A 54809-nucleotide genomic window follows, 5' to 3' on the forward strand; every position below is an offset into this window, starting at 1 on the left:
CCATGCCAGCGCGTCACTGCAAAAAATCCCTGCCGACGCTTTGGTTGATGACCGACGAGCGGATTGGCACTGACGCCCTGATGAAAGCGCTGCACCATCTGCCGCGCGGTGCGGGCGTCGTGTTTCGCCACTACGGGCTGAAACGCAAATCCCGGCGCAGGCTGTTCGACAATGTACGCGCAGTTACGCGCAGGCGTCGGCTTTTATTGCTCCTGGCCGACGACGCCCGGACCGCGCGCGCATGGAAGGCTGACGGATGGCATGGGCGGTCGCAAGGCCCGGACACTCTGATCCATAGCGCCCCTGCCCATAATGTACCGGAAATGCGAAGCGCTGAGCAGTCCGGCGCGGACATCCTGTTTGTCTCGCCCGTCTTTCCAACACGCTCGCATCCCGGATCCCGCACACTGGGTCGTGTGCGTTTTGCCATGTTGGCGCGACAGGCCAATCGACCCGTCATCGCCTTGGGCGGTATGACGGCAAGTCGCTGGCGCGGATTGCACCCATCCTGCGCTAAAGGATGGGCAGCAATTGATGGGTGGCTAGAGCGCGCCGGTTAAAACGCTGCATAGTCCTCATTACCCACGAAACCCATGTGCGTGACACCAGCGCGGCGAATATCGGCCAGCACTTCGTCAACTGTGACATAGCGTGTCCGAGCATCGGGCTGGAATTGCAGTTCAGGCTCCACCGGAAGCATCATCGTCCGATTGAGATAGCGCCGCAACGTCAGCCGGTCGATCGCCGCGCCGTTCCAGCGGATCGTGTCGGTTGCATCGATAGTCAGTCGGTTCTTCAGCGTGTTGACGGGATCAAGCACCGACTCTGTAGGTTTTTGCGGTAGGTCCACGCGGATGCCATGAGTCTGCATCGGAATGGTGATGATGAACATGATCAGCAAAACCAGCATCACATCGATGAGCGGCGTAGTGTTCATGTCACTGACCGGCTCTTCGCCATGTCCAACCGCTTTTACAAACGCAGTCATCCCACCCTCCCACATAATGTTATACCATAACAATATTCCTTACTTTGGCGGTTGGCAAGTGGATTTTAACCGTCTGCCTCTATTCCGTCCGCATTGCCTCGCGCACCAATGCCTCCGCTTCGACCAGCAAGGCATCCTCCGTCGCGCGACTCCCCACCGCCTCGCGACCCATCAGGATCAGGGTGGGTACGGCAAGCGGACTGACGCGGTCCAGCGTGATATGCAGCATCGTATCGGCCGCCCGGTCGATCAGATCGCCTAGCCGACCCACATCGGTCATGCGCGCGCGGGCATCGGCCCATGCGGCATCCATCAGCATATGGTCGGGCTCATATTTGCGGAGCACATCGTAGATAAGATCGGTCGAAAACGTCACCTGCCGCCCCGTCTTGCGTTTGCCCGGATGCTGCCGCTCGATCAGCCCACTGATGACCGCCACATCGCGGAACGCCCGCTTGAGGAGGCTCGATTGCTCCACCCACTCGACGAACTCGTCCGTCAGGATATCGCGCGTGAACAGGCTGCGTGGGTCTGTGACGGGTTTCAGGCTGTTGATCGCCAGCGCATAGTCGTTCGCCACGAAGCCTACCGGCATCAGTCCCTGCGCCTCCATACGGCGGGTCAGCAGCATCCCCAGCGACTGATGCGCATTCCATCCTTCGAAGCTGTAGCAGATAAGATATTCGCGGCCTTCATGCGGAAAGGTCTCGACAAGCAACTGCCCCGGTCGGGGGAGAGCGGAGCGTATCTGCTGCGTTTCCAACCACTCGTGGACGTCGGGCGGAAAGCGATGCCATTGCTCCGGGGAGGCCAGAAATTCACGAACCCTGTCGGCCAGCCGCGTCGACATCGCCATGCGCGTCCCGCCCCAACTGGGGATGCGCGCCGGGCGACTGGTCGCGCGAACGATAAGATCGGTGGTATCCATCTTCACGACTTCCAGCGCCGTTCCCGAAAAGAAGAAACAGTCGCGCGGTGCCAGTTGTGCGGCAAAGCCTTCCTCGACCGTGCCAAGCTTTCTTCCATTGGCAAAGCGCACGTTGAGCACCGGCTGATCGACGATAATGCCTGCGTTCAGCCGATGCTGCGCGATGAATTGCGGATGGGCCACGCGCCATTGCCCGTCGGGATCCTTCACCAGCCGTTTGAACCGGTCATAGGCTTTCAGCGCATATCCGCCGCCTTCGATGAAGGCGAGGACGCGCGCAAATTCCTCTGCGGTCAACGCACTATAGGGGAGGGCGGACCGTATCTCCTCCAGCATCGCTGCTTCCTGAAACGGTCCGGCACAGGCGACACCCATGATGTGCTGCGCAAGGACATCCAGCGCACCGGGGCGAAAATCGTCGGCATCGCGTTCGCCCGCTTCGACGGCGTCGAGCGCCGCACGCGCTTCGAGATATTCGAATCGATTGCCGGGGATTACGATCGCTTCGCTCGGCGTGTCGAGCCGGTGGTTGGCGCGCCCGATCCTTTGCAGCAATCGTGAGCTGCCTTTGGGGGCGCCCATCTGAATCACGCAGTCCACATCGCCCCAGTCGACACCCAGGTCCAGTGATGCTGTCGCCACAAGCGCGCGAAGTTTACCGGCGGCCATCGCATTTTCCACCTTGCGCCGTGCTTCTCGCGACAAACTGCCGTGGTGGATACCGATGGGAAGATTGTCGTCGTTGGCGGACCACAGTTCCTGAAAGATCAGTTCCGCCAATCCGCGCGTATTGCAGAATACCAGCGTCGTGCGGCGTTTCTTGATTTCCGCCATGACTTGGGTGGCGGCGTACTTCCCCGAATGACCGGACCACGGCACGCGGCCCTCGGGGATCAGTATGTCGATGACGGGGTCGGCACCTTGCTCGCCGATCACCGTTTCGACAGTGTTGATGTCGCCATCGGGTGCAAGCCAGGCGCGGTAAGCGTCGACGTCCGCAACGGTCGCGGACAAGGCGACACGCCGCAAAGCGGGATGGATGGTCTGCAACCGCGCCATACATAATGCCAGCAGGTCGCCCCGCTTCTGCGTGGCGAATGCATGGACCTCATCGACGATGACGGTTTTGAGATTGGCGAATAGCAACGCTGCGTCGGGATAGCTGAACAACAATGAAAGTGATTCCGGCGTCGTCAGCAATATGTGAGGCGGTCGCACCCGCTGGCGTGCCTTCCGGTCGCTGGGGGTGTCGCCCGTTCGTGTCTCGACGCGGATCGGCAAATCCATTTCGTCGATTGGCGTCAGCAGATTCCTCTGGACGTCAACAGCCAGCGCCTTGAGCGGGGATACATACAAGGTGTGCAGCCCGACATGCTGCGTTTCGATAAGATCCGCCAGCACGGGCAGAAACCCGGCAAGCGTCTTGCCAGCGCCGGTGGGTGCGACAAGCAGCGCGTGCTGTCCAGCTTCCGCCGCTGCCAGCATGTCGCGCTGATGGCGTCGAGGAGACCATCCACGTGCAGCGAACCAGTCGTCCAAAGCGGCGGGAAGTGCGGAAGCCATTCACGGATATAGGTATCGATGGGCCGACACCACAACAGTACCATCGCCAAACAAAAAAAGGCCGCCCCGAAGGACGGCCTGAAAGTTTTAGGAGAGGATGCCTGAAAGGCCTGATCGTTGTGCATCGCAGCAAGGGTTGCTGCAAATGCGAAAAACAAAACACTGGTTGCAAAAATTGCAACTCTACAAAGAAGCTAGACTTCCGTAACGGAAGGTCGCGTGCCGTCCTGTTGTTTTTAACAGGCCGATATGGCGTCTCAGGCGAAAATCAGTGTCCTGCTTGCGGGCCGCGTTCCAATCCGGACGCCGCAAGTTGCGAATCGATCTGCGCGAGCAGCTTGTCGAGTCCCGCCTGATCCTTGGCTTCTGCGCGGGCAACCAGCACATCCTGGGTGTTGGATGCACGCAACAACCACCAGCCGTCGGGCGTGTTGACGCGTGCGCCGTCAGTGTCATTCACCGTTGCGCCGGATTCCTTCAGACGTGCGAGCACTTCGTCGATGACAGCAAATTTGCGGCTTTCATCGACCTGGAACCGCATTTCGGGTGTGTTGACCATGGCGGGCATTTCGCTGCGCAATTGGGTGACGCTCTTGCCCAGCGATGTTGCCGCGCGGATCAGACGGACGGCAGCGTATAGCGCATCGTCGAAACCATAATATTCATGTTTGAAAAAGATATGACCGCTCATTTCGCCGGCCAGCGGGCTGCCGGTTTCCTTCATCTTCGACTTGATGAGGCTATGACCCGTCTTCCACATCAAAGGCACGCCGCCCAGTTCCGCCACGCGATCGTACAGTGCCTGACTGGCCTTTACGTCCGCGATGATCGTCGCACCGGGCAGTTCCTTCAACACCGGCTCTGCATAGATCGACAGCAACTGATCGCCCCAGATCACCCGACCTTCGCCATCGATGGCGCCAATACGGTCACCATCGCCATCGAATGCCACGCCGAAGTCGAGCTTCTTGTCGGCAACCAGCGCCTTAAGATCGACGAGGTTCTTTTCCTCGGTCGGGTCGGGGTGATGATTGGGAAAATTGCCGTCAACGTCGGTAAACAGGGTGTAATGCTCACCCGGCAGCAGCTTGATGAGCTTCTCGACGATCGGCCCGGCCACGCCATTCCCGGCGTCCCAGCCAATACGATAGGATGCACCGTTGAAGCCTTCGACCAGTCGCGCGACATACCGGTCCATGATCTCGACGCTTTCCGACCCGGCAGTGCCATCGTCCCAATCGCCGTTTGCCGCCATCGTGCCGAGCTGCTGGATATCGGCGCCAAAGAAAGGACGGTGCTGAAACACCATCTTGAAACCATTGTAATTGGCAGGGTTGTGGCTGCCCGTGATTTCGATTCCGCCATCCACGTCCAGCACGGCTTCGGCGTAATAGAGCATCGGGGTCGGACCTTCGCCGATCCGCACGGCATGGATGCCGCTTTCATTGAGACCTTTGACGAGAGCGGCCTCCAATATCGGCGAGCTGACGCGACCGTCATAACCTACGGCGACTTTCTTGCCGCCTGCACGCCCGATCAGCGTGCCGAAACCGCGACCGATGGCATAGGCATCGGCTTCGCCCAGCGTTTCGCCGATAATGCCACGAATGTCATATTCGCGCAGAGATGTAGGGTGAAAACTGTGCGTCATGCGTCTTCCTGTCTTTCTGAAATTGTTCGTGGCGTTACCGATCGCGGCCCGAATCTTGTTCATTGTGCATGTGCAATATCGCATAATGCTGCAATAGCACATCGCGCGCTTCGTTGATTTTTGCTGCTAGCGCCTGCGTGCCGCCTTTGTCGGGATGGACCGTGGCAATCAAACGACGATGTGCCGCCCGAATGTCTTCAGCATCAGCATTGGCCGACAACCCCAGCAGTTCTCGCGCATCCGCGACACGGCTTTCATCCGGTGCTGCGCGAACGGCTATTGCGGGCTTGCGGATACGCATCGCCGCGTAAATGACAGAGACGATCACCGGCAACACGCCGATGAGCGGCTTGCCTTTGGCCGCCATCACCGCGCCTACGATGGCGATGCCAAGCATCAGGCCGTCCTTGGCAGTTATCCGCTGCAGTCGCCCAGTCCAGATAAGCCATCCGGCCACCCCGATAAGCAGAATGGCCAGCAACCCCATCAGGCAGCGTCCAGCGGCTCTTGGTTGTGGGCATCGGCGGAAGCGGCTTCCTGCTCATGCACCACCGACGGCAAGGCCAGGCCGGCCACCATTTCGCGCAGCTCCTGGCGCGCCGCGATATGGCTGACGCCCAGTTCGCCCAGATGCCCTTTGTCCAGCAAGGTCAGGCCTGACGGAAACAGCTCACGATAGATCACACGCTCGGACAGGCCGGGAATAACACGGAAGCCGACACGTCGCGATAATTCGGTGAGCGCATCGCCCACCCGCTTCTTGTTGCGAGCGTCGTGATGCTGGACGCGGTTGCGCAGCACTACCCAGTCGATCGACACCCCGTCGGCTTTCGCACGGCTTTTGCGCGCTTCGAAAATCAGTTCGGAATAAAAGGAAAGGCGCTTGACCTTGAATGTCTCGGCATCGACTTGCCCGATCAGGTCGAAATCGACGAAGCTGTCGTTCATCGGCGTTACCAGCGTATGCGCCTGCGATGCCATGGCACGGGCGAACACATCGTCACGACCGGGTGTGTCGACCATCAGGAAATCCTTGCCCTGCGCTACGGCAGCCACTTCCTCCGCTAGCGCCTCCAGCGTGTCGCCCTTGAAAACGGCGAATTCAGGCGCAGGCAGCACGATGTTGCGCCGCTTCGCCGTTTCGCCCCGGTTTTCCATATAGCGGGTAACGGTTCGTTGCCGGGGATCGAGATCGATCATCCCGACTCGGTGCCCCTGCGTTGCCAGCGCTACGGCGACGTGCACCGCCGTCGTCGATTTGCCCGTGCCGCCTTTTTCATTGGCAAAGACGATGGTGTGCGCCTTGTGGCTGGTCATTGGACCTGCAGTTCCCTGTTCTGATCGTTGGTATTATCGTTTGATTCTTGACCGGCCGGGCATTGACGCCTTAGCGGAAAAGGATCGTTCAGCCCTTATCGGAGCCTCCCGCCACGTGCAAACCCTCCGTGATCTTCCTGCCCTTCGTGGCGCACTTGCAACCCTTCGTGCTGATGGAAAGCCCGTCGCGCTGGTTCCTACTATGGGGGCATTGCATGACGGACATATGGCGTTGGTCGACGAAGCCAAGCGCCAGGCCGCGCATGTCGTCGTGTCGATCTTCGTCAATCCAAAGCAATTTGGCCCTAACGAGGATCTTGCGGCCTATCCGCGCCGCGAAGCGGGCGACAGCAAGATGCTGGCCGATGCAGGCGTGGCGATACTCTGGGCACCATCCGTCGACGTCATGTATCCGTCGGGTTATTCATCGAATGTCTCCGTCTCAGGCGTCAGCGAAGGGCTGGACGGCGCGGCCCGACCGGGCCATTTCGATGGCGTCGCCACCGTGGTCTCAAAACTCTTCAATCAGGTGCGCCCCGATGTCGCTGTGTTCGGCGAGAAGGATTATCAGCAGCTTGCCGTCATCCGCAGGATGGTTCTCGATCTCGATATGGACGTGCAGATCATCGGCATGCCGACGCAACGGGCCGAAGACGGCCTGGCGCTGTCCAGCCGCAATGCTTATCTCACCGAGCAGGAGCGGAGGGACGCGCTCGCCTTGCCTCGCGCTCTTGGTGAAGCCGTCCGACAGATAAAAAAGGGCATGCCCGTCCGGGATGCATTGCATGCAGCGCAGGCATTGTTGCTTGGCCATGGTTTCGGGTCGGTCGATTACGTACAGCTTTGCGATGCCGTGACGCTGGAGCCGATGGAGGTGCTGGATCGTCCCGCCAGATTGCTTGGCGCGGCGCGCATTGGGTCCACCCGACTGATCGACAATATTGCGGTCGATCCGGTCTGAGGCTGATTAACCCTGCCTTGCGATGAAAACGCTACATAATTTCATTTTCGGGCCACCGCATCGTTAACCATTTATTATCACCGACTCGCCAAGTTGCCATTTGCGGAAGTCCATAGTGGGACCGTCCAAGAGGGGTTCGGTGAGATGGGTAACAGTATTTCGAGTGCGCGGTTTCTGATGGAAAGCCGATTGGCCGATGCGGCGCGCGGCAACGGCCATGCGCTGTATGAACTGGGCATAGCGTACAGCAGCGGCAGCGGCGACATCGAAATCGACTATATCGAGGCTCACAAGTGGTTCAATCTTGCCGCGCTGGCGGGTGTCGAAGAAGCGCAGTCGCTCCGTGCCGATGTGGCCGAAGAAATGACGGCGCGCGAAATCGTCGAAGCACAGCGGCAGGCCCGCGCTTGGATCGCTTCCACAACCCGCGCTGCCGCCTGAACCTTACGCCTTTTTGAAAGGCGTACGCTCTTCCAGAAATTCACGGTCAAGCACTACTGCGGCGCGCTCTTGCGTCAGAAACCCGGCGACTGCCCGGCGAAAGCCTGGGTCCGCGATGTAATGGGCCGACCAGGTCGGCTGCGGGGCATAGCCGCGCGCGAGCTTGTGCCCGCCCTGCGCACCGGCCTCCACACGCTTCAGCCTCAGTGCAATGGCAACATCAATCGCCTGATAATAACATAGCTCGAAATGCAGGAAGGGTATATCCTCGATGCATCCCCAATAGCGACCGAACAAAGCGTCGCTCCCGATCAGGTTGAGCGCTCCAGCGATCGGCTTGCCCGCGCGATAGGCCAGGATCAGCAACATCTTGTCGCCCATCCGTTCCCCCAGCATCGAAAACGCAACCCGCGTCAGATACGGCGTGCCCCACTTGCGCGCGCCTGTGTCCTGATAGAAGCGCCAGAATATGTCCCAGTGCTTCTCCGTCAGGTCGCTCCCGGTCAGATGGAATATCTCCAGCCCCTCGACGGCCTTCGCACGCTCCTTGCGAATGTTCTTTCGCTTGCTGCTCGACAATTCCACCAGAAATTCATCGAAGCTTGCATAGCCACGGTTAGTGAAATGGAACTGGCTGTCTTCCCGGATCAGCCAGCCAGCCGCTTCGAACAGTGCAACCTGGCTTTCCTCCACAAAAGTGGCATGCGCCGAGGACAGATCGTTGTTCCCGACCAGCATTTCGATGCCGCCGATCAATGCCGGGGCCATCGTCGGATCGCGCAGCAGCAGGCGGGGGCCGGGGACGGGGGAAAAGGGCGAAGCGATCTGGATCTTGGGATAGTAGCTTCCGCCTGCCCGCTGCCAGGCATCCGCCCATTGATGATCGAACACATATTCGCCCTGGCTATGCGTCTTGCCATAGCATGGTGCGGCTGCTGCCAGCATCCCATTAGGACCGTCGATCAGCATGGGTAGCGATTGCCAGCCCGTTCCAGGGCCAACGCTGCCGGACTCCTCCATGATGCTGAGAAAAGCATGCGAGACAAAGGGGTTGTCGCGGCCGGCGCAAGCGTCCCATTGTTCGGGTATAACCGCGCAAACGCCGCCCGGCTCTACGCGAACGGTCACGGCGTCCTGAGTGGAATCATTCATAACGTGTCGGCTTCCGGTTTCGGAAAACCGTAGTCTTGGTTTGCACCCGTCGGCTTAACCTTGCCGGATGGCGATGATTGCATCGATCTCCACCGCAGCCCCGCGCGGCAGAACAGGAACCCCGACTGCACTACGGGCATGGCGTCCCGCTTCACCGAAGATCGCGACCATCAGGTCCGATGCACCATTGGCGACAGCGGGCTGATCGGTGAAATCGTCCGTGCTGGCGATAAACGCACCCAGCTTCACGACGCGCTCGACGCGGTCCAGCGATCCCAACGCGGCCTTCATCTGCGCAACCAGCATAAGGCCGCACTTCTCGGCGGCTTTCTGCCCGAAGGCGATATCGCGATCATCACCCAGACGTCCCGTCAAGATAACATCGCCATCGAATGGCAACTGGCCGGAGATATGGAGCATGCCATTGACCTCAACGGCTGCGACATAGGATGCGATAGGTGCCGCAGGCTGGGGCAGGACGTGGCCGAGTTCGGCGATATGCGATTCAATGCTCATTGCGCTCTTCTGATCGTGGTGAGGGAAAGGGTCAAGCAGAGAACGGCGGAGCGTGCTCGCCTTGCGCAAAGCGATCCATGATCCATGCTTCGGCGTCCGGCCAATGATCGATACGGGCATGAGCCGCAGGTTCAGATGGCACCTGCCCGGCGATTTCGGGTTCGCCAATCATATGGAGGCGCCATGCCTGCGGTGCATGTTTGGCAACCGATTGATGATGAACGCCCAGATCGTCGATGAATACCGTTACACTTGGCTGTTTGCGCTCGATTATCTTTGCGAGCGGAGCGCCTTTGCCGCCCTGGTTCCAGTGGACACGATGCTCGATCCCTAACATGCGCAGTTGCTCCACACGCCCGGCGTGCGCGCGTTCGCCAATATTCGTCAACACCTCTATGTCGGCAACATCTGACAGCCGGACCAGTGCATCGACGGCACCGGCGATCGGCTGCTGCCGGTGCATTTCGGTATCGAAAAAGGCACTCAGCAATGTCCAGACCAACTCGCGTTCCAGCACATCGCCGCTGTCCTTGTGTCGCAATGCGTCCGTAAACTCCTGGCCTCGCATATCGAAATGCACGCCGTGCGCTTCGTCAAGCCAGTGTCGGAAGGGTACGACCATGTGCAGCAGCACCTCATCGCAGTCGGTAACGATCAAGGGACGGTTCATGCGGTCAGTGCCTTATGCGCGTGGATCAGGGCAGTTGGTTTGCAGTCTATCGCGTCGGCACAGGCGATCAGATCAGGCTCGTAATTCGCCAGATGGTCGAGAACCGCGCTGAGTATCAACGGATCGCCAATCCCCGCACGAAGCGCGTCAGCATCCAGCCCCGTAATTGCCAGCAGCCGATCGGCGCGCCGCGTGTCGGACAGCATCCACACCAGTGCCTGCAAAGCTAGCGTTTGCGGATCGGGCGCGCTGTTCTTGCTTTCCATGTCGCTGGGGGGCATTTAGGTACTGCCTCGTGAGGGGTACGGGATGTCCCGTGGGTCAATGAGTTTCCGGAGCTTCTGTTGGCAAAGCGCGTGCTCGTTGTCGAGGACAACGAACTCAATCTGAAACTTTTCTGCGATCTGCTGCGCGCGCATGGTCATGACGCGCTGGCGGTGCGTGACGGGCGTGACGCGCTTGTACAGGCCCGTGCTTTTTTGCCTGAGCTTGTCATCATGGACATTCACCTGCCCCACATCAGCGGTATCGACATTATTATCGCGCTGAAGGCCGACCCGGCGCTAAGGCATGTGCCAGTAATGGCGGTGACAGCCTATGCGGGGAAGGGCGACGAAGAAAAGATCCGGGCTGCAGGGGCCCAAGCCTATGTCTCAAAGCCCATTTCGGTCATGAAGTTCATGGACGTGGTCAACGGGCTGTTTCAGCCTGCGCCATGAACATTCGCCCAACGACAAAGGCCCGCGCCGAAATCCGGAGCGGGCCTTTGTAGGCAGGCAACGCATTGGATCGGACCGGACGGTCCGATCTCAGCGGCTTACTTGATCTTGGCTTCCTTGAACTCGACATGCTTGCGCACGACGGGATCATATTTGCGGAAGCTGAACTTTTCCGTCTTGGTGCGCGGATTCTTCTTCGTCACGTAGAAGAAGCCGGTGTCAGCCGTGCTGACGAGTCTGATCTTGACGGTGGCTGGCTTCGCCATATCCGTATCCTTGCAAAAAAGACGGAGGATCTACCCCCGCGAATCTGTTGAAAAATAAAGGCGGCATCGCAGCCGCCCGGTTTCAGCGCCGCCCATTGCGGCAGATTCGCCTTCCTGTCAAGCGCCGGGCTGTTTTCTTGCGGCTTCCGCCAGCACTTTACGGGCCATTAACTATCGAGCGCGCATGATCGTGACAGGGACAGGCAAACAGGGAGCCGCACCCATGAAGCATGATGCAATGTCGATGATTCGGACTGACGTAATCAATCGCATCGACGCGATAGCGGCACAACGGGGGCACATCCGCCTCACCAATATGTGCGAGGAAGTCGACCACATCCGGCATGTCGCCCGCAGCTATGGCATGGAACCGCTCGAACGCCTGGCGTCCATGCTCGAATCGGCGCTGGCGCTGGATGGACATGGCCCCATCGTTCTATCCTACCTTGATATGATGCGTGATGCCGCGGCCTGCGAAGAGGTCGGCCCGCACGTCAGCACGGCCTATATGGCGGCGATGTCCCTGCGCATGGGCGCCTGACGTCCAGCGGATATGGATGCATTGCTGTCAGCACTTCTGGCATGCGCGCTATGCGAGATGGGCGGCGGCAACCAGATGTTGTCGCTGGCCCTGGCACAGCGCTTCCAGCGCGATAGCGCGGTCCTTGTCGGCATAGCCGTTGGCGCGATGGCCAATGCCGCACTTTCTGCGGCAGGCGGCTGGCTCATCTCCACTATGATCGCGTCCGATGCGCGGACCTTATTCCTGGCGCTCGCTTTGGTGCTGGGCGGGGTAGGATTGTTCATCGCAGCCAAACACCCCGACACACTCGATAGCTGGCGCACGGGGCCAGCATTGACCGCATTTGCCGGCATCTTCATTCTGGGATTTGGCGACGGCGCACAGTTCATAATTCTCGGTTTGGCAACACGCACAGGCGATCCCGTCATGGCGGCCATTGGCGGAGCGATCGGGATATTCGTCGCCTGCGCTCCGGCGGTGTTCCTGCGCAAACCCATACTCGCGTCTGGTGGACTCCTCTGGATACGCCGCATGGGCGGCAGCATTCTGATGTCGATTGGCGCGGTTATGGCACTGTCCGCTACGTCCCTGCTTTGATCGGCTGGAACGATCACATTAGATGATTCTTTTTCCGAAAGTTTGTTGGTATCCCGTGGCACTAATTCGCTAGTCGATCATTATGTGTCCGTAACCTTTTTTGCTCGATCGGGAGAATATTCATGACAGCAGCCGAACTCAAAACCCCCACGGATCTCAAAAGCAACGCGACGAAGTCCGTAGCCGACGCACTGAATGGTGTGCTCGCCGACAGCTACGCGCTGTATCTGAAGACGAAGAATTTCCACTGGCATGTCTCGGGCCCGCATTTTCGCGATTATCACCTGATGTTCGACGATCAGGCTGCACAGATTTTGGCCACGACCGATGCAATTGCAGAACGTGTTCGCAAGACGGGGAACACCACGCTGCGGTCTATCGGCGACATTTCCCGTCATCAGACGATCAAGGACAATGACGCGACTTTCGTAAGCGCCGAGGACATGCTGGCTGAACTGCGCCAGGACAATCTGGATTTTGTCGAAACGCTGCGCGCTGCCAAGGAAGCGGCAACCGAAGCCAAGGATAATGCAACCGAGGGCATTATCGATGACTGGACCGATCAGGCCGAAGAACGCGCATGGTTCCTTTTCGAAGCCAGCCGCAAGGGCTGATTTCAAATCTATATCGTCGCCCGGTCGTGAAAACCGGGTGGCGGCATATTGATTAGTCTAAAACAAAAGGGCCGATGCACCATCAAGTGCATCGGCCCTTTTGTGTATATTCGTTCCGTTGGGAACGACGATATTTCTATCAGTCGGACTTTGGCTGAAGGTTCACAGCCGCGTACTTGCCGCGACGATCGACTTCCAGTTCGAAATCCAGACGATCGCCTTCATTGAGCGATGCCATGCCAGCACGTTCAACGGCGCTGATATGAACAAACGCATCGGGCTGACCGTCATCGCGCTGAATGAAGCCGAAGCCTTTCATAGCGTTGAAGAACTTGACCGTGCCGCTCGAACGTTCGCCGGTAAGCTGACGCTGAGGTCCGCGATCACCTGCAGGGGCGCCACCGCCGAAACCGCCGGCGCGTGGTTCACGTGCTTCACGCGGCGGGCCGCGATCGGTCACAGGAAGGGGTTCGCCATCGATCTTCAGATCGGTCGCCGAAACCTTGCCGCCGCGATCGACCAGGGTGAAGCCCAAAGGCTGACCTTCGGCCAGACCTGTCAGGCCGGCCTGCTCGACTGCGCTGATGTGAACGAACACATCTTCGCCACCATCGTCACGCACGACAAAGCCGAAGCCCTTTTGTCCATTGAAGAACTTTACAACGCCGGTGCCTTCGCCAACGACTTGGGCAGGCATGCCGCGACCGCCGCCGCCAGCACCCGCGCCACCGCCGCGGAAACCGCCGCCGCCGCCAGCACCGCCGCCGAAGCCGCCGCCACCGCCGAAGCGATCACCGCCGCCGCCGCCGCCACCGCCGAAACGGTCGCCGCCACCAAAGCCGCCGCCGCCACCGCCGAAGCGATCACCGCCGCCGCCAAAACGGCCGCCACCCTGTTCTGCGTATCCGCCGAAATTCTCGTCGCCGAAACCGTCCCGCTTGTCCTTGCCGCGCCCGCGGCGACCTCTATCAAAACTCATGCCCTGTTAGTCACTTTCGCTTCGCCCATCGAACTTCGGATGAACATGCCGGACGAAGGGACATGCAGAATCCGCCGCAAAACCACGGTTTGGAATCAGTATAGACAGATTTTTTAGGTTACGCGAATGATTTTCCTGACGTTCCGTTGTCTTTACGTCTCGAAGCACTCGAAGTGCGCAAGTCGATATTCCGTTTACCAACAATTCAGATAGTCCACGTCGCAGGATCGGCGATGGCTTCCTGCTTTTGCGCCTTCAATAACGCAACAACGCTGCGCACGATTACCCAGATGCCGATAGCCAGCATAATCAGGAATCCGATGCCGATGATCAGCAATGTGAAGCCTATGACGGAGCCTGCAAATGCTATCCAGAACGTCCGGATATGAAAACGGTAATGGCTTGATTCCCAAGGCGCGCGGGCCTCACCTTTCCAGATATAGGCCAAGACAAGCCCGATGATGCCCGTCACCCCCAGCACAAAACTCGCGAGGTAAAGCAACGCAATAATGGTAGGGCCGTTAAGCGAAAAGCTGCTGGTTTGTGTGCTTCCATTGCCGTCATTCATGATCGAACATCCCCCAACTGATCAACATGCAAGGGCATCTTGTACGCAGCGCTACATTTAGGCAAGGAGTCGCCATGACCGAGGTTTTCTCAATTTTCGCCGATCCCGCTGTGTGGGCCGCATTGTTTGCGCTGGTGATCATGGAGGTGGTACTCGGCATCGACAATTTAATCTTCATATCGATTCTTTCCAACAAGCTGCCGCCGGAACAGCAGGGCAAGGCGCGCAAGTTGGGGATCGGCCTTGCGCTCGGCCTCAGGCTCTTGCTCCTTTCGGGCATCGCTTGGCTTGTCGGGCTGACACAACCGGTTATCGACCTAGGCATTACGGGCACACCCGGAAGCCATGGCGAGCCGACGTTCGAAACGGCATTTTCCTGGCGTGACATCATATTGATTACCGGCGGCCTGTTTCTGGTGTGGAAGGCGACCAAGGAAATCCACCATAATCTGGACACCGAAGAATCGGGAGCCTTGCTCGATAAAAAGGGCTCGAAGGTCGTGAGCTTCGGTGCGGTGATCGTTCAGATACTGCTGCTCGACATGGTGTTTTCCATCGATTCGATCCTGACGGCCGTGGGCATGACCGATTATTTGCCGGTCATGGTGATTGCCGTGATCATTGCGGTAACGGTGATGTTGCTGGCCGCCGATCCCCTGGCCACGTTCATCGGAAAGAACCCGACGGTCGTCATGCTGGCTTTGGGTTTCCTGCTCATGATCGGTTCCGTACTCATTGCCGACGGCTTTGGCGTGCACGTGCCGAAAGGGTATATTTATGCCGCGATGGCGTTTTCGGCCTTCGTCGAAATGCTGAACATCGCCAGCCGACGCCGTCGCATGAACAAGGCCGGGGATGACACGACCAAAACGGTTCATTGAATGGCGAGGATTCCCTCTCTAAAGGGATCGGATGACAGTCCATTTTCATGAAGAAGACTTGCCGGCAGATGTCCTTGCCGAAGGGTCCGTAGCCATCGATACCGAAACCATGGGGCTCATTACCCCGCGCGATCGCCTTTGCGTCGTGCAGATCAGCGATGGAAAGGGCGACGAACATCTTGTCCGTTTCAATCCGGGCAGCCGTTACGATGCGCCTAATCTTAAGGCCATCGTCGCCGATCCGGCACGGCTCAAGCTGTTCCATTTCGGCCGCTTCGACATTGCCGCCATGCAGCATTACCTCGGTGTGCTTGCCGCGCCAGTATATTGCACCAAGATCGCGTCGCGCCTTGTGCGGACCTACACCGATCGCCACGGCCTGAAAGAACTGGTGCGGGAATTGCTCTCGCAGGATCTGAGCAAGGTACAGCAAAGCTCCGACTGGGGTGGCCCGGTCTTGTCGGACGCGCAAAAGGATTATGCAGCGTCGGACGTCCGTTATTTGCATATGCTGAAAGAGGAACTGGACCGTCGCCTGATTCGCGAAGGGCGCATGGAACTGGCGCAGGCCTGTTTCGATTTCCTGCCGCATCGTGCGCAGCTCGATCTGGCCGGCTGGCCCGAAGCCGACATTTTCGCGCATATCTAAACCGAGATGTCGCTTCAGGCCGAACAGCAACGTTCCCATCGCCAGCACTGGGCCGTGCCGGGCGGCGCACATGATCGGCTGATCGGCACGCTGAAGAACATTTTGCCGGTGATGGTCGGCGTCCTGTCGGCTTTCCTCGCGATGGCGCCGTTTACCGGGTCGGGCGATGTCAGCTTCGTTCTCGACAAGAACAAGGTCGCTGTCGCCAAGGAGCGTATGCGGGTGACCGAAGCCCTGTATCGGGGGGAAGACAGCAAGGGGCAGCGCTTTTCCCTGCGGGCCGGGTCAGCCGTTCAGAAAAGCTCGCGTGAGCCGATCGTCGATTTGCAGGACTTGTCGGCACGTATCCTGTTGTCGGATGGCCCCGCTGTGCTGGTCGCGCAGCGCGGTCGCTACGACATGGATGCCGAGCGCGTTAAGATAGACGGCGCAGTGCAGTTTCAGGCGGCCGGTGGTTACCGCATGACGACTCGCGACGTCGGCATCGACCTCAAAACACGGCGAATGAAGAGCGACGGGCGCGTCGATGGACGCATGCCTATCGGTACGTTCAGCGCTGACCATCTGGAAGCGGACCTCAGCGAGCGGACAGTGACCTTGAATGGTCGCGCCCGCTTGCGTATCGACCAAAATGGCCTCAAAGGGCGGTGACTATGAACCGGCTATTGTCTTCTTCCACTCTTGCTGCGGCCATACTGGGCGCGCTGGCGTGTGCCGGGTCCGCGCATGCGCAGATCATGGCGAATCACAATACCAACGCGCCCGTCAACTTTGCCGCCGACAGAATCGAAGTGCAGGATCGGGCGGACCGGGTTGTGGTGTCGGGCAATGTCGTCGTCGATCAGGCCGGACTGCATTTGACTGCGGCCCGTATGACCGTGGCCTATCGGCAAGTGGGCAGCGTCGAAATCGACCGGATCGACGCATCGGGCAGTGTCGTAGTGACTCGCGGCAATGAAACGGCCCGTGGGAATGTCGCGATATACGATCTCAATCGACGGCTCATCACTATGCTGGGCAATGTCCAATTGAACCAGGGTGCCAATCGACTGACGGGTGGCCGGTTGCTGATCGACCTCGTCAGTGGTCGCTCGACTGTCGATGGCCGTTCGGCAGGCGGTCCGCCGGGATCGACCACCGGCTCTTCGGGTCGCGTTTCGGGCACGTTCACCGTACCGCAGCGGACCACCAAACCCTGATAATCCGGGCATGGTTTCGCGTGGCGGTGCAAAGCCCCTTGCCGACATCCCTCCTTCCATGCACAAAGCCTGCCAGATTGAGGGCGGGGCTGCACGAGGCTCATAAGGACAGGCCATGAACGAAGTTGCCAGCATCGACCCCGGTGTCGACCATAGCGCGTCCTCCATCGCACCGCATGACGTGAACGACGGGCTTTCGGTCGTATCCATCGCGAAAAGCTATGATCGCCGCGCCGTACTGAGCGATGTTTCGTTGACGGTCGCCAATGGCGAAGTCGTTGGTCTGCTCGGTCCCAATGGTGCGGGCAAGACGACGTGCTTCTATTCGATCATGGGGCTGGTACGCCCGGATAGCGGCCGCATCATGCTCGACGGCCATGATATCACCAGCCTTCCCATGTATCGCCGCGCCATTCTGGGCCTTGGCTATCTGCCGCAGGAAACCTCGATTTTCCGGGGGATGACGGTCGAGCAGAACATCAGCGCGGTTCTGGAACTGGCAGAGCCGGACAAAGCTGCGCGGGCCGACCGGCTGGAAACGCTGTTGTCCGAATTTGGATTGGCCCGGTTGCGCGGCGCATCGGCAATGGCGCTGTCGGGCGGCGAACGGCGGCGCTGCGAAATTGCCCGTGCGCTGGCGGCAAATCCGTCGATCGTGTTGCTGGACGAACCCTTTGCCGGTATCGATCCCTTGTCGATTGCCGACATCCGTGATCTGGTGAAGCAACTCAAGACTCGCGGCATCGGCGTTCTCATCACCGACCATAATGTTCGTGAGACGCTGGAAATCGTCGATCGTGCTTGCATCATCTACGACGGGAAAGTGCTGTTCGCGGGAAGCCCGACCGAACTGGTCGCCAATGCCGATGTGCGCCGTCTGTATCTGGGCGAGAGCTTCTCGCTGTGACATGACGATCCTGCCGCACATTTCTTTTTGCGGTAGGCACGGCTGATGGCGCTCGGTCCACGCCTCGATCTGCGGCAGAGCCAGTCGCTTGTCATGACGCCGCAGTTGCAGCAGGCAATTCGCTTGCTTGCGCTGTCCAATCTTGAAATTGAAAATTTCATCGCAGGCGAGCTGGAGAAGAATCCGCTGCTCGAATCGTCGCCGGGTGGCCCCGAAGACATGTCGCTGGGCGATTTGCCCGAGGCCAGCTTCGACGCGCCGATACTGTCGTCCGAAACAGCGACCGCCGATTCGCTCATCGCGCAGGGCATGGGTGCATCCGACAGTCCGCTCGATGTCGATTACGGGGCAGAAACTTTTATCGACGATGGTCCCGGGGATCGTGTGGCGGAACGTGTCGCCATGTCCGATCGGAGCATCAGCAGCACATCGCAGGAAAGCAGCGTCGGCTTCGGCGAGGACGGCCCCGACTTCGACAGCTTCGCCTGCGCTGACATGGGCTTGCACGAACATCTCATGGCGCAGGCGGGGGCGCGCTTGTCGGGTCCGGAACTGGTCATCGCCGGCCAGTTGATCGGCCAGATCGATGACGCAGGCTATCTGGAAGCCGATCTGTTGCAGACTGCCTATAACCTGAATGTCCCGCTCTATACCGTCGAAGCGGTGCTGAGCGTCATTCAGTCCTTCGATCCCACGGGGGTCGGCGCGCGGACGCTGTCGGAATGTCTCGCGCTACAGGCCAAGGAAGCGGACCGTTACGATCCGTGCATGCAATTGCTGCTCAACAATCTCGACATTCTCGCCGCGGGCGCGCTGCCGCATCTGCGCCGTATCTGCGGCGTAGATGAAGAAGATATGGCGGATATGATCCGCGAACTGCGCAATTATGATCCCAAGCCGGGCCTGCGATTCGGTGGCGATGCGACGCAGGCCGTGGTGCCGGACGTGTTCATCGCGCCGCGCGGGGATGGCTGGGCCATCGAGGTGAATACCGCCACCTTGCCGCGCCTGCTGGTCAACCGCAGCTATTATGTTGAGCTGTCGGGCGGCGCGCATGACAAGAATTCAAAGGCATGGCTCGCCGATTGTCTCGCCAGCGCCAACTGGCTGGTAAAGGCGCTCGATCAGCGGCAGAAGACGATCATCAAGGTCGCCAGCGAGATCGTGAAGCAACAGGAAGCGTTCTTCCGCAAGGGGGTCGCGCATCTGCGGCCGCTGACGTTGCGGATGGTGGCCGATGCCATCGAGATGCACGAGTCGACTGTCAGCCGAGTGACATCGAACAAATATCTGTCGTGCCCGCGTGGGCTGTTCGAGATGAAATATTTCTTCACCAGCGCGATCCAGTCGTCCGATGGCGGCGATGCTGTGTCCGCCGAAGCGGTGAAAAGCCATATCAAGGCGCTCATCGCTGGCGAGAACTCGCGCAAGATATTGTCGGATGACACGCTGGTCGATCTGCTGCGGGAAAAGGGCTTTGATATCGCCCGGCGCACGGTCGCCAAATATCGCGAAGCCATCGGGATCGGATCGTCGGTGCAGCGGCGGCGGCAAAAGGCTTTGGGCGGCAGCAAAGCGGCCTAACGCTGGAGCTTGATCTCGAACAAGTGCGGCCAGAATTTGCCGGTGACGAACAGCCGGTCTTTGGCAGCATCATAGGCGATGCCGTTCAATACGGCGTCGCGATCGTTCACCTGCACCTTGGCGGCAAGCGGGGACAAGTCGATCCAGTCTATCACCGCGCCGGTCGCAGGGTTGATGCGTGCGATGCGGTTTTCGTACCAGATGTTGGCCAGCACTTCGCCTTTGACATATTCCAGCTCGTTAAGCCGCTCCACCGGTTGCCCGTTCCAGGTGACCGTGACGCGCCGCTTCTCGGCCAGCGTGTCGGGGTCGAGCAAGCGTAGCTGCGCTGTGCCGTCGCTCATGATGATCTGCTTGCCATCCTGCGTCAGCGCCCAGCCTTCGCCTTCGTAACGGAAGGTGCCGGTTTGCTTGAAGTCCTTCCGGTTCCAAACGAATCCCAGTCGATGTCGCCAGGTCAGGCTGACGATCTTGTCGCCCCAGTTGACGATGCCTTCGCCGAAATACTGCCGATCCAGAGTCGTGCGGCGCAGGACTTTGCCGTCCTTCAACCGCACCTGCCGAATGTCGGATACCCCGTTCAGGCCTGTGCTCTCATACAGCCCGCCATCGGCCCACAGTAGGCCTTCGGTAAAGGCCTTGGGATCGTGCGGATAGGTTTTGACGAGCGTCCAGCGTGTATCTGCCTGAGCGACGGCGGGGATCAAGCAAAGTAGTGCGGCAATGACGAGACGGCGCATTCGGTTCAGCTTTCGACGGGCGCAGCAATGGCCTGAGCGAGCCATTCGGGGAGCTGGAGCGAACCCATATCTTCGACGCGCCGATGTTCGATCGAAAGGCCCAATTCGGGCAAGGCCAGACGCTGTCTCTTGGCATCAGCCTGCGCCAGCGGGACCGCCACGAGGCGCCGGTTGACCTTCGAACGGTAATGCATCCGCGCCGTGTTCTCCTGCCCGATATAGCAGCCCTTGGTAAAGTCGACGCCGTTCAGTTCCTCGGCATTGGCTTCAAGCCACAGCGTCTGATCTTGCCCAAGTTCTTCGACTCCTTCGAAAATCTGCAAAATAAGTCGATACGCGAAAAACGATTCACTGGCGTCGCCGTCCGTCGCCGGGGCAAGCCAGCGATGTCCAAGCGCAGGGTGGCGCGGGTCCAGCGGCTTGCCTTCCGCCACCTTTGCCCAATGCACCGCGAGGTCCGGTTCGCGAGCAATCGTTACCGGGCGGCGCAAGCGATAGAGGGACAGGCGGCGGATGAGCGCGTCGGCCTGTTCCGCTTCGCAATCGATGAGGACATCGGTGCCGTCGGCCCACAGCATGAAGTCGAACAAAGCCTTGCCCTGCGGGGTCAACAGGCCGGACCAGCGCGGCTGATCGGGCAATAAGCCGATGACCTCCTGCGTTATCAAACCTTGCAGGAAGGGGCGGGCGTCCTCGCCGCCGACACGAATGACGGCGCGGTTGGAAAGGGTGGTGTTCGCTATGGTATCGGGCATGGCCTTTAGGTAGGACGGATGTAGACGTTATCCAACAGCAACTTGGCCGGTATCATGACCCAGACATATGACCTGATCCTCAAGAACGGCACTGTCCATACGCCCGGCGGACCGGCGCAGGCCGATGTCGCTGTGTCGGGGGGCAAGATCGCGGCGATAGGAGTCGGCTTTTCTGGCGGCGAGACGATAGACTGCACGGGCCTCGATATCCTGCCCGGCGTCATCGACAGTCAGGTGCATTTCCGCGAGCCGGGGCTGGAGCATAAGGAAGATCTGGAAAGCGGCAGTCGCGCGGCAGTGCTGGGCGGGGTGACGGCGGTGTTCGAGATGCCGAACACCAATCCCAATACCGATACCGCCGCCCGCGTGCATGACAAGCTGGCGCGCGCGCATCACCGGATGTGGTGCGACCACGCATTTTATGTTGGAGCGACTGCCGACAATGCCGAGCAACTGGCAGAGTTGGAAAAAATCCCCGGCACGGCGGGAGTCAAAATCTTCATGGGCGCATCGACGGGCAGCTTGCTGGTCGATGACGACTCGGCTTTGTCGCGGGTGCTGGCATCGGGTAAGCGCCGCGTGGCTATTCACGCCGAGGACGAAACCCGGATGAATGCGCGCAAGCCTCTGGCGCTGGAAGGCGATCCGTCGACCCATCCGATCTGGCGCGACGATGAAAGCGCAATGATCGCGACGAAACGGATCATCAAACTCGCGCGCGCAGCGGGGCGGCGCATCCACATCCTGCACATCACGACCCCTGCGGAACTGGAATATATTGCGCAGAACAAGGATATCGCGACTTGCGAAGTCACGCCGCAGCATCTGACGCTGGCGGGCGAGGACGCCTATCCGCGCCTTGGCACCTATGCGCAGATGAACCCGCCGATCCGATCTGGCGCGCATCGCGACGGGTTGTGGAAGTGGCTCAATCAGGGTGTTCCCGATGTGTTGGGGTCGGATCATGCGCCGCACACGCTTGAGGAAAAGGCGAAGACCTATCCTGCATCGCCCAGCGGTATGCCCGGCGTGCAGACTCTCGTGCCGCTGCTGCTCGACCATGTCGCCCATGGGCGAACGACGCTCGCGCGGTTCATTGAGCTGACGAGTGCAGGGCCGCAGCGCATCTTCGGGCTGGTGGGCAAGGGGCGGATCGCGCTTGGCTATGACGCCGATTTCACCATCGTCGATTTGAAAAAGCGTTGGACGGTGGGCACCGACTGGCTCGCCTCACGTTGCGAATGGTCGCCGTTCACCGACATGGAACTGACCGGCAAGGCAATCGGCACGATCATTCGCGGGCATCGGGTCATGTGGGACGATACACTGGCGAACGCGGCAATCGGCGAGCCTGTTCGGTTTGAAGCGACGCAGTTTCCGTAAAGGGTGGCTGAGCGCTGATCGCCTGCTTTGATTTTATGCCAAAGCAAGCCGGGCTGCACGGGTGGACCGCAACAGGTCTACCGTGAAGAGTATCAGACCAGCCCAGATCAGCACAAAGCTGATCATCTGACCGCGGCTGAGCGTTTCGTCGAACAGCAGGACGCCAATCAGAAACTGAATTGTCGGTGCGAGATATTGCAGCAATCCCAGCATCGATAAAGGCATGCGCCGCGCAGCGGTCGCGAACAACAGCAACGGCACCGATGTGACGATTCCGCTAAGCGCCAGCAGGATCGAGGTTGCTACATCCTTGCCGAACGCCGCTTGCCCCTGACTGACGAGCCAGATGGCATAAGCCGCGGCTATAGGCGTGAGGATTAAAGTTTCAGCGGCAAGCCCCTGGCGAGGGCCAACCGCTGCCGTTTTGCGGATCAGGCCGTACAATGCGAAGCTGACCGCCAAGGTTATGCTGATCCATAGCGTATTTATTGCCGACACTGCCATGACCGCCACGCCTATGGCGGCGACGAGGATTGCCGCGATTTGAACCGGGCGCAGCTTTTCTTTCAGCACCAAGACGCCCAGAAGGACGTTGACCAGAGGGTTAAGAAAATAGCCCAGGCTGGCCGCAACGATATGATCGTTGGCAACGGCCCAGATATACACCAGCCAATTGATGGCAATCAGCAGGGCGCTGCCAGTCATGGCAATCATCGTGCGCCGGTCGCGCAGAGTACGGCCAAAATCGCCCAAAGCACCTGTCGCCGCCAGTATCGCAATCATCAATATCAGCGAGAACAGGATACGGCTGGCCACAATTTCGACCGGACCGACCGTCGGTAGCAGCTTGAAATAAAGGGGTAACAGACCCCACAGGAAATAGGCCCCTATGCCGAAGAGGAGACCGTTGGGCGGTGTGTGCGCTTCGGGATCGGGCGCTATCGATTTGACCACGGTCGCTGCAGCAGATCAGATAAGACCGCCGCCAAGCACCAGACGAAACACGCCCAACGCCGCGACGATCAGGCAGAAATTACGCCCGCCATTCCGGGAGGATACAACGCCCACCAACGCCCCGAACAGGGCGATCGGTACGATAAGCCAGTTCGCCCAGCCCAAAAACGGAATGATCGTCGGCAACATGAAGAGCAAGGCGACGAGGCCGATCAGGCCGGAAAGAATGTTCAGCATGTGTAGAACATGGCCTTCCCCGCCTATTGCTTCAAGGACCAATGCAGCGAAAATGGCATGGCAATCCGGCGCGCACCTGTCTGTTTACCATTTCGTGATATTCGAAGGCCTTGGGAAAGGAGCCCGCCTATGATCCGCACTGTTTCGACGAAGCTGGCTTTATGCCTTGCCTCTTCTCTGCTGCTCGCAGGATGCAGCAGCGGGGGCAAGGACGACGCGCTCAACGCGCTCGATGCGGACCTGACGAACACTGTCAGCGATCCGGCTATCAGGGATGCGCTGGAAGGGCCGATTGTCGTCGATCCCAATCTGACGGCGCAATCCAACATCAATGCCGTGCGGACCGGCGAGAAGCCCGTCAGTGGCGGTGTACCAACCCTGAAAGGTGCAGAGGCGTCGGCGCAGGCGCTCAAGCTGGTCGGCGGCAAGCTGCTCCATGCGCCCGAGGCGACCCAGGCACAGCCTTGCCCCGATTGCGGGCCGGATGGTCCGGCAACCCTGGGTGCGCTGGCCCGCGAGCAGGGGAAACGTCACGCGACCGCAGGTGGCTGCAATGCGAAACTCGATTACGGGATGCAGTGGGCATCGCGCTTGCCCGAACCTTTTGGGCTCTATCCGGGCGCTGCGCTCGTTGAAGCGGCGGGAGCGGACGGCGCGTCCTGTGCGATCCGGGCAGTCAGCTTTGTGGCAGGCGCGCCGATGCAGGATGTGATCGACTTTTACTACACGCAGGCAAAGCGCGCAGGGTATAATGCCGAGCATCAGTTGATGAATGGCGAGCATGTGCTGGGCGGGGTGCGAGGCAGCGACGATCGTGCCTATTTCATGACATTCGCGAAGGCACCCAGTGGCGGCACTGCTGTCGATATGGTTGCCAATAAAGGTCGCTAGGGGCCTTTGCCGACGCAGGGGTGACGCCGGAGGCAAAACCCTCTAGGGCGTATTCCCATGAACCAAACCTTCCTCGTCATGGCGGGCGGCGCCGTCGGGGCGGCGCTGCGCTATCAGCTCGGGCGCATATCCACGCACATGCTCGGCGCATCCTATCCCTGGGGCACGCTTGCCGCCAATCTGCTTGGCGGCCTCGCCATGGGCTTGCTCGTGGGGACATTGACCCGCACCACGCCCGCCAATGGCGAGCAGATTCGATTGCTCCTGGGTGTCGGCGTGTTGGGGGGCTTCACAACTTTTTCCGCGTTCAGCCTTGAAACGGTGCTGATGATCGAGCGTGGGCAGGGCCTTATGGCTGTCGGTTATGTTCTTGCGTCCGTGCTGGGTGCGCTGGCCGCGCTCAGCTTTGGCCTGTTTATCGTTCGGAGTGTAGCATGAAGAGTGGACCGACCGGACGTGGTCCCGGCAGACCGACCAATGGGCCGACAAAGGGGCCAACGAGTGGGGCCACGGGTCGACCGACTGGCAAATCCGCAGCGCCCAAGGGTGCGCCCAAGCCGCCTTCGCGCGGCCGCAGTGCCGGGAAATCATTCCCCGTTGCGAAGGATGGCGCGAAGCCGGGCAAGGGCTTTGGCGCGAAGTTCGGCGCGAAGAAGCCGACCGGCAAGAGCGGCCCGCCGCGCGATACGAAGGATGTTGCCAGAAAAGCACCTGCGCGCACTGCCAAGCCGAAGGTCGAAAAGGTCGCCGTCGCGCCCAAGCCGGTGAAGGACGCGGGCGTTACGCTGGACGTACGCCAGTTCCGCGTGGCGCAGGACGATGACGGTATTCGCCTGGATCGCTGGTTTCAGCGGCATCTGCCCGATGTAGGGTTCAACGTCGTGTCACGCTGGGCGCGGACCGGGCAGTTGCGCCTCGATGGCGCGCGCGCCGCGCCGGGGGATCGCGTCGCCGATGGCCAGACGATCCGGGTGCCTCCCGCTGAAGCGAAAGCGCCGCGCCCGGAAAAGCCCGCGCGGGCAAAGAAGCAGATTTTGCTGTCCGACGATGAAATCGCGTTCGCGCAGGACATGGTCATCCATCGCGACGATCAGGCAATCGTGCTCAACAAGCCGCCGGGTCTGGCGACGCAGGGCGGCACGAAGACCGATTCGCATGTTGACGGTCTGCTCGATGCGCTGATGTTTGACAGCGAACAGCGGCCCAAGCTGGTGCATCGGCTGGACAAGGATACGTCCGGCGCGTTGCTGATTGCGCGCTCGGCGCGCTCGGCAGGCTATTTCGCCAAGGCATTTTCCAGCCGTACAGCGCGCAAGATTTACTGGGCGCTCGTCGTAGGCGTTCCCGATGTGCGCGACGGCATGATCGACTTGCCGCTCGCGAAACAACCGGGCACCGGCGGCGAGAAGATGCATGTCGATGAGAAGGAAGGGCTGCCTGCGCGCACCCGCTATCGCATCATCGAACGCGCGGGCAATCGTGCGGCGTGGGTGGAACTACAGCCATTTTCCGGTCGCACGCATCAATTGCGCGTGCATATGGCGGCGATTGGGCACCCTATCGTGGGCGACGGCAAATATGGCGGCAAGGAATCGTTTCTGTCCGGCACGATCAGCCGGAAGATGCACCTGCATGCGCGGCGTATCCGCATCGACCATCCCGATGGCGGGCATGTCGACGTGATGGCGGAGCTGCCCACCCATTTCGCCGAAAGCATGGCCGACATGGCGTTCGACATGGAACTGGGTGACATGCCGCTGGACGATGAGATCGACACCACGCCCACGCGCGACGATGAAAAGAAGTTCGCGCGCCAGCATGCCAAGGCCGTGCGCAAGGAACGGCGCGGCGAACGGCGGGGCAGAGGCACGCGCTGATGCGTCCGCTGGCGCTTTTCGACTGCGATGGGACGCTGGTCGACAGCCAGCATAGCATCTGCGCCGCCATGGCACGCGCATTCGATGCGGTTAAGTTGCCCGCGCCGGATCGACCGGCGATCCTCTCGGTCGTCGGGCTTTCGCTGCCCCATGCCATGGCGAAGCTTTTGCCAGAGGCGGACGATGCGTTTCACAACCATGTGTCGGACCAGTATCGCGAAGCCTTTCGTGCCATGCGAAGCGAGGGCGACGTCAGCGAACCGCTCTATGAAGGCATCGCCGAACTGCTCGATATATTGCTGGCGCGCGGCTGGTTGCTGGGCGTGGCGACGGGCAAATCGGATCGCGGCCTCAATCTGTGTCTGACGCAGCATGGGATACTCGATCGTTTCGTGACGTTACAGACGGCGGATCGTCACCCGTCGAAGCCGCATCCGGGGATGTTGATGGAAGCGATGGCGGAGGCGGGCGCTGTGCCAGAAACGACCGTGATGATCGGCGATACGACATATGACATCGAAATGGGGGTCAGCGCAGGGGTGCGGGCCATCGGCGTCAACTGGGGCTATCATTTGCCCGAAGAACTGATCGAAGTCGGTGCGGTGGCCGTCGCGGTGGACAGTGTCGACCTTGGTCGCCATATCGGCACGCCATGAGCGATAGCGAACCTTCCCTTCCTCCGGTCGACCCGAACAAGGCAGCGCGCGAGCGATTGCTGTTCATCAACCTGTTCCGCCTGTCGGGTGTCTTCATCCTGATGTTCGGTTTTCTCATCATGATGCAGCGCTTTTCCTGGGTGCAGGGCAAGGAAGCCAAGATCATGGGCGCGATCATCGCGACGGTCGGCATGGCGCAGACGATCGTCATCCCCCGCATGCTGCTGCGCGCATGGCGCACGCCGCCATCGGCCTGACCACAGAGATATGAAGCGTTTCTACAAACAGGTGGAGGCTCGTCCCGTCGAGGATGGCTGGCAGATTGCGCTGGATGGTCGCATGGTGCGGACCCCGGCGCGCGCGCCTTTGCTGCTGCCGACGCAGGCGATTGCGAATGTAATCGCGGCGGAATGGGATGCACAGGGGGACGATCTGGACCCGCTGACCATGACGGCAACGGGCTTTGCGAACGCGGCAATCGATCAAGTCGGCCCTAATCATGAGAGTTTCGCCGCAGGAATCGCTCGGTACGCCGAAACCGACCTGCTCTGTTATCGTGCGGAAAACCCGCAGCCGCTGATTGTGCGACAGGCCGCAGAATGGGATCCCTGGCTGGAATGGGCGCGGCGGCGATACGATGTCGCGTTTCGGATCACCAACGGTATCGTTCATGTGGCCCAGCCTGACGAAACGGTAAGTCGATTGGCCGAAATAGTGGCGGCGCACGGTGCTTTTACGCTCGCGCCGCTATCGACATTGGTGACCCTGACGGGCTCCCTCGTCCTCGGTCTGGCGGTCGTAAATGGCGATGCGGAACCGGATGTTATCTGGAACGCATCGGAACTGGATTCCCTCTGGCAGGCGGAGCTTTGGGGGCAGGATGCGCAGGCCCAAGCGCAGGCCGATGCCCACCGCCGTGAATTTGACGCTGCCGTTGCTTTCTGTAGGATGGTTTCTGTCTGATGATCGTCCGATTGTCAGCCCGTTTCAATTCATTACGGATGCGTGCCTGACCCCAAGCCGGTGCGCACCGCCAGTCAGGAGACTATCGCGTTGACCCGTACCGCTCTTATTGCCCTCATGTTGACTGCATCCGCCCCTGCTTTTGCGCAGGAGGCCGCTCCCGCTCAGCCAGCAGCGGCTCCCGCCCCCGCCGGACAAATGACCCCCGATCAGGTCACTGCCTTCAACAAGGCCGTTACCGATTTCACCGCCGGGCAGGCCGCGCAGCAGGCTGGCGACAATGCCGGTGCTTTGGCTAAATACGAGGCTGCTCTCCCCGCCATCCGCGTCGCCGTTCAGACGCAGCCCGACAATATGGACAACGTCAACTTTCTGGCGAATGCGCTCTATGCTGCTGCGGCCGCCGCAGGGGCGCAGCAGCAGATCGACAAGACCTTGACGCTGTACGAGGAAAGCGTTCCCCATTGGCGCAAGCTCGTCGCTGCCAAGCCCACAGATGCGACCAGCCGCAATATTCTGGGCGGGATTTTGGTCCAACTGGGTAACGCCAAGCTGATCAAGCAGGACAAGGCAGGGGCCGATCCGTTGTATGCCGAAGGCATTACGCTGGCCCGCAAGTCGGTGGCGGAAAACGCTGCCGATCCGATTGCGAAGAACCTGCTGCTGAGCGGCTTGATCGGCGCCAGCCAAACCAGCGCCGATCCCAAGGCGAAGGAAGAAGCCACGACGATGGCGAAGGCTATGATGGCTGACGGTTCGGTCGATGCATCCAACAAGCCTGCTGCCCAGGCATTGACCGGCACTGCGGCCCCTGCGGCCCCAGCACCGGCGCAATAATTCTGAGAAAAGCGACCCCTGCCATTATGGCAGGGGATCGTTATCCGTACGAAGCGGCGAACCGAAGCTGTTGCTGTCGGTCGTGTCGGTATATTTCGGCGCAGGTGTAACCGGGGCGGCAGCGACGGTAGCCGGTGTGTCCGTCATCAGCTTGGCCGCGATCAGGCCTGCCAACACTATCCCGACAAAATCGCTGAAGGCGAAATACAGGAAATAGCCCCAGGGCGCGTGGTTGAAGATCGGCTGTCCGACATGCATCCACAGTACCGCAGCCATGGCGAACGCCACGGTCGCACGAACGCGGGTGGCAGTGTCGCCAGCGATCAGCCGTAGCGCCAGGGCGATCAAAACGCCAACCACCAACGCCAGGATCAAGCCGCCAATCAACGCCGAACTGTCGAGCGAGGGATAACCGCTGGTGTTGAAAAACACCTGCGCAATCGGTCCCTTCCCGTACAGGATCGTGCCTTCGCTCGTCGTGGTAGAGGGGATCAGATAGACGCCCGTTCCGGTCTGCGTCAGCGTTTGCGCCAATGCCGCCTGAAGGTTCGTGCTCGCGGCAGGCTCAGCCGTAGTATAGCCGATGTTCGCCAGCGGCGTTCCCCAGAACACAAATCCCGTCAGGAACAGCGCGAGCCCGCCGAGCAGGCCGCCGAATAAAGTGCGTATCATGGACGAAGTCCCTCCTGTTGTGCCGTAAGGCTGACGCAGGAACGCCTATGTGTCCAATTTTATCCGTATCGACGCGTTAATCGGCGTCGCCGGTGGCCTTCTGCAGTTTGCGGATGAAGCCGATCAAGCCGGTCTGGCGGCTGCGCTTCATGCGTTCCGAATAGAGAATGCCGCGTACCTTTTCGAAACAGGCGTCGGCATCGTCATTGCACAGGACATAGTCGTACCCGTCCCAATGTGCGATTTCGCCTGCCGCGCGGCTCATGCGGCCTTCGATGACTTCCTCGCTATCGGTGGCGCGACCGCGCAGGCGGCGTTCGAGTTCTTCCATCGATGGCGGCAGGATGAACACGCGGACGACGTCGCCGCCCGCAATCTGGTGAAGCTGCTGCGCGCCCTGCCAGTCGATGTCGAACAGGACATCGCGCCCGGACTTCAGCATCGCTTCCACCGGCGCGCGCGGCGTGCCGTAACGATGGCCGAAGACATGGGCCCATTCGAGAAATTCGTGATCGGCCACCATCTGCCGAAACTGGGCAAGATCGACGAAGTGATAGTCTTTCCCGTCCACTTCGCCCGGCCGCATGGGGCGGGTGGTGGCGGAAACCGACATGACGAGCGACGGATCGGCGGCCAGCAGCTTGCGCGCGATGGTCGACTTGCCTGCGCCCGATGGGGAGGACAGCACGAAGAGAACGCCGCGGCGCTTGAAACCGTGGGGGTCGTTGATCGGATCGATTCTGGAGGTGTCGGCCATGCCTGCTACTGCCGTGGGCGGGCCGTTGCGTCAATGTCCGCTATGCGGTTTTGCTCGCGGGCTTGCGCTTCCTGACGGCTTTTGTCGGCGCGGGTAATGCCTTTGGCGCTGTCGTCTCGTCGGTCAAAGGGGGCGTGCCGGGTTCGACAAGGCCGTCATGGACGGCGGCGCCATGCGGACCAAGGGCGTCGATTTCCCGCTTTTTCTGCAGCATCTTGTGCGCGATATAGCCGCCGCCCAGCACCAGCGCACCCAAGGGAGAGCGCGCGATGACGCGGGTGGCAAGCAGACCGGCAGCGACGCCGAGTACGCCCGATGACTTGCCGGTATCCGCAGCAATACGGGTGCCGATAACACTGGCCATGACCTTACGGAGCATACTCATCCTTCTTATCCCGCGTTCGTTCCGCATTCAGAATGTATAGCGCGCTATCGCGGTTCCTGAAAGGCGCAGATTTCCGGGCAATTGTTCAGACCATGTCCTGCGGCCTGACGAGGCGGTCGAAGGTTGCGTCATCGACCAGACCCAGCGCAAGGCCTGCCTCCCGCAGTGTCAGGTCGTGCTGATGGGCGTGCTTGGCGATCTTGGCGGCATTGTCATAGCCGATTTCGGGGGCGAGCGCAGTCACCAGCATCAGCGAGCGGTCCACCAGTTCGGCGATACGCGCTTCATTGGCTTCCAGCCCTTCGACGCAGCGTTCCGCAAAGCTTTCCATACCGACGGCAAGCAAATGGATGGAGCGCAGGATGTTGGCACCGATCAGCGGCTTGAACACGTTAAGTTCCAGATGACCCTGCATCCCGCCGACGGTCACGGCCTGATGATTGCCGATGACTTGCGCCGCGACCATCGTCAGCATCTCGCACTGGGTCGGGTTGACCTTGCCCGGCATGATCGAGCTGCCCGGTTCGTTGGCGGGCAGGTCCAGCTCACCCAGCCCGGAGCGCGGGCCGGAGCCGAGCAGGCGGATGTCGTTCGCGATCTTGGTCAACGCGACGGCGAGGGTGCTGAGCGTGCCGGAGAGGTGGACGAGCGGATCGTTCGATGCGAGCGCTTCGAACTTGTTGTCGGCGGTGCGGAAGGGGAGGTTGGTGAGGTCCGCGATCTCCGCCGCGATGGCGACGTCGAAGCCTTCCGGCGCATTGAGGCCGGTGCCGACGGCAGTGCCGCCCTGCGCCAGCGCCATCATGCCGTGCATCACCGCCGGTTCGATGCGGGCGCGGCATCGGTAGAGCTGATGGACGTAGCCGGAGAACTCCTGACCCAGCGTCAAGGGGGTCGCGTCCTGCAGATGGGTGCGCCCTATCTTCACTAACATCGCCCATAGGGACGCCTTGGCATCCAGCGCCTGTTGGAGACGGTCGAGGGCCGGAAAAAGCCGATCCGTAGCGGCGCGGGCGACCGCGATGTGCAGCGCTGTTGGAAAACTGTCGTTGGACGACTGGCCCATATTGACGTGATCATTGGGGTGGACCGGCGTCTTGCCGCCGCGCGTTCCGGTCAGCACTTCGTTGGCGCGACCGGCGATCACTTCGTTGACGTTCATGTTGGATTGGGTGCCGCTGCCCGTTTGCCAGATGACCAGCGGAAACTGATCGTCATGGTTGCCAGCGATCACTTCGGCGGCGGCGGAGTCGATGGCGTCGGCGATGGCGCCGTCCAGCCCGTGCGCCCGGTTCACGCGGGCAGCGGCCTGCTTCACGATGGCGAGCGCATGGACGATGCCGATGGGCATCCGTTCGGTGTCCCCAAAGGGGAAATTTTCGATGCTCCGCTGCGTCTGTGCGCCCCAATAGGCGGCGGCAGGAACGTCGATGGCGCCGATGCTGTCGGTTTCGCTGCGGGTGGGGAGTGTCATGGAGGCGGATATCCAATGGCCGTCCGCCGTGAGCGTGTCGAAGGAACAGGCTTCGACAGGCTCAGCCCGAACGGGGTGAGAGGGTATCCTAATGTGGGAAGCGAGGCGCGATTGCGCCAGCCTTATTTCTTCTTGCCGAAATCCACGGTGACCACGTTGGAGCCGTCTTCCGCCGTGATGGTCGGGCCGTCATTTTCCGCTTCTTCATGCACCGCTGGCGTGTCGCCATTGTCCTGCACCTGAAATTGCAGGGCGAAATTGACGGCGGGATCGACGAAGGCGCTGATCGCCGAAAAGGGAATGACGAGGTGCGAAGCGATCTGGTTGAAGGTCAGGCTGACTTCGAACAGGTCCGGGCTGACTTTGAGATCCCAGAACTTGTTCTGCAGCACGATGGTCATTTCATCGGGGAAACGCTCGACCAAGACGCGGGGAATATCCACGCCCGCTGCCTGCGTCTTGAACGTGATGTAGAAATGATGCCCGCCGGGCAGCCCGCCGGAGCGTTCGACTTCGCCCAGCACGCGGCCGACGACAGCGCGCAGAGCCTCCTGCACGATTTCATCGTAGGGAATCAGACTATCTGGCAGCGTGTCGCTCATCGGCCATCTTCCTAACGTCCCACGAAGTTCGGTCAAGAGGCAGGGGGCAAGGGCGTGCGTTAAGGATAGTCGCAGTGCGGAATCGTTGCACGGCGCGCGCCAAACGCTATAGGAGCGCCATGCGCACCGCCGAAATCCATCGCAAGACCGGGGAAACCTCGATCGACGTCGTCGTCAACCTCGACGGCACAGGTGTTTACACCGTGTCGACGGGCATCGGCTTTCTCGATCATATGCTCGAACAATTGTCGCGGCATTCGCTGATCGACCTCGATGTGAAGGCCGTTGGCGACCTGCATGTCGATCAGCATCACACGACCGAAGATACCGGCATCGCGATTGGCGAAGCGGTGGCCAAGGCGCTGGGCGACAAGAAGGGCATCACCCGTTTCGGTTCGGTCTATTCGCCGATGGACGAGACGCTGACGCGCGTGTCGCTCGACATTTCGGGGCGGCCCTATTTCGTGTGGAAGGCGGCCTTTACACAGGCCAACCTTGGCGAATGGGATACCGAGCTGATCGAGCACTGGTTCCACAGCTTCGCGCAATCGGCGGGGCTGACGCTGCACATCGAAAATCTCTATGGCAGCAACAACCATCATATCGTGGAAAGTTGCTACAAGGGGCTGGCCCGCGCGTTGCGGCAGGCGGTCGAGATCGACCCGCGCAAGGCAGACAGTATCCCTTCGACCAAGGGCATATTGGGCGCGGCCTGATCCGCACCGTTCCAAAGGAAAGAGGCCGAAGCCATGTTCATCGTGTCGCTGCGCTATATCGTCGATCTGCCCACCGTGGACGCGCATATGGAAGCGCATGTGGCATGGTTGAAGGACGCGCTGGCCGATGGCTGGATGCTGGTTGCGGGACGCAAGGTGCCGCGCGAAGGCGGGATACTGATCGTTCGCGGTGAGAAAGCCGACATCGAAGCGAAGGTCGCCACCGATCCTTTCGTGACGAACGGGGTGGCGGAAGTGACGATTACCGAGTTCAACCCCAGCTTCGTGGCACCGGGACTGGAATTTCTAAAAACATGATCGCGCTTATCGATTATGGCGCGGGCAATCTTCATTCGGTCCACAATGCGCTGCGGCAGGCCGGTGCGCAGGATGTAAGCATCACTGCCGATCCCGATGTCGTGCGCGGGGCGGACCGAATCGTCCTGCCGGGGGTAGGCGCGTTTCGGGCGTGCCGCGATGCGCTGGTTGGCGTAGACGGTTTGGTGGACGCGATGGCTGAGGCCGTGCTGAAGCGCGGCGTGCCCTTTTTGGGCGTGTGCGTGGGGATGCAGTTGCTGGCCGATGCCGGTGAGGAATTCGGGCGGCATGACGGGCTGGGCTGGATTTCCGGTACGGTGCGGCACATCGAACCTGCCGACGCGAGCGCCAAGGTGCCGCATATGGGGTGGAACGATGTCGTTCCCGGCGTCGCGCATCCGTTGATCGAGCCGGGCGAAGCCTATTTCCTGCACAGCTATCATTTTGCCGCGAGCGATCCGGCGCATGTCGCCGCGACGAGCGATCATGCCGGTCCGCTGGTCGCCGCCGTGGCGCGCGACACTATCATCGGCACGCAGTTTCACCCGGAAAAGAGCCAGCGTTACGGCCTTTCCTTCCTCGCCCGTTTTCTGGACTGGAAACCATGAGTCTGATCGTTTTCCCCGCCATCGATTTGAAAGCCGGACAAGTGGTGCGTCTGGCCGAAGGCGATATGGACCGCGCGACAGTGTATGGCGACGATCCAGCGGCGCAGGCGATGCTGTTTGCGGAGGCCGGTGCGCAGCATCTGCATGTCGTCGATCTGGATGGCGCTTTTGCAGGGCAGGCCGTCAATGCGGCGGCCGTCGAAAGCATCGTCGCGGCGTTTCCGGGGCATGTGCAACTGGGCGGTGGTATTCGCGACCGGGCGGCAGTCGAGCGTTGGTTCGATCTGGGCGTCTCGCGCGTGGTAATCGGCACGGCGGCGTTGAAAGACCCTGAGTTCGTGAAAGCGGTAGCCAAGGATTTCCCCGGCGGCATCGTCGTCGCGGTCGATGCGCGGGACGGCTTCGTCGCAACCGAAGGCTGGGCGGAAAAGTCCGACATGCCGATTGTCGACATGGCCTATCGGTTCGAGGATGCGGGCGTGGCCGCGTTGCTCTTCACCGATGTCGGGCGCGATGGGATGCTGAAAGGCTGCAATATCGAAGCGACGGTCGATCTGGCGCGGGCGACGGAGATACCGGTGATCGCCAGCGGCGGCGTGGCCGGGATTGCGGACATCCGTATCCTGAGCCTCCATACCGAGGATGGGATCGAAGGCGTGATTACCGGACGCGCGCTGTATGACGGGCGGCTCGATCTGGCTACGGCGTTGGCATTGGCGGCGGCGGGATGAACGTGCCCGCGCTCTCCTTCGTCATCCCTGCGAAAGGGATCCCGCTTTTCTGTCGGTGGGAAGAAGAGAAGCGTCATTCCTGCTTTCGCAGGAATGACGGGTGGGCAAGCGCATGACTGTCCGCACCCGCGTTATCCCCTGTCTCGATGTAGCCAATGGCCGCGTGGTCAAGGGCGTGAACTTCGTCGATCTGGCCGATGCGGGCGATCCGGTGGAGCAGGCGCGGCTGTATGATGCGGCGGGGGCCGACGAGCTTTGCTTTCTGGACATTACCGCCAGCCATGAGGCGCGGGGCACGATTCTGGACGTGGTGCGGCGCGTGGCCGAGGTGTGCTTCATGCCCGTGACCGTCGGCGGCGGGGTGCGGACGCCGGAGGATGCGCGCGCGCTGCTGCTGGCGGGGGCGGACAAGGTGGCGGTGAACAGCGCAGCGGTGGAGCGGCCCGAAGTGGTCGCCGACATTGCCGACCGTTTCGGCAGCCAGTGTGTCGTCGCCTCGGTCGATGCGCGGCGGGTCGCTGACGGGCGATGGGAAATCTTCACGCATGGCGGTCGGCGCGCGACGGGGATCGACGCGCTGGAACATGCGCTGCGGCTGGCGTCGCTGGGGGCGGGCGAGTTGCTGGTGACCTCAATGGATGGCGACGGCACGCGCGCGGGATATGATCTGGCTTTGACGCGGGCGATTGCCGATGCGGTGGCGGTGCCGGTGGTGGCGAGCGGGGGAGTCGGCACGCTCGACCATCTGGTCGATGGCGTGATCGAGGGACATGCGAGCGCGGTGCTGGCAGCGTCGATATTCCATTTCGGTCAGCATACGATTGGCGAAGCGCACGCAGCGTTGGCGGCGGCGGGCATCCCGGTGCGGCATCCGGTTTTTCCGTTGACGGCAGCGGCGGGGCAGGCACTATGAGCGGCATGACCGACACTCTCGCCCGTCTGGAAGCCACAATCCGCGCGCGGCGCACTGCCGATCCCGACAGCAGCTATGTCGCGAAGCTGAGCGCGAAGGGCCGCGCTAAGATCGCGCAGAAGCTGGGCGAGGAAGCGGTGGAAACGGTGATCGCGGCGATGGCAAACGACCGGGACGGCGTAACGTCCGAGGCCGCCGACCTGTTGTTTCATCTCAGCGTGCTGCTGGCGGACATGGACCTGTCGATGCAGGATGTGTGCGCCGAACTGGACCGGCGCGAAGGCGTGTCGGGCATCGCCGAGAAAGCCGCCCGCCCGCAGGAATGATCCCGCCCAAAGGAGTGATATCGTGCCGATCGATCCGACGCTGCCTTATGATGACGACAATATCTTCGCGCGTATCCTGCGCGGGGAAATTCCGTGCAAGAAAGTCTATGAGGACGAGGGCGCGCTCGCCTTTCACGACATCAATCCGCAGGCGCCGACGCATATCCTGGTGATTCCCAAGGGCCGCTATGTGAGCTGGGACGATTTTTCGACCAAGGCGAGCGATGCGGAAATCGGCGCGTTCGTGCGCGCAGTCGGGCATGTCGCGCGGGAAGCTGGGATGGTGGAGAAGGGCTATCGCCTGCTCGCGAATATCGGGCAGGACGGGCATCAGGAAGTGCCGCATCTGCACGTGCATATCTTTGCCGGGCGTCCGCTCGGACCGATGCTGGCGGCTTAGTCAGTCCTGCGCCCAGGGTGCGCGGCGTGAAGAAGATTACCCATTTGCGCAACATGCTTGCACGACACACTTGCACAGGCGGATTTAGGCGATAGTCTCGTTACCCATATTAGGGGAGGCGCGCCGGTCGGCGTGCCGCGATACACAGGAAGACACAATTTCATGATCTTCGGGCGCATAAAGTCACTCGATGCGATCTTGGCCACCGCCGAGAAGAAGTCGCTGACCCGGTCCTTGGGGGCGTTCCAGCTCACCATGCTGGGCATCGGGGCCGTGATCGGCACCGGAATTTTCGTTCTCACTGCCGAAGCCGCGCAAAAGGCGGGGCCGGGCATGATGCTCTCCTTCGTCATCGCCGGGTTCGTCTGCGCAGTAGCGGCGCTGTGTTACGCAGAGATGGCAGCGATGGTCCCGGTTTCGGGGTCGGCATACACCTACAGCTATGCCGTGATGGGCGAGTTGATCGCGTGGATGGTCGGCTGGGCGCTCATCCTCGAATATGCTGTCGCGGCGGGCGCGGTGTCGGTCGGCTGGTCGGGCTATGTGGTCGGATTGCTGGAAAATGCGCTGCATATCGACATTCCCGACATGCTGGTGCGTGGTCCCTATGATGGCGGTCTGGTTAATCTGCCCGCTATGGGCATCGCCGGCCTTGTGACGTGGCTGCTGGTGATTGGCACGAAGGAAAGTGCGTCGGTGAACGCCGTGCTGGTTATGATCAAGGTTGCGGCGCTGACGTTGTTCATCGTGCTGGCCGTGCCGGTCATCAACATGGAGAATTTCACGCCCTTCTCACCGCTCGGTTTCGCAGGCGTTTCGGCGGCGGCGGCATCGATCTTCTTCGCCTATGTGGGCTTCGACGCAGTGTCCACCGCAGCGGAGGAAACCAAGAATCCGCAGCGCAATATGCCCATCGGCCTGATCGGTTCGCTGGCGATCTGCACCATCTTCTACATTCTCGTTGCCGCTGGCGTCATCGGCAGCGTCGGCGCTCAGCCGGTCAATGGCCCCAGCGGTCAGGTGCTGGCCCCCGGCAGTATCGAATTGTCGCAGCAGTGCGCGGCACTTGCCGCCACCGGCAAGGAAGCGGTCGTCTGTTCGAAGGAAGCACTGGCGTGGACCCTGCGTGAAATCGGCTGGCCACAGGTCGGCAACCTTATCGGCCTTGCTGCCGGTCTGGCGCTGCCTTCGGTCATCCTGATGATGATGTTCGGTCAAACGCGCATCTTCTTCGTCATGAGCCGCGATGGCCTGCTCCCCGCAGTCTTCTCGAAGGTGCATCCCAGGTTCCACACCCCGCACGTCATCACGATCCTGACGGGCATTTTCGTGGCGCTGTTCGCGGCGTTCTTCCCCGTGGGCAAGCTGGCGGATATCTCGAACTCCGGCACATTGTTCGCTTTTGCTGCCGTGTCGATTGCGGTGTTGATGCTGCGCCGGACCGATCCGTCGCGTCATCGTCCTTTCCGCACCCCGGCGATCATGGTGACGGCACCGATCGCAGTGGCAGGCTGCCTCTATCTGTTCTGGAGCCTCGGCTTCGAAACGAAAATGATGTTCGTCGGCTGGGCAGCAATCGGTCTGGTCGTGTATTTCGCGTATAGCTACAAGCGCAGCCATGTTGGCCTGGGCCTCAATGAAGTGCATGAAACCGATCCGGATGTGCCGCCTTCGTCGGTACCGCCGATCAACTAGGCTCTACTGCTAACCTACGAAAAGCCCCGCCGGAGCGATCCGGCGGGGCTTTTCGTTCAACGAGGCGGTTGCGCCGCACCACTGCGAAGGGATGACAGGCCGGGTCGGGTGAACAGTTTCCACCGTTCGGCATAGGCAACGATGAGCAATGCGAGCGTGCCATAGCCCAGGAACCCGAGCGCCAAAGGCAAGGTCGTGCCGTTGAATTGCGACCCGATATAAGCGCCGAGCAAGGCGGACACGATGGTCGTCAAGCCCGCCTGAAAGGACGACGCCATGCCCGCGCCACGTGCAAAAGGCTCCATCGAGATCGCACCGAAATTGGAGCCGGTGAACGCAAAGCTGAGCATCGTGGCGGCCTGGAATCCGATGAAGCTGTACACCGTTTCCAGTCCGGCCCAGGCGTAGAGCGCATGGCCGCCCGAAATCAGTATAAGCGCGATCAGCGCCCCCTGGCTTAACCGGCGGGCACCAAAGCGCTCGACCAGATGGCTGTTCAGGAAGCTGCCTATGCCCATGAATCCCGCAATGCCCGCAAAGCTGATTGCGAAAATCTCCTCCCGATGAAAGATATCGAAGAAGATTTGCTGAACAGAGGTAATGAAGCCGAGAAGTGCCCCCATTATGACACCGCTGGCCAGCATATAGCCAAAGGCACCACGGTGCGTGAGAACTGCCTTCAGGGTATTGCGCAGATCGTCCACCCGTATTTCCACGCGATTGGCGGGGTCGAGCGTTTCCGGCATCCGGATCAGCATCCAGACGACGATGAAGGAACCGACGATAAGCAACGCGCCGAATATCCAGCGCCACGGAGCAATCAGTAGCACTGCCTGTCCAAAGCTGGGCGCCAGGATGGGAACGATCATGAACACGATGAAGATCAACGACATGATCCGCGCCATCTCATCGCCCCGAAAACGGTCGCGCACAATGCTGACGGCGATCACCCGACTGGATGCCGCGAAGAAACCGCACGCGAAACGGCTGGCCAGCATCATCTCAAACGTCTGGGACAGCGCGCAAAAGGCAGTCGAGACCAGAAACAGGCTGAGCGCGATGGCCATTACCTTCTTCCGTCCAAAGCGGTCGGACAGCGGGCCATAGATCAGAGAACCCAGACCCAGCCCGATGAAATAGCTGGTGATGATCCATTGCCGATCATTCGGATGGGGAATGCCCAGCGTTTCGCCAATGGCGGGAAGCGCGGGCAGCATCGGGTCTATCGACAAGGCATTGACCGACATGAGAGCGGCGATCAACGCCACGAACTCTTTAAACCCCAAACCAAATTTCGGTTCGGGGGGACGGGTCTTATCATGTTGCATCGCAGCGATATGTGGTCTCAAACCCTTTTTGGCTAGTGCAAATGGCGCACCCCGTTCATGGTCGGTCGCAATTGCTGTGAAAAAATGGGGGTATGATGCGCGCCAATCCTTATGGGGGCCCGTCGCTACGCGACATTCGGCCGGTTCACTGGTTCATCGTGCTGGGCATATTGGCGGCGACGGCGCTGTTCGAATTATCGATGGGGCGCAACGCGATCTGTACCTGCGGCTATGTCGATATGTGGCATCCGGCCCTGGATTCGGGGAACAGTCAGCATATCGCGGACTGGTATACGCTCAGCCATATCATTCATGGCTTCCTGTTTTACGGTCTTGGCTGGCTGGTAATACGTTCCCGCCCGCCGGGCGACCGGCTGGTGCTGGCGGTTGCGATCGAGGCCGCGTGGGAAATGCTGGAAAACTCGCCGATCATCATCAATCGCTATCGCGAAGCGACGATTGCGCTGGGCTATACAGGCGACAGCGTCATCAATTCCGTCGCCGATGTCGCGTGGATGGCGCTGGGCTTTGCGTTTGCGCGACGTGTGCCGGTGTGGGTAACGGTGACGGTCGGAATGGCGTTCGAACTGATCGCGCTTTGGGCGATCCGCGATAACTTGACGCTGAATGTCGTGATGCTGGCCTGGCCCATCGAAGCCATCAAAACGTGGCAGAGCGCGTTATAGGCGCCCCGCCACGTTCACAGATCACACGTCGAGATTGGCGACGTTCAGGGCGTTATCCTGAATGAACTCGCGGCGGGGTTCGACGACATCGCCCATCAGACGGGTAAAGATTTCGTCGGCAATGTCGGCCTGATCCACTTCGACGCGCAGCAGCGAGCGGGCGTTGGGATCGAGCGTGGTTTCCCAAAGCTGTTCAGCGTTCATTTCGCCAAGACCTTTATACCGCTGGATCGATAGACCCTTGCGTCCTGCGGCGAGGATGGCGTGCAACAAGTCGCTGGGGCGCGAAACGGTCACGCCTTTCGCGGCGGCTGCGGCGGTCGGTGCCTCTTCGCCATCGGGGGCTTCGTCGTGCACGGCGGCGGCTTTTGCCGAGACCAGTCGGCCCGACGTCAGATAAGCCGACGCCTGCTCGGTCGCGAGCGTATGCAGCTTGCGCGCTTCGGCAGAGCCGAGGAACGCTGCTTCGATGATGTGATGGTCGGTCACGCCACGCCAGAAACGCTGAAAGTGGTATCCGCCTTCCTCGCTGACGATGCCGGTCCATTTGCCGTCCGTGTCCGCGAGATCGAGCCAGCGCACGGCTTCAGTCAGCGCTGCTTGCCGACGCGGGGTATCGATATCGGGATCGAGCGCCCCGGCCAGCGCCAGCGCCTCGATGATCCGTGGATCGTAACGCCGCGGCATATAGCGCATCAGCGTCCGCATCCGGCGCGAATGGTCGATCAGCGTGCGCAGATCCTCGCCGAAGATTTTGCCTTCGCTGGTTTCCAGCGCCATCGTCTCCACGCCATTGTCGACCAGATACTGATCGAGCGCCGCTTCGTCCTTCAGATAGACTTCGCTGCGACCGCGCGATGCCTTGTACAGCGGCGGCTGGGCAATGAAGAGATGCCCGTTCTCGATGATCTGCGGCATCTGGCGATAGAAGAAGGTCAGGAGCAGCGTGCGGATATGCGCGCCATCGACGTCAGCGTCGGTCATGATGACGATCTTGTGATAGCGCAGCTTCTCGATGTTGAACTCTTCGCGGATGCCGGTGCCCATCGCCTGAATGAGCGTGCCGACTTCCTTCGATGACAGCATCCGGTCGAGGCGGGCGCGTTCCACGTTCAGGATCTTGCCCTTCAGCGGCAGGATCGCCTGATAATGCCGATCGCGGCCCTGCTTGGCCGAGCCGCCTGCGGAGTCGCCTTCTACCAGGAACAGTTCGGACTTGGCCGGATCGCGCTCCTGACAGTCGGCGAGCTTGCCGGGGAGCGAGGCGATGTCCATCACGCCCTTGCGCCGTGTCAGTTCGCGGGCCTTCTTGGCGGCTTCGCGGGCGGCAGCGGCATCGATCACCTTCTGAATGATCATTTTGGCATTGCCCGGATTTTCTTCGAGCCACTCGGCCATCTTGTCGGCCATCAGGCTTTCGAGCGGTTGGCGCACTTCGGAGGAGACCAGCTTGTCCTTGGTCTGCGACGAGAATTTGGGATCGGGCAGCTTGACCGAGACGATGGCGGTCAGCCCTTCGCGCATGTCATCGCCGGTGAGGCTCACCTTTTCCTTCTTCAACATGCCCGATTTGTCGGCATAATTGTTGAGAGTGCGAGTCAGCGCCGCGCGGAACGCGGCCAGATGGGTGCCGCCGTCGCGCTGCGGGATGTTGTTCGTGAAGCACAGTACGTTTTCGTAATAGCTGTCGTTCCATTCCAGCGCGACGTCGATGGTCACGTCGTCGCGCGTGCCGGAAATGGCGATCGGCTCGGGCATCAGCGCGGCCTTGTTACGGTCGAGATATTTGACGAACGCTGCGATGCCGCCTTCGTAATACAATTCGACCGTTTTGCTTTCCTCATGCCGTGCGTCCGTCAGGAACAGGCGCACACCGGAGTTGAGGAACGCGAGTTCGCGATAGCGATGCTCCAGCTTGTCGAAATCATATTCGGTGACGTTCTTGAACGTCTCGGTCGAGAACATGAAGGTGACTTTCGTACCCTTCTTTCCCGCTGGCGCATCGCCCAGCACCTTCAGAGGTGCCTCGGCATCGCCGTTGCGGAAGCGCATCCAGTGTTCTTGTCCGTCGCGCCAGATGTTGAGTTCCAGCCAGTCGGACAGCGCGTTCACCACGGACACGCCCACGCCATGCAGACCGCCCGACACCTTGTAGGCGTTGGTGTCCGACGTGTTCTCGAACTTACCGCCTGCGTGAAGCTGCGTCATGATGACTTCGGCGGCGGATACGCCTTCTTCGGTGTGGATGCCGGTCGGGATGCCGCGGCCATTGTCCATGACGCTGACCGATCCGTCAGGGTTCAACGTGATGTCGATCCGGTCGCAATGCCCGGCGAGCGCTTCGTCGATGGCGTTGTCGGAGACTTCGAACACCATGTGGTGCAGGCCGGACCCATCATCGGTATCGCCGATGTACATTCCGGGCCGCTTACGGACGGCGTCCAGGCCTTTTAAAACTTTGATGCTGTCGGCGCCATAAGCGTTGGCGTTCGGGGTGGCTTGGCTGTCTTCGTTCATGGTCCATCATATAGGTTGAGATGCAGCGAAACTAAAGGAAAAACAGGTGTAGGGGCAGGGTGGATAGTCTAGGGTCGGTTCCATGAAATGTGTTCTGCTATCGATCTGCGTTCCCCTTCTCCTGACGGGCTGTTCCGACAGCCGGGAAGTGGCCGACGAATTGCCCAACAGCTCCATCGCCGGCGCCCCGCGCGAAGCGATGACCGAGACGCGGATGGAGTCCACGCTGGCGCGCGCAGTGACTATCGGCGAGGATGGGCCGCGTTTGGATGCGTGCGGCGCGCTGGGCGTGGTGCGCGGTGTGGCGAATGGAGGGACGCTGGCGATGCGCGCTGCGCCGTTCCAGGATGCGAAGGCGACGGCGCAACTGACGAACGGCGCGCGGGTGCACATCTGTTCGCGCAGTATCGATCAGCGGTGGCTGGGTGTGGTCGTCGTGCCGGTCACGCCGCCGCCGGTGCCGGGGGCGGACGGCAATGCGGTTGAACCGGTCGCGCTCGATTGTGGGGTGTCGTCACCGGTGGATCGCAAACAGCCCTATGACGGTCCGTGCGAGAGCGGATGGGTGTCGAGCGGGTTCGTGCAGTTGATCGCGGGGTAGGGCTACACCAGCCCCAGCCGCGCCAGTTCGCTCAGCATCGCAGGCGGCATGGTGTCCACGCCCACCGCGTCGCCGCCCAGATCGGCGGGCGCGTCCTTGCCCTCCAGATAGCGCCAGCCCTGATGCGCGCGCTTGGGTCGTGCCTCGACCGGGATCAGGCGCGGTTCGAGGCGTATCCAGTGGCGCCCCTCCGGCGTCGGGGCAAAGCCGATGATCGGACTGCGCCCGACGATGATGTGGCTGTGTATCCAGTAGAGCGATCCGCCGGTCATCTCCGCCACCCGCTTGGGCAGGTAGCGGGTGGTCAGCCGCGCCTCGCCCTGTCCGTCATGCGATTCCAGCCATGCCCGCAACGTATCGGGGCTTTCGCTCATAAAAGCGATCTTGGTCATGTGCAGGGGCATCATGCCTATGTCGGCAATCAGTGCAGGTTGAACAAGGTCGCAAGGCCCAGAAATGCAAAGAAGCCCATGCAATCGGTCGCCATCGTCACGAACACGGCCGACGACACAGCGGGATCGACGTCGTGCCGTTCCAGCGTGATCGGGATCAGCACCCCGGCGAGGCCCGCGACCATATTATTGGTCAGGATCGCCAGCCCGAACACCAGTGAAAGGTCCGCACGGCCATAGAGGAGATAGGAGCCTATCCCGATGAGCACACCCAGCGTCGCGCCATTGGTCGCCGCGATCCGGAACTCGCGCCCGATCATGCGGACTGTGTTGGAACTGGTAAGCTGATTCGTCGCGAGCGCGCGGACGACGACCGCCAGAGTCTGCGTTCCCGCGTTGCCGCCCATGCCCGACACGATGCCCATCAGCGCCGCCAGCAGCGCGAATTTGGCGATGGTGTCTTCGAACAAGCCGACGACCGATGCCGCAATCATCGCCGTGCCGAGGTTCACCACCAGCCATGTCAGGCGGGTGCGGACCGTCATCAGGATCGGCTGGTTGATGTCACCTTCGCCGGCACCCGACAGGCGGAGGATATCCTCGCCCGCTTCTTCCTGAACGATGTGCAGAATGTCATCGACGGTGATCATCCCGACCAGCCGACCGTCATGATCGACCACGGCGGCGGAGATGAGCGCATATTTCTGGAAGCGGAGCGCAACTTCTTCCTGATCCATGTCGACGGGGATCAGCGTCTGTTCGCGCTTCATCAGGTCCGCCATCGGGATGCTGCGCGGGCAGGTGAGGATCCAGCTCAACTGGCAAGTGCCGATCGGCTTATGCGCGGGATCGACTACGAAAATTTCCCAGAAGTCGCTGGTCAAGTCGCCAAAGTCGCGCAGATAGTCGATGACCTGGCCCACCGTCATATGCTCCGGTACCGCGACCAGATCGCGTTGCATCAGGCGTCCGGCGGATTCCTCGGGGTAAGACAGCGCGCTTTCGATGGCGGCGCGGTCTTCCGGGTCCATCGCTTCGAGGACGGCCTGCTGGTCGGCCTCTTCCATGTCCTCGATGATGGCGACGGCATCGTCGGTATCGAGTTCGCGTGCAAATTCGGCGACCTGCTCAGGGCGCAATACGTCGATCAGGTCGTCGCGGACCCAGTCGTTGAGTTCGGAAAGCACTTCGGCACCGACGAGATCGCCCAGTGCGGCCGCCACATCCGCGCGGCGGTCGCCGGGCGTCAGTTCGAGAAGGTCGGCAATGTCAGCAGGATGGAGCGGCGATACGAGGTCGCGCGCGGCGTCCGCATCGCCGTCTTCGACAGCATCCAGAACGGCACGGACGAAGCTGGGTTTCAGCCGGTCGTCCTCGTCATGCCGCGACTCAACGGCTTCGACGATCTCCGGATCGACGGTATGATCGATTGCGCCATTGTCGCTCATCGCCGCCTCCTTCGCTGTCGTCATCCTGGGTCATGGGCAGTCTTTCGCTGATGCACAATATAATTGCAAGGACTGCAAACGTGCGAACGCCGCACCTTTCATCATTCGTGCGAGCGCCTATATGGGCCTCAATTCAAACGGCATGAAAAGGATGCATGATGGCGGACGAAACCCTTACCCTTACCCTCGATACCGGCGATGTCGTCATCAAGCTGCGCCCCGATCTGGCCCCCGGCCATGTCGAGCGCATCACGACGCTGGCCAAAGAAGGCTTCTACGATGGCGTTGTGTTCCATCGCGTGATCCCCGGCTTCATGGCGCAGGGCGGCGATCCGACCGGCACCGGCATGGGCGGATCGAAGCTGCCTGACATCAAGGCGGAATTCAGCCGTGAAAAGCATGTGCGCGGCGTGTGCTCGATGGCGCGCTCGTCCAACCCGAACAGTGCGAACAGCCAGTTCTTCATCTGCTTCGACGATGCGACCTTCCTTGACGGCCAGTACACCGTCTGGGGCGAAGTGACCGAAGGCATGGACAATGTCGATGCGCTGCCCAAGGGCGAACCGCCCCGCACCCCCGGCAAGATCGTGAAGGCCAGCGTCGCCTGACCTTCACGTTCCGATCTACTACTGCGTTTTAACGGGGGCCTGTTCCATATTGGACCAGGCCCCTATGTTTTCGATATGCCAGCGACGCTGCTCGGCGGTCGATCCCGGCACATCGTTGACGCGCTTCAGCGTGACGAGCCGCAGGGCATAATAGGGTTTGCCAGTGGCACGGACCCGCGCATAGATTTGCACCGGCACGGCAACATAGAGTGATCCTGCCGCCCCCTCGGGGTCGCCCGGTGCACCGATATTGGCGTGAATTTCACTGAATTGATCGAACCGGCTTGCAAAGACCTTGGGGTCTTCGTCGCCATGCGGGGTGCCGTCGCGCCACAGATCCTGCGCATCGGCGAAGCGTTTTTCTTCCAGCAGCGCATAATAGCCTTGCACGAGCTGCCCCGCACCCTGCGCGCTCGCCGGATCGATGGCGCCTTCGACGATGGGTTCGGGATCGACGGGAAGGCCGCCGGGCGTGCCGGGCGCAGGCGGCGTGAGCGGTTCCATGACCGTCAGCGCCTGCTGCTCGACTTGCTCGCCCACTTCGGTCACGTTTGCACCGTTGGCGACATCGTCCAGCGTCTTGCGTTCCTGCGGCGCGCAGGCCCCCAGTCCCACCAGCGTCAGCAGGACAACGATGCTTCCGCGCGACACAGGCATCATTCCGGCTGCGTCCGGGGGGCGGCTTCGCGGCCCTGCGCGCGCGGGCCCTGCGGTGCAGGACGCGCGCGTTCAGTACGGACGCCCTGGCCGCTGCCGGCGCCCGGCGCGCCGCGCATATCCGGTCCGCGCTGGCGATAGCCGGACCGATCCGGCCCGCCATCGGGGCGTCCATAGCGGCGACCGTCGACCGGGCGACCGGGCTGCCCATCGGGCCGTCGGTCAGGCCGCGCATAGCCGCGCGGATCGGGGCGACCGTCGCCGTTTCTATCCCGCACATAATCCCGCCCGCGGTGATAGCCCGGTCCGCGCCCTGCATCGGGACGACCGTCGCCGTCGCGGTCCCGCACATAGCCGCGACCGCGATATTGCGCCCGCCGTCCTTCCCAATAGGACCGCTGGCCATCGTTCCAGCGATGGCGGCGTCCGCCACGGTCGAACACATAATAGCCTGTGCCGGGATAATAGAAATCATTGTACCAGCCGCCATAGCCGGCGTTGCCATAGCCGCCCGGACCATAGCTGGCGGGGCCATAATAATCCCCGGCATAGCCTGTGCCGACGGACATGCCGCCATAGCCATAGCCATCGTCATAGGCGCAGCCGCCCAGCGCGAGGAGTGACGCCAGGCCAATAAATATCGAACGGGGCATCGAACGGGGCAAATGGAAAGCCATGGGCCTTCTCCTTTTTCGGGTATGTTATCTACCTTCGTAACGCCCTGCGGTTGAATTGGTCGTGAACAATATTTAATGTGCTTAACGCCCCACCGGGCGATGGACTGCGCCGAATATTTGGACGTTCGATAGTGTAGAACCGTTGCCTTACGATAACAATCGGCCTCTCCGGCCAATTTCCGCGACGAGCCGAGCAACGCATCGGTGACCTGATGCATTAATCGCTTTGCCAGTGCGAAGGGCATTGCTCGATAATTATCCGGCGCCGCTTCATTGCGACAGTTCATTTATTGGACCTGTCGAGAATACTGACACAGTTCCGGACGTCTTCTTTTGGATGCGTTCGGTAATCGGTCGTCGCGACATATCTGTCGATACGAACCGGGGTCCAGAGCGGTATGACTGCAACCGCTCTGGGCTTCCCCGGCAGTAGTGTCGCTCAACCGCTGTTGCGCAGCGCCGTGGCGATGGCATTGATCGACAATTCGATCCCTTCCTTGATCCGCGCATCGTCTTCCCCGGCACGATGCCGCTTGAGAAGCTCAATCTGCAACAGATTGAGTGGTTCGATATAAGGGAGGCGCAGGCGGATCGACGTTTCGAGTGCCGGGTTATGCTCCAGCAGCCGCGACTGGCCGGTCAGGGTGAGCAAGCCGTCGTGCGTCTTGGCCCAGCCATCGGCGATCCGACCGAAGATGCTGTCCGCAGCAGCCTGATCCTGCACCAGCGGGAGATAGCGACGGGCTATCCCCAAATCCGACTTGGCGAGCACCATTTCCAGATTGGCCATCGCCGATTGGAAGAACGGCCACGCTGCGGCCATGTCCGCCAGCAGCGCCTTGTCCTCGAACTCTGCGAGTGCATGACCCACGCCGTACCAGCCCGGCAGCATGACGCGCGCCTGCGCCCAACTGAATACCCAGGGGATCGCGCGCAGATCCTCGATCCGTGTGCTCTTGGTGCGGCTGGCGGGGCGCGACCCGATCTTGAGGCCGGAGATTTCCTGAATGGGCGTGAGCTCGCGGAAAAATTCCTTGAACCCGTCGGTGCCGTAGACCAGCGCGCGATAGGCGGTGAACGCGCCATGCGAGAGGCGGTCCATCGCCGTGGTGAACCGGGCCGCATCGCGTTCCGACAGCGCTTCAGGTTCCAGGCTGGCGAGCAGCGTGGCGCTGGTCATCGCTTCCAGATTGATGGCGGCGACATCGCGGGTGCCGAATTTGGCAGCGATGATCTCGCCCTGCTCGGTCACGCGGATGCGGCCCTGCACCGTGCCTGGGGGTTGCGCGCGGATCGCGGCAAAGGCCGATCCGCCGCCGCGCCCCACTGCGCCGCCGCGTCCGTGGAATAACTGCATCGCTGTGCCTGCCTGCGCGAACACCGGCTCCAGCGCCTTGGACGCCTGATGCAGGCTCCAGGTGGAGGTCAGATACCCGCCGTCCTTGTTGCTGTCGGAATAGCCGATCATCACTTCCTGATGGCCGCGCGCTTTCACGACGCCGCCGATCTCCGGCAACCCGAAATAAGCCGTCATGATGCTGGGCGCCGCTTCAAGATCGGCGATGGTTTCGAACAATGGCACGGACATGATCGTTGCTTGCGGCGGTGCGCCGTCGATCCCGGCCTGCCACAGCCCTGCTTCCTTCAGGATGATGTTGACTTCCAGCAGGTCGGATACGCTTTCGGCCTTGCTGATGATGTAGTGCGTGATGCACTGCGGCCCATAGGTCTTGAGCGCCTGTGCAGCGGCATCGACGATGGCGAGCTCGGACGCGGTTTCCTCGCTATACGTCGCGAAACGCGATCCGAGCGGGCGGTTGTTCGACAGTTCGCGGCGGAGCAGGGCGATCCGAGCAAATTCGTCGAGCGCGGCGTAATCCGCTTCGACGCCTGCCTGCTTAAGCAGTTCGGCAACGACGCGCTCATGCACGTCACTGTTCTGGCGCATGTCGAGTGTGGCGAGGTGGAAGCCGAACGTCTCCACTGCACGGATCAGCCGCCCGAGCGCGCCGCCCGTGGCCAGCGCGCCGTCGCCTTCGGCCGCCAGCCCCTGTGCGACGGTCACGAGATCGCGACGGAGCGCGGATGGCATATCATAGGGTTCTGCGGAGAGGGTCGATGCCCGCGCGGGCGCGTGGCCCGTCAGTGCCACATGCGTTGCGCACAGCCGCGCGTAAATCCCGGCTATCGCGCGCCGATAGGGTTCGTCCTTGCGGCTGGGCGCGGTATCGCCACTGGCATCGGCCAAGTCGAGAACCGCCTGCGGCACCTGCGCGAGTTCGGTGGATACCGACAGCTCGGCGCCCAGCGCGTGGATCGCTTCGAGATAGAAGCCGATGGCAGCCTCACAGGCGCGCGACAGAGCGAAGCGAAGCTGGTCGGCCTGCACATAGGGATTGCCGTCGCGGTCGCCGCCGATCCAGTTGCCGACGCGCAGGAAACTTTGCGGACGCGCACCCAGTACCCGTTCCCATCGCGCGTACAAGGCGGGCAGGACCGGCAAAAAGATATCGCGGAAGTAGGACAGGACGTTCTCGATCTCGTCCTGCACATACAGGCGCTCCCGGCGGAGCGGGCGCGTCTGCCACAGCAAGGCGATCTGCCGCGCGATGGCTTCCTCGATCTGCTCGCCATTGTCGGTTTCGGTCCGCCCGCCGTCCATCAGCAGCATCAGGTCAGCGATGCGGTTCTTATGGTCGATCATGCTCTTGCGCCGCACTTCGGTCGGGTGGGCGGTCAGCACGGGAACGATCAGCGATCTTTCGAGCAGCGCGAGCACGGCATCCTTCGATATACCATGCCCCTCCAGTGCAGCTACGGCAGAGGCAACGTCGGCGCCCGGCTCGATGGCGACGCCCTGGCGGTCCTCGGCCAGATTGGCGAGCATCGAAAACAGCATGAACCCGCGCACGAAGGCGAGCGTGTCGTCCAGACCCAGCGCATCCAGCCCGGTATCGACGAGATCCGCCCCCGCCACGCCACGGGCGCGATCCACCGAAGCCGACCGGATATATTCGGTCTGTCGATACAGCTTCTCCCCGCCATAAGCGCGGATCACGTCACCCAGCAGGCGACCGAGAAAGCGGATGTCAGGGTTCTGGGTTATCGGTGGAAAGCTGGCCATGCCTCATGCTGCATTGCAACAGAGGCGCGGTCAACAATTTTGCAGCCAAGGCGTCGGGGTTGCCCCGATAACGGGGTTCAGGCGGCCTTCAATGCATTGATGAGACGTGCGAATTCCTGCTGCAGATTTTCCGCGCGCTCCCGCACCACCGATCCATTGTGCCGTGTGCGCTGCGCTGCGGTGGCAACTTCGTCCAACGACTGCGTTATGGCTTCTACGGCCTGATCCGCGACATGCGCGTGCATTGCCACGCCATGCGAGGTCCGCTGTATGTCCGTTGCCGCGGACAGTTGCTGTTGCATGGCCGATGAGGCGCCCGCGATCGATTGGATCAGCTTGCTTAGCGTCGCATCCACCGAACCGACCAGCTCCACCGTTACCGCCGCCGCACTTTCGACGCCCGCCACGCGATCGTGAATATCGCGCGTCGTTTGCGCGGTCTGGCTCGCCAAAGCCTTCACTTCATTGGCAACGACCACGAAACCGCGACCCGCATCGCCGGCACGCGCGGCTTCTATTGTCGCATTAAGGGCCAGCAAGTTGGTTTGACCGGTGATTTCGGCGATCAGATTCGCGGCGTCATTGATGGACCCGACATGGCGCAGCAAATTATCATTCGCGTCGCGCGCGGCGGCGGACTGGCGATTGGCACTGTCCGCCGCACTGCAAATCTGTTCGGTAGCACGGCTGATGTCGGTGATCGAATGCGTCAGTTCGTCGATGGTTGTCGCGATGGCGCGCGCGGCCTGCGTCGACTCGCGCGATCGGTCGATCACGATGTCGGCCTGCTTCTGCTGAGCGCTGATGCAGTCCATTGTCTGATCGGCATCCCGCTCCAGGTCGGTGGCGGTTTCAAGCAATTGCGTCACCAGTATCGCCATTGTTTGTTCGAGAGCGCAGGCAATATCGCGACCATGGCCGCGCAACTCTTCTTGATGCCGTTGCTGTTCCGCTGCTTGCTGTCTGGCACCATCGGCCATTTGTGTGCGGGCAGTCTCCGCCTGCAGCAACGCTGTTTCCGCGTCCGCCACGGCTGCTCTGGCTATCTCCGCCGAGGCAAGCGCTGTCGCGCTTTCCGCGCGCAGGGCGACGTTCCCCCGATAAAGCTGGCGCAACAGCCAGGCCGAAAGCAGCAGGCTGAGGAGACCGGCAGATATTGCCACCGCTGCAATATCGGACAATGCCGACCATCCAGCCTTGCGATGCGGCCACTCGATGCGCCCCAGAACCGCGCCATGCGGCCCTTTGACGTCGATATGCTGCCAGTCCGGTTGTCCCGCGCCATTGGCCCAGCGAACGGATACCAGGCCGTGAATGGCGCCCAGCTTTTCCACTACGGGCTGCTTGAGCTCTTCGATCACGATGAGATAGTGCGGCTCCTTGGGAAGCGGCATGTCGGTGCGTTTCCAGGGGATGATAGCCATGCCGGCGACCACCGCTGGACGCCCTTCGAATTTCGCCATGATGGCTTTGCCCTGCAGCATTTTCTGAGCTTCCCGCGTGCTTCGGGGCAATACCGCCAGCAGATGAGCCAGTGCGTCGGGAGCTTCCATACGCAACGGGCGTAGCGGCTGCGCGTCATTCTGCTGCTCGGATCGGCGTGACCACAATGTGTTGCCTTCCGCATCGACCACGAAGCTATGCAGGTCGTGATATACGAAATTCGTGTCGGCCCAACGGGTATCGAAGCCTTTGGGATTGTAGACTGCCCGTGCCGCGTCATCCCAGCGACCGGCTGCCGATACGGAGTCGAGTGTGGAACACTGTTCCCGCTGGACCGCACCCATAACCATGCGTTCCATATATCTGGCGTTGTTGCGGTCCATCTGCCCGGTCAGCAAACCGATAACCAGAATCGCACTGGAAACCAGCACAGCGACCAGAGATATCAACGGGACAAGTGTGCTTGCCAACGGATGCCGGAGCCAGCGGGCGATCCCCGGTCGTCGCAGGATAGTGTCGGTCCAGGAATGCCAGGATGAAATTGTGCGCGTCATAGTCCAGCAAGGCATAGCGTTCAGTCGTTTAGAATTGATGAGCGGGCCCGTAACGATCTATTGCGCTCTTGCCTGTCTGGCATGGCTTGGGCCATGGCAGCGCGGTGACAGCAGGAATCGAAATCGGGACGGACAGCGCCGGGCAGAGCGTGCGCATGGATGTGGAGGAATTGCTTGCCACGCGCCTGTTGGTGCAGGGCAATTCGGGATCGGGTAAATCGCATCTCCTCCGCCGTTTGCTGGAGGAAAGCGCGCGGCTGGTGCAGCAGGTCGTGATCGATCCGGAAGGGGATTTCGTCACGCTGGCGGATAGTTTCGATCATGTGGCGATTGATGCCGGTGCCTATAACGAGCGGGAGATTGCGGCGCTGGGTGCGCGCATCCGGCAGCATCGTGCATCGGTCGTGCTGAACCTCGAATCCCTCGAAATCGACGCGCAGATGAAATGCGCGGCGATATTCCTCAATGCCCTGTTCGATGCCCCGCGCGATTTTTGGTATCCGGTGCTGGTGGTCGTCGACGAAGCGCAGATGTTCGCTCCGGCGGCGGCAGGCGATGTGTCGGAGGATGCGCGGCGGGTATCGCTGGCGGCGATGACCAACCTCATGTGTCGTGGGCGCAAGCGTGGGCTGGCGGGCGTGATCGCGACGCAGCGGCTGGCGAAACTGGCGAAGAATGTGGCGGCAGAAGCCAGCAACTTCCTGATGGGTCGCACTTTCCTGGACATCGACATGGCGCGCGCCGCCGACCTGCTGGGGATGGAGCGGCGGCAGGCCGAGCAGATCCGCGATCTGGAGCGCGGGCGCTTTCTGGCGCTTGGCCCGGCAATTTGTCGCCGCCCGGTATCGGTAAAAATCGGGCCGGTGCAGACCAGCACGCGCATGGGCACGCACAGCCTGTTGCCGTTGCCCGACGCTTCCACGGGCGGCGCGGTGCAGGCTATGCTGTTTGCCGAAATGGAAACCGATGCGCCGCCACCGCGCGCCGAGCCCAAACCGCAAGCCATCGCGGCGGAGGAGCTGATCCGCAGCCTCTCCGGGCCGGACCTGTCGGCCCCGGCGGCAGAGCGTCCTTCCGAACCGCAGCCCGATCAGGCCGTGGCGGACGCAGCGATCATTGCCGTGCTGGAGGAAATGGTGGCCGATCCCGGCAGCGCGTTTCAATCCATGGCTGTGCTGTATCAGGATTTCACGGTGCGATGCCGGATGCACCGCCTTACCAAAGTGCCGCTCGACCTGCCGGTCTTCCGCCGTCGCTTCGCCATGGCACGTGCGGGGATATTCGATCCCGCCGACGTGCGGTTCGAACAGGCGCTGATCGTAGCGGAACGTCTGCCGGAGGATATGCTCGCCCCGTTCCTGCTGATCGCCCACGCGGCGCTGATCGGGCAACCTTGCCCCGATGACGATGCGCTGGCGCGGGCTTATGGCACCAGTTCGCCGGGGCGGGTGCGGCGGTTGATCGAATATATGGAAAAGCAGGGTGTCATCGTCGCGCGCACCGATTTTGGCGGAAGGCGGTCGATTGGGGTTCCGGAGCTGGGCCTGAGTACGGCGGCGGCTGAATAAGGCGAGGCGTGCGGCTTATTTCCCGCAGGGATAGCGTTTCTTCATCAGGGCGTAGAAGGCAGTTTTGACGCTTGTGCGGGCCTTTTCAGCCGTCGGGAGGGATTGCAGTTCCGCCATCACATCGTCGCTGCTGATCGATGCCTTGCCCTTGGGTGGCGGACAACTATGGGGCGGTTTACCCGCCTTCTGCGCAGCGTCGATATCTGCACGATAGGCGGTCGAAACGCTTTTCATTTCGTTCCTGAGCAGCGTCAAGTCCGAGGACATCATGGCCATTACGCCCTTGGCCTTCACAGCATCGGATTTGGCCAGAAACTCGGCAACGGTCATGGCTTGCGCAGCCGGAACATAGGCTGAGATCAGCAATGCTGTGGTCAATAATCTACGCATTGCAGCCTCCCGATACGAAAAGGGCGGCGCCCGCTGGCACCGCCCTCTTTCCAGTTTCTAGAAAATCAGATCCCCTGCGGTGCAGGATCGCCGAACGGCCCTTTGCGGCGGCGCGTCTTGGGGATCGCGGTGCCGGCGGTGGGGATGCTCGACGGACGGATCGTGGTGCCGTCGTCACGGATGATCTCACCCTTGTCGAGCAGCGTCTTGATCTCGTCGCCCGAAAGCGTTTCATATTCCAGCATCGCATTGG

64 protein-coding genes (1 of these 64 cut by a window edge) are annotated in these 54809 nt (G+C 61.2%); 33 read left to right on the forward strand and 31 right to left on the reverse strand.

All coding sequences use genetic code 11. The features are described 5' to 3' along the window. The first annotated feature begins 2 nt into the window (after positions 1 to 2). Complete coding sequence (locus QMG56_RS05095) at positions 3 to 560, forward strand: thiamine phosphate synthase (RefSeq protein ID WP_281821516.1); 558 nt, start codon at positions 3 to 5, stop codon at positions 558 to 560. Here QMG56_RS05095 and QMG56_RS05100 read toward each other — a convergent pair. The 5 genes from QMG56_RS05100 to QMG56_RS05120 all read right to left on the reverse strand — a co-directional run bounded on the left by QMG56_RS05100 (position 557) and on the right by QMG56_RS05120 (position 6447). After that, entirely contained in the window at positions 557 to 988 is a 432-nt protein-coding gene (locus QMG56_RS05100; protein WP_230187947.1) for a biopolymer transporter ExbD, read from the reverse strand. The genes QMG56_RS05095 and QMG56_RS05100 overlap by 4 nt on opposite strands. A 79-nt stretch (positions 989 to 1067) precedes the next feature. Beyond that, the gene (locus QMG56_RS05105; protein ID WP_281821518.1) at positions 1068 to 3479 is read right to left on the reverse strand and encodes a ligase-associated DNA damage response DEXH box helicase; all 2412 of its coding nucleotides are present in this window, start codon (positions 3477 to 3479) and stop codon (positions 1068 to 1070) included. 268 nt (positions 3480 to 3747) lie between these two features. Further along, complete coding sequence (gene pgmG, locus QMG56_RS05110; RefSeq protein WP_281821677.1) at positions 3748 to 5130, reverse strand: phosphoglucomutase/phosphomannomutase PgmG; 1383 nt, start codon at positions 5128 to 5130, stop codon at positions 3748 to 3750. 34 nt (positions 5131 to 5164) lie between these two features. Beyond that, a complete protein-coding gene (locus QMG56_RS05115) occupies positions 5165 to 5617 on the reverse strand; it encodes a J domain-containing protein (RefSeq protein WP_281821519.1) in 453 nt (150 codons plus the stop codon). Further along, positions 5617 to 6447: a division plane positioning ATPase MipZ gene (locus tag QMG56_RS05120; protein WP_281821521.1), complete on the reverse strand. Its 831-nt coding sequence runs from the start codon at positions 6445 to 6447 to the stop codon at positions 5617 to 5619. Before QMG56_RS05120 ends, QMG56_RS05115 begins: the two co-directional genes overlap by 1 nt. A gap of 115 nt (positions 6448 to 6562) precedes the next feature. Here QMG56_RS05120 and panC point away from each other — a divergent pair, with 115 nt between their 5' ends. Further along, positions 6563 to 7408, forward strand: coding sequence for a pantoate--beta-alanine ligase (gene panC / locus QMG56_RS05125; protein WP_281821523.1), 846 nt, complete (start codon positions 6563 to 6565; stop codon positions 7406 to 7408). Positions 7409 to 7552: 144 nt separating this feature from the next. Then, positions 7553 to 7849, forward strand: coding sequence for an SEL1-like repeat protein (locus QMG56_RS05130; RefSeq protein WP_281821524.1), 297 nt, complete (start codon positions 7553 to 7555; stop codon positions 7847 to 7849). Between the two features lie 3 nt (positions 7850 to 7852). Here the strand turns inward: QMG56_RS05130 and QMG56_RS05135 are convergent, their stop codons facing one another. The 4 genes from QMG56_RS05135 to QMG56_RS05150 are packed head-to-tail and all read right to left on the reverse strand — an operon-like array spanning position 7853 to position 10468. Continuing rightward, positions 7853 to 9001: a GNAT family N-acetyltransferase gene (locus QMG56_RS05135; protein ID WP_281821526.1), complete on the reverse strand. Its 1149-nt coding sequence runs from the start codon at positions 8999 to 9001 to the stop codon at positions 7853 to 7855. A 54-nt stretch (positions 9002 to 9055) separates the two neighbouring features. Then, on the reverse strand, positions 9056 to 9517 hold the full coding sequence (locus tag QMG56_RS05140; RefSeq protein ID WP_281821527.1) for a RidA family protein: 462 nt from the start codon (positions 9515 to 9517) through the stop codon (positions 9056 to 9058). Between the two features lie 31 nt (positions 9518 to 9548). Next, complete coding sequence (locus QMG56_RS05145) at positions 9549 to 10187, reverse strand: HAD family hydrolase (RefSeq protein ID WP_281821528.1); 639 nt, start codon at positions 10185 to 10187, stop codon at positions 9549 to 9551. Further along, positions 10184 to 10468: a DUF3572 domain-containing protein gene (locus tag QMG56_RS05150; protein ID WP_230187937.1), complete on the reverse strand. Its 285-nt coding sequence runs from the start codon at positions 10466 to 10468 to the stop codon at positions 10184 to 10186. The genes QMG56_RS05145 and QMG56_RS05150 overlap by 4 nt, the downstream gene beginning before the upstream one ends. A 63-nt stretch (positions 10469 to 10531) precedes the next feature. On the opposite strand from QMG56_RS05150, the gene QMG56_RS05155 reads away from it, so the two are divergent. Next, a complete protein-coding gene (locus QMG56_RS05155) occupies positions 10532 to 10906 on the forward strand; it encodes a response regulator (RefSeq protein WP_230187936.1) in 375 nt (124 codons plus the stop codon). A gap of 98 nt (positions 10907 to 11004) precedes the next feature. Here QMG56_RS05155 and rpmG read toward each other — a convergent pair whose 3' ends face one another. Then, on the reverse strand, positions 11005 to 11172 hold the full coding sequence (gene rpmG / locus QMG56_RS05160) for a 50S ribosomal protein L33 (protein ID WP_066599119.1): 168 nt from the start codon (positions 11170 to 11172) through the stop codon (positions 11005 to 11007). A gap of 223 nt (positions 11173 to 11395) precedes the next feature. Between rpmG and QMG56_RS05165 the strand changes: the two genes are divergently transcribed. The 3 genes from QMG56_RS05165 to QMG56_RS05175 all read left to right on the forward strand — a co-directional run bounded on the left by QMG56_RS05165 (position 11396) and on the right by QMG56_RS05175 (position 12906). After that, positions 11396 to 11713 (forward strand): hypothetical protein, encoded by a 318-nt coding sequence (locus tag QMG56_RS05165; RefSeq protein WP_230187935.1) that lies wholly within the window; start codon positions 11396 to 11398, stop codon positions 11711 to 11713. 12 nt (positions 11714 to 11725) lie between these two features. Beyond that, positions 11726 to 12292, forward strand: coding sequence for a TMEM165/GDT1 family protein (locus tag QMG56_RS05170; RefSeq protein ID WP_230187934.1), 567 nt, complete (start codon positions 11726 to 11728; stop codon positions 12290 to 12292). Positions 12293 to 12414: 122 nt separating this feature from the next. Beyond that, on the forward strand, positions 12415 to 12906 hold the full coding sequence (locus tag QMG56_RS05175) for a Dps family protein (RefSeq protein ID WP_230187933.1): 492 nt from the start codon (positions 12415 to 12417) through the stop codon (positions 12904 to 12906). A gap of 139 nt (positions 12907 to 13045) precedes the next feature. Here the strand turns inward: QMG56_RS05175 and QMG56_RS05180 are convergent, their stop codons facing one another. Together QMG56_RS05180 and QMG56_RS05185 are read right to left on the reverse strand one after the other, a co-directional pair. After that, positions 13046 to 13885: a cold-shock protein gene (locus QMG56_RS05180; protein WP_281821530.1), complete on the reverse strand. Its 840-nt coding sequence runs from the start codon at positions 13883 to 13885 to the stop codon at positions 13046 to 13048. A 205-nt stretch (positions 13886 to 14090) separates the two neighbouring features. Then, positions 14091 to 14453 carry a hypothetical protein gene (locus QMG56_RS05185; protein ID WP_230187932.1) on the reverse strand — a complete coding sequence of 121 codons (363 nt, stop codon included), beginning with the start codon at positions 14451 to 14453 and terminating at the stop codon, positions 14091 to 14093. A gap of 74 nt (positions 14454 to 14527) precedes the next feature. On the opposite strand from QMG56_RS05185, the gene QMG56_RS05190 reads away from it, so the two are divergent. From QMG56_RS05190 to rpoN, 6 genes are all read left to right on the forward strand, one after another. Beyond that, positions 14528 to 15334: a TerC family protein gene (locus QMG56_RS05190; RefSeq protein WP_281821531.1), complete on the forward strand. Its 807-nt coding sequence runs from the start codon at positions 14528 to 14530 to the stop codon at positions 15332 to 15334. A gap of 31 nt (positions 15335 to 15365) precedes the next feature. Continuing rightward, the gene (locus QMG56_RS05195; RefSeq protein ID WP_230187930.1) at positions 15366 to 15983 is read left to right on the forward strand and encodes a ribonuclease D; all 618 of its coding nucleotides are present in this window, start codon (positions 15366 to 15368) and stop codon (positions 15981 to 15983) included. Positions 15984 to 15989: 6 nt separating this feature from the next. After that, positions 15990 to 16634: an LPS export ABC transporter periplasmic protein LptC gene (lptC, locus tag QMG56_RS05200; RefSeq protein ID WP_230187929.1), complete on the forward strand. Its 645-nt coding sequence runs from the start codon at positions 15990 to 15992 to the stop codon at positions 16632 to 16634. Positions 16635 to 16636: 2 nt separating this feature from the next. Then, positions 16637 to 17182, forward strand: coding sequence for an LptA/OstA family protein (locus QMG56_RS05205; RefSeq protein WP_281821532.1), 546 nt, complete (start codon positions 16637 to 16639; stop codon positions 17180 to 17182). A gap of 115 nt (positions 17183 to 17297) precedes the next feature. After that, the gene (gene lptB / locus QMG56_RS05210) at positions 17298 to 18089 is read left to right on the forward strand and encodes an LPS export ABC transporter ATP-binding protein (RefSeq protein WP_281821533.1); all 792 of its coding nucleotides are present in this window, start codon (positions 17298 to 17300) and stop codon (positions 18087 to 18089) included. A gap of 45 nt (positions 18090 to 18134) precedes the next feature. Further along, positions 18135 to 19673, forward strand: a complete 1539-nt coding sequence (gene rpoN, locus QMG56_RS05215; RefSeq protein WP_281821534.1) for an RNA polymerase factor sigma-54 — start codon at positions 18135 to 18137, stop codon at positions 19671 to 19673. Here the strand turns inward: rpoN and QMG56_RS05220 are convergent. Continuing rightward, on the reverse strand, positions 19670 to 20413 hold the full coding sequence (locus QMG56_RS05220) for a glutaminyl-peptide cyclotransferase (protein WP_281821535.1): 744 nt from the start codon (positions 20411 to 20413) through the stop codon (positions 19670 to 19672). The two genes, rpoN and QMG56_RS05220, sit on opposite strands and share 4 nt — an antisense overlap. A gap of 5 nt (positions 20414 to 20418) precedes the next feature. Beyond that, positions 20419 to 21156 carry a folate-binding protein YgfZ gene (locus QMG56_RS05225; RefSeq protein WP_281821679.1) on the reverse strand — a complete coding sequence of 246 codons (738 nt, stop codon included), beginning with the start codon at positions 21154 to 21156 and terminating at the stop codon, positions 20419 to 20421. Positions 21157 to 21222: 66 nt separating this feature from the next. On the opposite strand from QMG56_RS05225, the gene QMG56_RS05230 reads away from it, so the two are divergent. Then, positions 21223 to 22551 (forward strand): dihydroorotase, encoded by a 1329-nt coding sequence (locus QMG56_RS05230; protein WP_281821536.1) that lies wholly within the window; start codon positions 21223 to 21225, stop codon positions 22549 to 22551. Positions 22552 to 22584: 33 nt separating this feature from the next. Here QMG56_RS05230 and rarD read toward each other — a convergent pair whose 3' ends face one another. Together rarD and QMG56_RS05240 are read right to left on the reverse strand one after the other, a co-directional pair. Next, positions 22585 to 23505, reverse strand: a complete 921-nt coding sequence (gene rarD / locus QMG56_RS05235; protein ID WP_281821537.1) for an EamA family transporter RarD — start codon at positions 23503 to 23505, stop codon at positions 22585 to 22587. A 15-nt stretch (positions 23506 to 23520) separates the two neighbouring features. Continuing rightward, complete coding sequence (locus QMG56_RS05240) at positions 23521 to 23742, reverse strand: hypothetical protein (RefSeq protein WP_230187923.1); 222 nt, start codon at positions 23740 to 23742, stop codon at positions 23521 to 23523. A gap of 129 nt (positions 23743 to 23871) precedes the next feature. Here QMG56_RS05240 and QMG56_RS05245 point away from each other — a divergent pair, with 129 nt between their 5' ends. From QMG56_RS05245 to QMG56_RS05275, 7 genes are all read left to right on the forward strand, one after another. Then, positions 23872 to 24633, forward strand: coding sequence for a hypothetical protein (locus QMG56_RS05245; protein WP_281821538.1), 762 nt, complete (start codon positions 23872 to 23874; stop codon positions 24631 to 24633). A 57-nt stretch (positions 24634 to 24690) separates the two neighbouring features. After that, the gene (crcB, locus tag QMG56_RS05250; RefSeq protein ID WP_230187921.1) at positions 24691 to 25071 is read left to right on the forward strand and encodes a fluoride efflux transporter CrcB; all 381 of its coding nucleotides are present in this window, start codon (positions 24691 to 24693) and stop codon (positions 25069 to 25071) included. Beyond that, positions 25068 to 26510 carry an RluA family pseudouridine synthase gene (locus tag QMG56_RS05255; protein ID WP_281821539.1) on the forward strand — a complete coding sequence of 481 codons (1443 nt, stop codon included), beginning with the start codon at positions 25068 to 25070 and terminating at the stop codon, positions 26508 to 26510. Before crcB ends, QMG56_RS05255 begins: the two co-directional genes overlap by 4 nt. Continuing rightward, on the forward strand, positions 26507 to 27166 hold the full coding sequence (locus tag QMG56_RS05260) for an HAD-IA family hydrolase (RefSeq protein ID WP_230188018.1): 660 nt from the start codon (positions 26507 to 26509) through the stop codon (positions 27164 to 27166). The genes QMG56_RS05255 and QMG56_RS05260 overlap by 4 nt, the downstream gene beginning before the upstream one ends. Then, entirely contained in the window at positions 27163 to 27423 is a 261-nt protein-coding gene (locus tag QMG56_RS05265) for a hypothetical protein (RefSeq protein WP_281821540.1), read from the forward strand. Before QMG56_RS05260 ends, QMG56_RS05265 begins: the two co-directional genes overlap by 4 nt. A gap of 10 nt (positions 27424 to 27433) precedes the next feature. Beyond that, positions 27434 to 28129, forward strand: coding sequence for an ATP12 family chaperone protein (locus QMG56_RS05270; RefSeq protein ID WP_281821541.1), 696 nt, complete (start codon positions 27434 to 27436; stop codon positions 28127 to 28129). Positions 28130 to 28246: 117 nt separating this feature from the next. Continuing rightward, the gene (locus QMG56_RS05275; RefSeq protein WP_281821680.1) at positions 28247 to 28966 is read left to right on the forward strand and encodes a hypothetical protein; all 720 of its coding nucleotides are present in this window, start codon (positions 28247 to 28249) and stop codon (positions 28964 to 28966) included. A 24-nt stretch (positions 28967 to 28990) separates the two neighbouring features. Here the strand turns inward: QMG56_RS05275 and QMG56_RS05280 are convergent, their stop codons facing one another. From QMG56_RS05280 to QMG56_RS05300, 5 genes are all read right to left on the reverse strand, one after another. Then, positions 28991 to 29638, reverse strand: coding sequence for a hypothetical protein (locus QMG56_RS05280; protein WP_281821542.1), 648 nt, complete (start codon positions 29636 to 29638; stop codon positions 28991 to 28993). A 76-nt stretch (positions 29639 to 29714) separates the two neighbouring features. Next, complete coding sequence (gene gmk / locus QMG56_RS05285) at positions 29715 to 30395, reverse strand: guanylate kinase (RefSeq protein WP_230187915.1); 681 nt, start codon at positions 30393 to 30395, stop codon at positions 29715 to 29717. 40 nt (positions 30396 to 30435) lie between these two features. After that, positions 30436 to 30780, reverse strand: a complete 345-nt coding sequence (locus QMG56_RS05290; RefSeq protein ID WP_230187914.1) for a hypothetical protein — start codon at positions 30778 to 30780, stop codon at positions 30436 to 30438. Positions 30781 to 30865: 85 nt separating this feature from the next. Next, a complete protein-coding gene (gene fumC, locus QMG56_RS05295; protein WP_281821543.1) occupies positions 30866 to 32254 on the reverse strand; it encodes a class II fumarate hydratase in 1389 nt (462 codons plus the stop codon). Positions 32255 to 32376: 122 nt separating this feature from the next. Next, positions 32377 to 32856 (reverse strand): SspB family protein, encoded by a 480-nt coding sequence (locus QMG56_RS05300; RefSeq protein ID WP_230187912.1) that lies wholly within the window; start codon positions 32854 to 32856, stop codon positions 32377 to 32379. Between the two features lie 119 nt (positions 32857 to 32975). Between QMG56_RS05300 and hisB the strand changes: the two genes are divergently transcribed. The 8 genes from hisB to QMG56_RS05340 all read left to right on the forward strand — a co-directional run bounded on the left by hisB (position 32976) and on the right by QMG56_RS05340 (position 38563). After that, the gene (gene hisB, locus QMG56_RS05305; protein ID WP_230187911.1) at positions 32976 to 33572 is read left to right on the forward strand and encodes an imidazoleglycerol-phosphate dehydratase HisB; all 597 of its coding nucleotides are present in this window, start codon (positions 32976 to 32978) and stop codon (positions 33570 to 33572) included. A 33-nt stretch (positions 33573 to 33605) separates the two neighbouring features. After that, positions 33606 to 33890 (forward strand): YciI family protein, encoded by a 285-nt coding sequence (locus QMG56_RS05310; protein WP_281821544.1) that lies wholly within the window; start codon positions 33606 to 33608, stop codon positions 33888 to 33890. After that, positions 33887 to 34498 (forward strand): imidazole glycerol phosphate synthase subunit HisH, encoded by a 612-nt coding sequence (gene hisH / locus QMG56_RS05315; protein WP_281821545.1) that lies wholly within the window; start codon positions 33887 to 33889, stop codon positions 34496 to 34498. Before QMG56_RS05310 ends, hisH begins: the two co-directional genes overlap by 4 nt. Next, entirely contained in the window at positions 34495 to 35229 is a 735-nt protein-coding gene (gene hisA, locus QMG56_RS05320) for a 1-(5-phosphoribosyl)-5-[(5-phosphoribosylamino)methylideneamino]imidazole-4-carboxamide isomerase (RefSeq protein ID WP_281821546.1), read from the forward strand. Before hisH ends, hisA begins: the two co-directional genes overlap by 4 nt. 112 nt (positions 35230 to 35341) lie before the next feature. Further along, complete coding sequence (gene hisF / locus QMG56_RS05325; RefSeq protein ID WP_281821547.1) at positions 35342 to 36142, forward strand: imidazole glycerol phosphate synthase subunit HisF; 801 nt, start codon at positions 35342 to 35344, stop codon at positions 36140 to 36142. Between the two features lie 5 nt (positions 36143 to 36147). Next, positions 36148 to 36468: a phosphoribosyl-ATP diphosphatase gene (locus tag QMG56_RS05330; protein ID WP_281821548.1), complete on the forward strand. Its 321-nt coding sequence runs from the start codon at positions 36148 to 36150 to the stop codon at positions 36466 to 36468. 22 nt (positions 36469 to 36490) lie between these two features. Further along, positions 36491 to 36868 carry a histidine triad nucleotide-binding protein gene (locus QMG56_RS05335; RefSeq protein ID WP_230187905.1) on the forward strand — a complete coding sequence of 126 codons (378 nt, stop codon included), beginning with the start codon at positions 36491 to 36493 and terminating at the stop codon, positions 36866 to 36868. Between the two features lie 162 nt (positions 36869 to 37030). Then, entirely contained in the window at positions 37031 to 38563 is a 1533-nt protein-coding gene (locus tag QMG56_RS05340) for an amino acid permease (protein WP_230187904.1), read from the forward strand. 56 nt (positions 38564 to 38619) lie between these two features. Here the strand turns inward: QMG56_RS05340 and QMG56_RS05345 are convergent, their stop codons facing one another. Beyond that, positions 38620 to 39891 carry a multidrug effflux MFS transporter gene (locus QMG56_RS05345; protein ID WP_281821550.1) on the reverse strand — a complete coding sequence of 424 codons (1272 nt, stop codon included), beginning with the start codon at positions 39889 to 39891 and terminating at the stop codon, positions 38620 to 38622. Between the two features lie 95 nt (positions 39892 to 39986). Between QMG56_RS05345 and QMG56_RS05350 the strand changes: the two genes are divergently transcribed. Then, the gene (locus QMG56_RS05350; RefSeq protein ID WP_375713648.1) at positions 39987 to 40577 is read left to right on the forward strand and encodes a DUF2585 domain-containing protein; all 591 of its coding nucleotides are present in this window, start codon (positions 39987 to 39989) and stop codon (positions 40575 to 40577) included. Between the two features lie 21 nt (positions 40578 to 40598). On the opposite strand, the gene gyrB is transcribed toward QMG56_RS05350, so the two are convergent. Further along, a complete protein-coding gene (gene gyrB, locus QMG56_RS05355; RefSeq protein ID WP_281821552.1) occupies positions 40599 to 43094 on the reverse strand; it encodes a DNA topoisomerase (ATP-hydrolyzing) subunit B in 2496 nt (831 codons plus the stop codon). An 82-nt stretch (positions 43095 to 43176) separates the two neighbouring features. Between gyrB and QMG56_RS05360 the strand changes: the two genes are divergently transcribed. Then, positions 43177 to 43695 (forward strand): hypothetical protein, encoded by a 519-nt coding sequence (locus QMG56_RS05360; protein WP_281821553.1) that lies wholly within the window; start codon positions 43177 to 43179, stop codon positions 43693 to 43695. Between the two features lie 2 nt (positions 43696 to 43697). On the opposite strand, the gene QMG56_RS05365 is transcribed toward QMG56_RS05360, so the two are convergent. Beyond that, a complete protein-coding gene (locus QMG56_RS05365) occupies positions 43698 to 44099 on the reverse strand; it encodes a DUF1489 family protein (protein WP_281821681.1) in 402 nt (133 codons plus the stop codon). 17 nt (positions 44100 to 44116) lie between these two features. After that, entirely contained in the window at positions 44117 to 45535 is a 1419-nt protein-coding gene (gene mgtE / locus QMG56_RS05370) for a magnesium transporter (RefSeq protein WP_281821682.1), read from the reverse strand. Between the two features lie 158 nt (positions 45536 to 45693). Between mgtE and QMG56_RS05375 the strand changes: the two genes are divergently transcribed. Further along, positions 45694 to 46143 (forward strand): peptidylprolyl isomerase, encoded by a 450-nt coding sequence (locus QMG56_RS05375; RefSeq protein ID WP_230188016.1) that lies wholly within the window; start codon positions 45694 to 45696, stop codon positions 46141 to 46143. 18 nt (positions 46144 to 46161) lie between these two features. Here the strand turns inward: QMG56_RS05375 and QMG56_RS05380 are convergent, their stop codons facing one another. The 4 genes from QMG56_RS05380 to QMG56_RS05395 all read right to left on the reverse strand — a co-directional run bounded on the left by QMG56_RS05380 (position 46162) and on the right by QMG56_RS05395 (position 52598). After that, complete coding sequence (locus QMG56_RS05380; protein WP_281821683.1) at positions 46162 to 46800, reverse strand: hypothetical protein; 639 nt, start codon at positions 46798 to 46800, stop codon at positions 46162 to 46164. Then, entirely contained in the window at positions 46800 to 47477 is a 678-nt protein-coding gene (locus tag QMG56_RS05385) for a peptidase (protein WP_281821555.1), read from the reverse strand. Before QMG56_RS05385 ends, QMG56_RS05380 begins: the two co-directional genes overlap by 1 nt. A 439-nt stretch (positions 47478 to 47916) precedes the next feature. Then, the gene (ppc, locus tag QMG56_RS05390) at positions 47917 to 50601 is read right to left on the reverse strand and encodes a phosphoenolpyruvate carboxylase (RefSeq protein ID WP_230187896.1); all 2685 of its coding nucleotides are present in this window, start codon (positions 50599 to 50601) and stop codon (positions 47917 to 47919) included. Between the two features lie 77 nt (positions 50602 to 50678). Continuing rightward, positions 50679 to 52598 carry a methyl-accepting chemotaxis protein gene (locus tag QMG56_RS05395; RefSeq protein WP_281821556.1) on the reverse strand — a complete coding sequence of 640 codons (1920 nt, stop codon included), beginning with the start codon at positions 52596 to 52598 and terminating at the stop codon, positions 50679 to 50681. A 104-nt stretch (positions 52599 to 52702) separates the two neighbouring features. On the opposite strand from QMG56_RS05395, the gene QMG56_RS05400 reads away from it, so the two are divergent. After that, positions 52703 to 54166, forward strand: a complete 1464-nt coding sequence (locus QMG56_RS05400) for an ATP-binding protein (RefSeq protein WP_230187894.1) — start codon at positions 52703 to 52705, stop codon at positions 54164 to 54166. Between the two features lie 15 nt (positions 54167 to 54181). On the opposite strand, the gene QMG56_RS05405 is transcribed toward QMG56_RS05400, so the two are convergent. Both QMG56_RS05405 and ftsH read right to left on the reverse strand, forming a co-directional pair. Continuing rightward, entirely contained in the window at positions 54182 to 54556 is a 375-nt protein-coding gene (locus QMG56_RS05405) for a hypothetical protein (protein ID WP_281821557.1), read from the reverse strand. Between the two features lie 65 nt (positions 54557 to 54621). After that, positions 54622 to 54809, reverse strand: partial view of an ATP-dependent zinc metalloprotease FtsH gene (ftsH, locus tag QMG56_RS05410; protein ID WP_230187892.1) — the 3' end only. The gene runs 1762 nt beyond the window's last position; only the last 188 of its 1950 coding nucleotides appear in the window; the start codon falls outside the window, past its right edge; it ends in the stop codon at positions 54622 to 54624.

Origin of the sequence: Sphingobium sp. BS19 (assembly GCF_027925545.1) — a bacterium.
Taxonomy (GTDB): Bacteria; Pseudomonadota; Alphaproteobacteria; order Sphingomonadales; family Sphingomonadaceae; genus Sphingobium.

Coding starts and splice junctions, on each gene's coding strand:
- fumC (WP_281821543.1), bottom strand. CDS start 32,254: ATGACACTCCCCACCCGCAGCGAAACCGACAGCATCGGCGCCATCGAC.
- QMG56_RS05270 (WP_281821541.1), top strand. CDS start 27,434: ATGAAGCGTTTCTACAAACAGGTGGAGGCTCGTCCCGTCGAGGATGGC.
- QMG56_RS05105 (WP_281821518.1), bottom strand. CDS start 3,479: ATGGCTTCCGCACTTCCCGCCGCTTTGGACGACTGGTTCGCTGCACGT.
- QMG56_RS05170 (WP_230187934.1), top strand. CDS start 11,726: ATGGATGCATTGCTGTCAGCACTTCTGGCATGCGCGCTATGCGAGATG.
- QMG56_RS05230 (WP_281821536.1), top strand. CDS start 21,223: ATGACCCAGACATATGACCTGATCCTCAAGAACGGCACTGTCCATACG.
- gyrB (WP_281821552.1), bottom strand. CDS start 43,094: ATGAACGAAGACAGCCAAGCCACCCCGAACGCCAACGCTTATGGCGCC.
- QMG56_RS05130 (WP_281821524.1), top strand. CDS start 7,553: ATGGGTAACAGTATTTCGAGTGCGCGGTTTCTGATGGAAAGCCGATTG.
- QMG56_RS05220 (WP_281821535.1), bottom strand. CDS start 20,413: ATGCGCCGTCTCGTCATTGCCGCACTACTTTGCTTGATCCCCGCCGTC.
- QMG56_RS05255 (WP_281821539.1), top strand. CDS start 25,068: ATGAAGAGTGGACCGACCGGACGTGGTCCCGGCAGACCGACCAATGGG.
- QMG56_RS05340 (WP_230187904.1), top strand. CDS start 37,031: ATGATCTTCGGGCGCATAAAGTCACTCGATGCGATCTTGGCCACCGCC.
- hisF (WP_281821547.1), top strand. CDS start 35,342: ATGACTGTCCGCACCCGCGTTATCCCCTGTCTCGATGTAGCCAATGGC.
- QMG56_RS05375 (WP_230188016.1), top strand. CDS start 45,694: ATGGCGGACGAAACCCTTACCCTTACCCTCGATACCGGCGATGTCGTC.
- QMG56_RS05245 (WP_281821538.1), top strand. CDS start 23,872: ATGATCCGCACTGTTTCGACGAAGCTGGCTTTATGCCTTGCCTCTTCT.
- QMG56_RS05190 (WP_281821531.1), top strand. CDS start 14,528: ATGACCGAGGTTTTCTCAATTTTCGCCGATCCCGCTGTGTGGGCCGCA.
- ppc (WP_230187896.1), bottom strand. CDS start 50,601: ATGGCCAGCTTTCCACCGATAACCCAGAACCCTGACATCCGCTTTCTC.
- QMG56_RS05380 (WP_281821683.1), bottom strand. CDS start 46,800: ATGCCTGTGTCGCGCGGAAGCATCGTTGTCCTGCTGACGCTGGTGGGA.
- QMG56_RS05180 (WP_281821530.1), bottom strand. CDS start 13,885: ATGAGTTTTGATAGAGGTCGCCGCGGGCGCGGCAAGGACAAGCGGGAC.
- QMG56_RS05135 (WP_281821526.1), bottom strand. CDS start 9,001: ATGAATGATTCCACTCAGGACGCCGTGACCGTTCGCGTAGAGCCGGGC.
- pgmG (WP_281821677.1), bottom strand. CDS start 5,130: ATGACGCACAGTTTTCACCCTACATCTCTGCGCGAATATGACATTCGT.
- QMG56_RS05275 (WP_281821680.1), top strand. CDS start 28,247: ATGTTGACTGCATCCGCCCCTGCTTTTGCGCAGGAGGCCGCTCCCGCT.
- QMG56_RS05350 (WP_375713648.1), top strand. CDS start 39,987: ATGCGCGCCAATCCTTATGGGGGCCCGTCGCTACGCGACATTCGGCCG.
- mgtE (WP_281821682.1), bottom strand. CDS start 45,535: ATGAGCGACAATGGCGCAATCGATCATACCGTCGATCCGGAGATCGTC.
- QMG56_RS05360 (WP_281821553.1), top strand. CDS start 43,177: ATGAAATGTGTTCTGCTATCGATCTGCGTTCCCCTTCTCCTGACGGGC.
- QMG56_RS05150 (WP_230187937.1), bottom strand. CDS start 10,468: ATGCCCCCCAGCGACATGGAAAGCAAGAACAGCGCGCCCGATCCGCAA.
- QMG56_RS05345 (WP_281821550.1), bottom strand. CDS start 39,891: ATGCAACATGATAAGACCCGTCCCCCCGAACCGAAATTTGGTTTGGGG.
- QMG56_RS05185 (WP_230187932.1), bottom strand. CDS start 14,453: ATGAATGACGGCAATGGAAGCACACAAACCAGCAGCTTTTCGCTTAAC.
- hisA (WP_281821546.1), top strand. CDS start 34,495: ATGAGTCTGATCGTTTTCCCCGCCATCGATTTGAAAGCCGGACAAGTG.
- gmk (WP_230187915.1), bottom strand. CDS start 30,395: ATGGCCGACACCTCCAGAATCGATCCGATCAACGACCCCCACGGTTTC.
- QMG56_RS05310 (WP_281821544.1), top strand. CDS start 33,606: ATGTTCATCGTGTCGCTGCGCTATATCGTCGATCTGCCCACCGTGGAC.
- hisH (WP_281821545.1), top strand. CDS start 33,887: ATGATCGCGCTTATCGATTATGGCGCGGGCAATCTTCATTCGGTCCAC.
- rpoN (WP_281821534.1), top strand. CDS start 18,135: ATGGCGCTCGGTCCACGCCTCGATCTGCGGCAGAGCCAGTCGCTTGTC.
- hisB (WP_230187911.1), top strand. CDS start 32,976: ATGCGCACCGCCGAAATCCATCGCAAGACCGGGGAAACCTCGATCGAC.
- QMG56_RS05145 (WP_281821528.1), bottom strand. CDS start 10,187: ATGAACCGTCCCTTGATCGTTACCGACTGCGATGAGGTGCTGCTGCAC.
- crcB (WP_230187921.1), top strand. CDS start 24,691: ATGAACCAAACCTTCCTCGTCATGGCGGGCGGCGCCGTCGGGGCGGCG.
- QMG56_RS05385 (WP_281821555.1), bottom strand. CDS start 47,477: ATGGCTTTCCATTTGCCCCGTTCGATGCCCCGTTCGATATTTATTGGC.
- QMG56_RS05365 (WP_281821681.1), bottom strand. CDS start 44,099: ATGCCCCTGCACATGACCAAGATCGCTTTTATGAGCGAAAGCCCCGAT.
- QMG56_RS05405 (WP_281821557.1), bottom strand. CDS start 54,556: ATGCGTAGATTATTGACCACAGCATTGCTGATCTCAGCCTATGTTCCG.
- QMG56_RS05120 (WP_281821521.1), bottom strand. CDS start 6,447: ATGACCAGCCACAAGGCGCACACCATCGTCTTTGCCAATGAAAAAGGC.
- QMG56_RS05140 (WP_281821527.1), bottom strand. CDS start 9,517: ATGAGCATTGAATCGCATATCGCCGAACTCGGCCACGTCCTGCCCCAG.
- QMG56_RS05290 (WP_230187914.1), bottom strand. CDS start 30,780: ATGAGTATGCTCCGTAAGGTCATGGCCAGTGTTATCGGCACCCGTATT.
- QMG56_RS05330 (WP_281821548.1), top strand. CDS start 36,148: ATGACCGACACTCTCGCCCGTCTGGAAGCCACAATCCGCGCGCGGCGC.
- QMG56_RS05195 (WP_230187930.1), top strand. CDS start 15,366: ATGACAGTCCATTTTCATGAAGAAGACTTGCCGGCAGATGTCCTTGCC.
- QMG56_RS05205 (WP_281821532.1), top strand. CDS start 16,637: ATGAACCGGCTATTGTCTTCTTCCACTCTTGCTGCGGCCATACTGGGC.
- QMG56_RS05240 (WP_230187923.1), bottom strand. CDS start 23,742: ATGCTGAACATTCTTTCCGGCCTGATCGGCCTCGTCGCCTTGCTCTTC.
- QMG56_RS05175 (WP_230187933.1), top strand. CDS start 12,415: ATGACAGCAGCCGAACTCAAAACCCCCACGGATCTCAAAAGCAACGCG.
- lptB (WP_281821533.1), top strand. CDS start 17,298: ATGAACGAAGTTGCCAGCATCGACCCCGGTGTCGACCATAGCGCGTCC.
- QMG56_RS05265 (WP_281821540.1), top strand. CDS start 27,163: ATGAGCGATAGCGAACCTTCCCTTCCTCCGGTCGACCCGAACAAGGCA.
- rpmG (WP_066599119.1), bottom strand. CDS start 11,172: ATGGCGAAGCCAGCCACCGTCAAGATCAGACTCGTCAGCACGGCTGAC.
- QMG56_RS05100 (WP_230187947.1), bottom strand. CDS start 988: ATGACTGCGTTTGTAAAAGCGGTTGGACATGGCGAAGAGCCGGTCAGT.
- QMG56_RS05300 (WP_230187912.1), bottom strand. CDS start 32,856: ATGAGCGACACGCTGCCAGATAGTCTGATTCCCTACGATGAAATCGTG.
- QMG56_RS05115 (WP_281821519.1), bottom strand. CDS start 5,617: ATGGGGTTGCTGGCCATTCTGCTTATCGGGGTGGCCGGATGGCTTATC.
- QMG56_RS05165 (WP_230187935.1), top strand. CDS start 11,396: ATGAAGCATGATGCAATGTCGATGATTCGGACTGACGTAATCAATCGC.
- QMG56_RS05280 (WP_281821542.1), bottom strand. CDS start 29,638: ATGATACGCACTTTATTCGGCGGCCTGCTCGGCGGGCTCGCGCTGTTC.
- lptC (WP_230187929.1), top strand. CDS start 15,990: ATGTCGCTTCAGGCCGAACAGCAACGTTCCCATCGCCAGCACTGGGCC.
- QMG56_RS05395 (WP_281821556.1), bottom strand. CDS start 52,598: ATGACGCGCACAATTTCATCCTGGCATTCCTGGACCGACACTATCCTG.
- QMG56_RS05095 (WP_281821516.1), top strand. CDS start 3: ATGCCAGCGCGTCACTGCAAAAAATCCCTGCCGACGCTTTGGTTGATG.